Origin of the sequence: Thermovenabulum sp. (genome assembly GCF_049723235.1) — a bacterium.
Taxonomy (GTDB): domain Bacteria; phylum Bacillota; class Thermosediminibacteria; order Thermosediminibacterales; family Thermosediminibacteraceae; genus Thermovenabulum.
The window spans coordinates 1-57,671 of record NZ_JBNARB010000005.1 but is presented as its reverse complement, the minus strand read 5'-3'; the positions used below and the strand labels follow the sequence as shown (position 1 = coordinate 57,671).

61 protein-coding genes and 2 riboswitches (1 of these 63 running past the window's edge) are annotated in these 57,671 nt (G+C 35.5%); of the genes, 3 read left to right on the top strand and 58 right to left on the bottom strand.

Going from position 1 to position 57,671, the window contains the following annotated elements; genetic code table 11:
- The 32 genes from fliR to cobO form a co-directional block, all read right to left on the bottom strand.
- Nucleotides 1–154 carry the 5' portion of a flagellar biosynthetic protein FliR gene (gene fliR / locus ACPLOV_RS04110; RefSeq protein WP_424910690.1) on the bottom strand. Its footprint begins 632 nt before the window's first position, so only the first 154 of its 786 coding nucleotides appear in the window; the start codon lies at nt 152–154; the stop codon falls past the left edge of the window.
- 21 nt (nt 155–175) lie between these two features.
- Entirely contained in the window at nt 176–445 is a 270-nt protein-coding gene (gene fliQ, locus ACPLOV_RS04105) for a flagellar biosynthesis protein FliQ (RefSeq protein ID WP_424909381.1), read from the bottom strand.
- A 13-nt stretch (nt 446–458) separates the two neighbouring features.
- Nucleotides 459–1,229, bottom strand: a complete 771-nt coding sequence (gene fliP, locus ACPLOV_RS04100) for a flagellar type III secretion system pore protein FliP (RefSeq protein ID WP_424909380.1) — start codon at nt 1,227–1,229, stop codon at nt 459–461.
- Nucleotides 1,226–1,768: a flagellar biosynthetic protein FliO gene (locus tag ACPLOV_RS04095; protein ID WP_424910689.1), complete on the bottom strand. Its 543-nt coding sequence runs from the start codon at nt 1,766–1,768 to the stop codon at nt 1,226–1,228. Before ACPLOV_RS04095 ends, fliP begins: the two co-directional genes overlap by 4 nt.
- 11 nt (nt 1,769–1,779) lie before the next feature.
- Nucleotides 1,780–2,139 (bottom strand): response regulator, encoded by a 360-nt coding sequence (locus tag ACPLOV_RS04090; RefSeq protein WP_424909378.1) that lies wholly within the window; start codon nt 2,137–2,139, stop codon nt 1,780–1,782.
- A gap of 20 nt (nt 2,140–2,159) precedes the next feature.
- Nucleotides 2,160–3,242 (bottom strand): flagellar motor switch phosphatase FliY, encoded by a 1,083-nt coding sequence (fliY, locus tag ACPLOV_RS04085; RefSeq protein ID WP_424910688.1) that lies wholly within the window; start codon nt 3,240–3,242, stop codon nt 2,160–2,162.
- The gene (gene fliM, locus ACPLOV_RS04080) at nt 3,235–4,227 is read right to left on the bottom strand and encodes a flagellar motor switch protein FliM (protein ID WP_424910687.1); all 993 of its coding nucleotides are present in this window, start codon (nt 4,225–4,227) and stop codon (nt 3,235–3,237) included. Before fliM ends, fliY begins: the two co-directional genes overlap by 8 nt.
- Before the next feature lie 14 nt (nt 4,228–4,241).
- The gene (locus tag ACPLOV_RS04075) at nt 4,242–4,682 is read right to left on the bottom strand and encodes a flagellar basal body-associated FliL family protein (protein WP_424909375.1); all 441 of its coding nucleotides are present in this window, start codon (nt 4,680–4,682) and stop codon (nt 4,242–4,244) included.
- 24 nt (nt 4,683–4,706) lie between these two features.
- Complete coding sequence (locus ACPLOV_RS04070) at nt 4,707–5,447, bottom strand: OmpA/MotB family protein (RefSeq protein ID WP_424909374.1); 741 nt, start codon at nt 5,445–5,447, stop codon at nt 4,707–4,709.
- The gene (locus tag ACPLOV_RS04065; protein WP_424909373.1) at nt 5,419–6,237 is read right to left on the bottom strand and encodes a flagellar motor protein; all 819 of its coding nucleotides are present in this window, start codon (nt 6,235–6,237) and stop codon (nt 5,419–5,421) included. Before ACPLOV_RS04065 ends, ACPLOV_RS04070 begins: the two co-directional genes overlap by 29 nt.
- Nucleotides 6,237–6,494, bottom strand: coding sequence for a flagellar FlbD family protein (locus ACPLOV_RS04060; RefSeq protein ID WP_424910686.1), 258 nt, complete (start codon nt 6,492–6,494; stop codon nt 6,237–6,239). Before ACPLOV_RS04060 ends, ACPLOV_RS04065 begins: the two co-directional genes overlap by 1 nt.
- A gap of 7 nt (nt 6,495–6,501) precedes the next feature.
- On the bottom strand, nt 6,502–7,731 hold the full coding sequence (locus ACPLOV_RS04055; RefSeq protein ID WP_424910685.1) for a flagellar hook protein FlgE: 1,230 nt from the start codon (nt 7,729–7,731) through the stop codon (nt 6,502–6,504).
- Between the two features lie 104 nt (nt 7,732–7,835).
- Complete coding sequence (locus tag ACPLOV_RS04050; protein ID WP_424908561.1) at nt 7,836–8,237, bottom strand: TIGR02530 family flagellar biosynthesis protein; 402 nt, start codon at nt 8,235–8,237, stop codon at nt 7,836–7,838.
- 18 nt (nt 8,238–8,255) lie between these two features.
- On the bottom strand, nt 8,256–8,645 hold the full coding sequence (locus ACPLOV_RS04045) for a flagellar hook assembly protein FlgD (RefSeq protein WP_424908560.1): 390 nt from the start codon (nt 8,643–8,645) through the stop codon (nt 8,256–8,258).
- A 15-nt stretch (nt 8,646–8,660) separates the two neighbouring features.
- Nucleotides 8,661–9,914: a flagellar hook-length control protein FliK gene (locus ACPLOV_RS04040; protein ID WP_424910684.1), complete on the bottom strand. Its 1,254-nt coding sequence runs from the start codon at nt 9,912–9,914 to the stop codon at nt 8,661–8,663.
- Between the two features lie 44 nt (nt 9,915–9,958).
- Nucleotides 9,959–10,525, bottom strand: coding sequence for a MotE family protein (locus tag ACPLOV_RS04035; protein WP_424910683.1), 567 nt, complete (start codon nt 10,523–10,525; stop codon nt 9,959–9,961).
- A gap of 5 nt (nt 10,526–10,530) precedes the next feature.
- A complete protein-coding gene (fliJ, locus tag ACPLOV_RS04030; RefSeq protein WP_424908557.1) occupies nt 10,531–10,977 on the bottom strand; it encodes a flagellar export protein FliJ in 447 nt (148 codons plus the stop codon).
- Nucleotides 10,974–12,311 carry a flagellar protein export ATPase FliI gene (gene fliI / locus ACPLOV_RS04025; protein ID WP_424910682.1) on the bottom strand — a complete coding sequence of 446 codons (1,338 nt, stop codon included), beginning with the start codon at nt 12,309–12,311 and terminating at the stop codon, nt 10,974–10,976. Before fliI ends, fliJ begins: the two co-directional genes overlap by 4 nt.
- Entirely contained in the window at nt 12,304–13,089 is a 786-nt protein-coding gene (locus ACPLOV_RS04020; RefSeq protein ID WP_424908555.1) for a FliH/SctL family protein, read from the bottom strand. The genes fliI and ACPLOV_RS04020 overlap by 8 nt, the downstream gene beginning before the upstream one ends.
- Complete coding sequence (gene fliG / locus ACPLOV_RS04015) at nt 13,082–14,089, bottom strand: flagellar motor switch protein FliG (RefSeq protein WP_424908554.1); 1,008 nt, start codon at nt 14,087–14,089, stop codon at nt 13,082–13,084. The genes ACPLOV_RS04020 and fliG overlap by 8 nt, the downstream gene beginning before the upstream one ends.
- A 10-nt stretch (nt 14,090–14,099) precedes the next feature.
- Nucleotides 14,100–15,656, bottom strand: a complete 1,557-nt coding sequence (gene fliF, locus ACPLOV_RS04010; protein WP_424908553.1) for a flagellar basal-body MS-ring/collar protein FliF — start codon at nt 15,654–15,656, stop codon at nt 14,100–14,102.
- Nucleotides 15,657–15,675: 19 nt separating this feature from the next.
- A complete protein-coding gene (gene fliE, locus ACPLOV_RS04005; protein ID WP_424908552.1) occupies nt 15,676–15,966 on the bottom strand; it encodes a flagellar hook-basal body complex protein FliE in 291 nt (96 codons plus the stop codon).
- 24 nt (nt 15,967–15,990) lie between these two features.
- Nucleotides 15,991–16,431 carry a flagellar basal body rod protein FlgC gene (gene flgC / locus ACPLOV_RS04000; RefSeq protein ID WP_424908551.1) on the bottom strand — a complete coding sequence of 147 codons (441 nt, stop codon included), beginning with the start codon at nt 16,429–16,431 and terminating at the stop codon, nt 15,991–15,993.
- A gap of 3 nt (nt 16,432–16,434) precedes the next feature.
- Complete coding sequence (gene flgB / locus ACPLOV_RS03995; protein WP_424908550.1) at nt 16,435–16,839, bottom strand: flagellar basal body rod protein FlgB; 405 nt, start codon at nt 16,837–16,839, stop codon at nt 16,435–16,437.
- 224 nt (nt 16,840–17,063) lie between these two features.
- Nucleotides 17,064–17,149: riboswitch (cyclic di-GMP riboswitch) on the bottom strand.
- Between the two features lie 126 nt (nt 17,150–17,275).
- Nucleotides 17,276–18,061 carry a GTP-sensing pleiotropic transcriptional regulator CodY gene (gene codY / locus ACPLOV_RS03990; RefSeq protein WP_424908549.1) on the bottom strand — a complete coding sequence of 262 codons (786 nt, stop codon included), beginning with the start codon at nt 18,059–18,061 and terminating at the stop codon, nt 17,276–17,278.
- 20 nt (nt 18,062–18,081) lie between these two features.
- Nucleotides 18,082–19,482 (bottom strand): ATP-dependent protease ATPase subunit HslU, encoded by a 1,401-nt coding sequence (gene hslU / locus ACPLOV_RS03985; protein WP_424910681.1) that lies wholly within the window; start codon nt 19,480–19,482, stop codon nt 18,082–18,084.
- 12 nt (nt 19,483–19,494) lie between these two features.
- Nucleotides 19,495–20,025: an ATP-dependent protease subunit HslV gene (gene hslV, locus ACPLOV_RS03980; protein WP_424908547.1), complete on the bottom strand. Its 531-nt coding sequence runs from the start codon at nt 20,023–20,025 to the stop codon at nt 19,495–19,497.
- Nucleotides 19,988–20,935, bottom strand: a complete 948-nt coding sequence (xerC, locus tag ACPLOV_RS03975) for a tyrosine recombinase XerC (RefSeq protein WP_424910680.1) — start codon at nt 20,933–20,935, stop codon at nt 19,988–19,990. The genes hslV and xerC overlap by 38 nt, the downstream gene beginning before the upstream one ends.
- Before the next feature lie 126 nt (nt 20,936–21,061).
- Nucleotides 21,062–22,372, bottom strand: coding sequence for an FADH(2)-oxidizing methylenetetrahydrofolate--tRNA-(uracil(54)-C(5))-methyltransferase TrmFO (gene trmFO / locus ACPLOV_RS03970; RefSeq protein ID WP_424908545.1), 1,311 nt, complete (start codon nt 22,370–22,372; stop codon nt 21,062–21,064).
- Nucleotides 22,365–24,473 carry a type I DNA topoisomerase gene (gene topA, locus ACPLOV_RS03965; RefSeq protein ID WP_424910679.1) on the bottom strand — a complete coding sequence of 703 codons (2,109 nt, stop codon included), beginning with the start codon at nt 24,471–24,473 and terminating at the stop codon, nt 22,365–22,367. Before topA ends, trmFO begins: the two co-directional genes overlap by 8 nt.
- A 10-nt stretch (nt 24,474–24,483) precedes the next feature.
- A complete protein-coding gene (dprA, locus tag ACPLOV_RS03960; RefSeq protein WP_424908543.1) occupies nt 24,484–25,587 on the bottom strand; it encodes a DNA-processing protein DprA in 1,104 nt (367 codons plus the stop codon).
- 29 nt (nt 25,588–25,616) lie between these two features.
- On the bottom strand, nt 25,617–26,141 hold the full coding sequence (gene cobO / locus ACPLOV_RS03955; protein ID WP_424908542.1) for a cob(I)yrinic acid a,c-diamide adenosyltransferase: 525 nt from the start codon (nt 26,139–26,141) through the stop codon (nt 25,617–25,619).
- A 274-nt stretch (nt 26,142–26,415) separates the two neighbouring features.
- Between cobO and ACPLOV_RS03950 the strand changes: the two genes are divergently transcribed.
- Complete coding sequence (locus ACPLOV_RS03950) at nt 26,416–27,807, top strand: MBL fold metallo-hydrolase RNA specificity domain-containing protein (RefSeq protein WP_424910678.1); 1,392 nt, start codon at nt 26,416–26,418, stop codon at nt 27,805–27,807.
- On the opposite strand, the gene ACPLOV_RS03945 is transcribed toward ACPLOV_RS03950, so the two are convergent.
- On the bottom strand, nt 27,802–29,043 hold the full coding sequence (locus tag ACPLOV_RS03945) for an MFS transporter (RefSeq protein ID WP_424908540.1): 1,242 nt from the start codon (nt 29,041–29,043) through the stop codon (nt 27,802–27,804). The two genes, ACPLOV_RS03950 and ACPLOV_RS03945, sit on opposite strands and share 6 nt — an antisense overlap.
- Before the next feature lie 156 nt (nt 29,044–29,199).
- Between ACPLOV_RS03945 and ACPLOV_RS03940 the strand changes: the two genes are divergently transcribed.
- Nucleotides 29,200–30,150 carry an ROK family protein gene (locus tag ACPLOV_RS03940; RefSeq protein ID WP_424910677.1) on the top strand — a complete coding sequence of 317 codons (951 nt, stop codon included), beginning with the start codon at nt 29,200–29,202 and terminating at the stop codon, nt 30,148–30,150.
- 14 nt (nt 30,151–30,164) lie between these two features.
- Here the strand turns inward: ACPLOV_RS03940 and thiM are convergent, their stop codons facing one another.
- The 5 genes from thiM to ACPLOV_RS03915 all read right to left on the bottom strand — a co-directional run bounded on the left by thiM (nt 30,165) and on the right by ACPLOV_RS03915 (nt 36,349).
- Complete coding sequence (gene thiM / locus ACPLOV_RS03935; RefSeq protein ID WP_424910676.1) at nt 30,165–30,959, bottom strand: hydroxyethylthiazole kinase; 795 nt, start codon at nt 30,957–30,959, stop codon at nt 30,165–30,167.
- 81 nt (nt 30,960–31,040) lie between these two features.
- Nucleotides 31,041–31,146, bottom strand: a riboswitch (TPP riboswitch).
- Between the two features lie 69 nt (nt 31,147–31,215).
- Complete coding sequence (gene hydE, locus ACPLOV_RS03930; RefSeq protein WP_424908537.1) at nt 31,216–32,268, bottom strand: [FeFe] hydrogenase H-cluster radical SAM maturase HydE; 1,053 nt, start codon at nt 32,266–32,268, stop codon at nt 31,216–31,218.
- Between the two features lie 47 nt (nt 32,269–32,315).
- Nucleotides 32,316–33,383: an alanine/ornithine racemase family PLP-dependent enzyme gene (locus ACPLOV_RS03925; RefSeq protein ID WP_424908536.1), complete on the bottom strand. Its 1,068-nt coding sequence runs from the start codon at nt 33,381–33,383 to the stop codon at nt 32,316–32,318.
- Nucleotides 33,384–33,400: 17 nt separating this feature from the next.
- The gene (locus ACPLOV_RS03920) at nt 33,401–34,921 is read right to left on the bottom strand and encodes a YifB family Mg chelatase-like AAA ATPase (protein ID WP_424908535.1); all 1,521 of its coding nucleotides are present in this window, start codon (nt 34,919–34,921) and stop codon (nt 33,401–33,403) included.
- 63 nt (nt 34,922–34,984) lie between these two features.
- On the bottom strand, nt 34,985–36,349 hold the full coding sequence (locus ACPLOV_RS03915; RefSeq protein WP_424910675.1) for an ATP-binding protein: 1,365 nt from the start codon (nt 36,347–36,349) through the stop codon (nt 34,985–34,987).
- A 168-nt stretch (nt 36,350–36,517) separates the two neighbouring features.
- Here ACPLOV_RS03915 and ACPLOV_RS03910 point away from each other — a divergent pair, with 168 nt between their 5' ends.
- Nucleotides 36,518–36,697 carry a hypothetical protein gene (locus ACPLOV_RS03910; RefSeq protein WP_424908533.1) on the top strand — a complete coding sequence of 60 codons (180 nt, stop codon included), beginning with the start codon at nt 36,518–36,520 and terminating at the stop codon, nt 36,695–36,697.
- A gap of 26 nt (nt 36,698–36,723) precedes the next feature.
- On the opposite strand, the gene lat is transcribed toward ACPLOV_RS03910, so the two are convergent.
- From lat to ACPLOV_RS03810, 20 genes are all read right to left on the bottom strand, one after another.
- Nucleotides 36,724–38,061: an L-lysine 6-transaminase gene (gene lat / locus ACPLOV_RS03905; protein ID WP_424910674.1), complete on the bottom strand. Its 1,338-nt coding sequence runs from the start codon at nt 38,059–38,061 to the stop codon at nt 36,724–36,726.
- 254 nt (nt 38,062–38,315) lie between these two features.
- Complete coding sequence (locus ACPLOV_RS03900) at nt 38,316–38,672, bottom strand: YraN family protein (protein WP_424909000.1); 357 nt, start codon at nt 38,670–38,672, stop codon at nt 38,316–38,318.
- A 281-nt stretch (nt 38,673–38,953) separates the two neighbouring features.
- Entirely contained in the window at nt 38,954–40,627 is a 1,674-nt protein-coding gene (locus ACPLOV_RS03895; RefSeq protein ID WP_424908999.1) for a PucR family transcriptional regulator, read from the bottom strand.
- A gap of 112 nt (nt 40,628–40,739) precedes the next feature.
- Nucleotides 40,740–41,624: a carbon-nitrogen hydrolase family protein gene (locus ACPLOV_RS03890; RefSeq protein WP_424908998.1), complete on the bottom strand. Its 885-nt coding sequence runs from the start codon at nt 41,622–41,624 to the stop codon at nt 40,740–40,742.
- A 42-nt stretch (nt 41,625–41,666) separates the two neighbouring features.
- Nucleotides 41,667–42,614 (bottom strand): carbamate kinase, encoded by a 948-nt coding sequence (arcC, locus tag ACPLOV_RS03885; protein WP_424908997.1) that lies wholly within the window; start codon nt 42,612–42,614, stop codon nt 41,667–41,669.
- Nucleotides 42,615–42,621: 7 nt separating this feature from the next.
- The gene (locus ACPLOV_RS03880) at nt 42,622–43,404 is read right to left on the bottom strand and encodes a cyclase family protein (RefSeq protein WP_424908996.1); all 783 of its coding nucleotides are present in this window, start codon (nt 43,402–43,404) and stop codon (nt 42,622–42,624) included.
- A gap of 58 nt (nt 43,405–43,462) precedes the next feature.
- Nucleotides 43,463–44,710, bottom strand: a complete 1,248-nt coding sequence (locus ACPLOV_RS03875) for a DUF1116 domain-containing protein (RefSeq protein ID WP_424908995.1) — start codon at nt 44,708–44,710, stop codon at nt 43,463–43,465.
- 22 nt (nt 44,711–44,732) lie between these two features.
- Nucleotides 44,733–44,912 carry a fdrA domain protein gene (locus tag ACPLOV_RS03870; RefSeq protein WP_424909001.1) on the bottom strand — a complete coding sequence of 60 codons (180 nt, stop codon included), beginning with the start codon at nt 44,910–44,912 and terminating at the stop codon, nt 44,733–44,735.
- Between the two features lie 10 nt (nt 44,913–44,922).
- On the bottom strand, nt 44,923–46,458 hold the full coding sequence (gene fdrA, locus ACPLOV_RS03865; RefSeq protein WP_424908994.1) for an acyl-CoA synthetase FdrA: 1,536 nt from the start codon (nt 46,456–46,458) through the stop codon (nt 44,923–44,925).
- Nucleotides 46,459–46,478: 20 nt separating this feature from the next.
- On the bottom strand, nt 46,479–47,318 hold the full coding sequence (locus tag ACPLOV_RS03860) for a DUF2877 domain-containing protein (RefSeq protein WP_424908993.1): 840 nt from the start codon (nt 47,316–47,318) through the stop codon (nt 46,479–46,481).
- A gap of 81 nt (nt 47,319–47,399) precedes the next feature.
- Nucleotides 47,400–48,221, bottom strand: coding sequence for a selenium-dependent molybdenum cofactor biosynthesis protein YqeB (yqeB, locus tag ACPLOV_RS03855; protein ID WP_424908992.1), 822 nt, complete (start codon nt 48,219–48,221; stop codon nt 47,400–47,402).
- The gene (locus ACPLOV_RS03850) at nt 48,218–49,021 is read right to left on the bottom strand and encodes an XdhC family protein (RefSeq protein WP_424910673.1); all 804 of its coding nucleotides are present in this window, start codon (nt 49,019–49,021) and stop codon (nt 48,218–48,220) included. Before ACPLOV_RS03850 ends, yqeB begins: the two co-directional genes overlap by 4 nt.
- Nucleotides 49,022–49,036: 15 nt before the next feature.
- Nucleotides 49,037–49,594 carry a nucleotidyltransferase family protein gene (locus tag ACPLOV_RS03845; protein WP_424908990.1) on the bottom strand — a complete coding sequence of 186 codons (558 nt, stop codon included), beginning with the start codon at nt 49,592–49,594 and terminating at the stop codon, nt 49,037–49,039.
- Between the two features lie 2 nt (nt 49,595–49,596).
- Nucleotides 49,597–50,358 carry a selenium cofactor biosynthesis protein YqeC gene (yqeC, locus tag ACPLOV_RS03840; RefSeq protein ID WP_424908989.1) on the bottom strand — a complete coding sequence of 254 codons (762 nt, stop codon included), beginning with the start codon at nt 50,356–50,358 and terminating at the stop codon, nt 49,597–49,599.
- 52 nt (nt 50,359–50,410) lie between these two features.
- Entirely contained in the window at nt 50,411–51,643 is a 1,233-nt protein-coding gene (locus ACPLOV_RS03835) for a uracil-xanthine permease family protein (protein WP_424910672.1), read from the bottom strand.
- A gap of 312 nt (nt 51,644–51,955) precedes the next feature.
- Entirely contained in the window at nt 51,956–53,191 is a 1,236-nt protein-coding gene (locus ACPLOV_RS03830) for a uracil-xanthine permease family protein (protein ID WP_424910671.1), read from the bottom strand.
- 43 nt (nt 53,192–53,234) lie between these two features.
- Entirely contained in the window at nt 53,235–55,583 is a 2,349-nt protein-coding gene (locus tag ACPLOV_RS03825; RefSeq protein WP_424908986.1) for a xanthine dehydrogenase family protein molybdopterin-binding subunit, read from the bottom strand.
- On the bottom strand, nt 55,583–56,050 hold the full coding sequence (locus ACPLOV_RS03820; protein ID WP_424908985.1) for a (2Fe-2S)-binding protein: 468 nt from the start codon (nt 56,048–56,050) through the stop codon (nt 55,583–55,585). Before ACPLOV_RS03820 ends, ACPLOV_RS03825 begins: the two co-directional genes overlap by 1 nt.
- Nucleotides 56,051–56,065: 15 nt before the next feature.
- Nucleotides 56,066–56,878, bottom strand: coding sequence for an FAD binding domain-containing protein (locus ACPLOV_RS03815; protein ID WP_424908984.1), 813 nt, complete (start codon nt 56,876–56,878; stop codon nt 56,066–56,068).
- Between the two features lie 180 nt (nt 56,879–57,058).
- Nucleotides 57,059–57,577, bottom strand: coding sequence for a chromate transporter (locus ACPLOV_RS03810; RefSeq protein ID WP_424908983.1), 519 nt, complete (start codon nt 57,575–57,577; stop codon nt 57,059–57,061).
- Between the last annotated feature and the right edge of the window lie 94 nt (nt 57,578–57,671).

The window sequence follows — 57,671 nt, the reverse complement described above, 5'->3', positions numbered from 1 at the left end:
TAATTATTGCCAATAGCATCGAAAAACCGATTTTTATTTGAAGAGGCGTTTCCCTTCTTCCAAACACAGGAGCAACGGTCATAAAACTGATAATCCTCATTAGTATGTATAAAAATTTTAGGAAGTCCTGTAAAGCAATCGAAAAATTATTCATTTTGTTTCCCTATCTTCCTATTCAATTGATAAAATTTGGAAGTTGTAAAAACATAGTTTCAGTAAAATGCAACAAAGTGCTTAACATCCATGGCCCAAAAATCAAAAGAGCTATAACTGCGGCAATAATCTTTGGTAAAAAGGTTAATGTTTGTTCATGAATTTGGGTGGTTGCCTGTAATATACTAACGATCAACCCGATTATCATTGAAAATCCTAATATTGGAGCAGAAACAAGAATAGCAATACCCAGGGCTTCTTTGGCTAAGTAAATAACTGTTTCCTGACTCATTTATATCCCGTCCTTAATGAAATCCTGCTATTAAAGATTTTATCACTAAATCCCATCCATCCACCATAACAAACAGTAATATTTTAAAAGGTAAGGAAATCATAATAGGTGGCAGCATTAGCATTCCCATTGACATTAATGTGCTCGCAACAATCATATCGATAACAAGAAAGGGAAGAAAAATTATAAAACCCATTTGAAAGGCTGTCTTCAGTTCACTTATTATAAAGGATGGTATTAAAACATATGTAGGAACGTCATCAAGGGAATTTACCTGTTTTTGCAATTTTGCATAATGAAGAAACAATGCTAAGTCTTTTTCCCTTGTCTGTTTAAACATAAAATCCCGTAAAGGTTTTTCTGCCCTCTTAATAGCTTCTCCCGTGGAAATTTGTTGATTTAAATAAGGCACTACCGCATTTTTATTTATGTCACTAAAAACAGGAGCCATTATAAAAAAGGTGATGAAAAGAGCAAGGCCTATTAACACCTGATTGGGTGGAACCTGCTGCATACCGAGGCCGTTTCTCACAAAGGAAAGTACTATAATAATTCTTATAAAGGAAGTCATCATTATTAAAATTGAAGGAGCAAGCGAAAGAATTGTTAAGCCAATTAATATTTGAAGGGTAGTGGCGGTTTCAGCAGGAGTCCCCGATGGCTTTATAAAATTCAATACGGGTAAATTATTTTCCGGTGCTGCGAGGAGTAAGGTGCAATCGATAGTAAATTTTCCTGCCAGGAATATGAAAATTACAGCAATTTTAAAAATGAATCTTTTCATTTTTTGTCATCTCCATTTTTTGCTCCAAAAGATTTTATTGCTCTTTTGATAAATAATTCCAGCTGGGAGGCAAATTTTTTCCCCATTTCCCCGCTTAAATTTTCGGCTTCTTTTATCAATTCAATTTCCCTTTCACCTAATTGACTTATTACAGAAATTCCTTTTTCATTATTTCCAAGAATATAATAGCCGGAGGGAAGTTTAACTATATATAAATTGGTCTTATTGCCCAATGATAATACATCAATAATTTCCATATATTTACTTTTTTGAAAAAAGGATTTATTAAGAGATAAAAATCGCGTAAAGTAAAAGGCCAAAATACATACAATCGAAAAAAGAATAATAAAAGCCAAAAGATTTATAGCAGAGTAAAATGAAGAATAGGAAGTTTTTTGAGAATCCGGATTATCAAAATTATACTTTTCTAAATTTTTTATGTCATAATTTTGACCGCTATTTGGTAAAGCGATTATTTGGAAGTTATAAGAAAGTACGGTTAGCATTAAAAATAGAACAATTATAAACCTACTTTTCATTTTTTATCTCCTTACCCCATCGCTTTTCTTACCGCCTCTACAACTCTATCCGGCTGGAAGGGCTTTACAATAAAATCCTTCGCACCTGCTTGAATAGCTTCTATTACCATAGCTTGCTGACCCATTGCAGAACACATAATTATTTTTGCCTGAGGGTCAAGGGATCTGATCCTTTTTACGGCTTCAATCCCATCCATTTCCGGCATTGTAATATCCATAATTACCAATCCTGGTTTTAATTCTTTGTATTTTTCAATAGCCATCAGTCCGTTTTCGGCTTCCCCCACCACCTGAAACCCATTTTTGGATAATATATCTTTTATCATCATCCTCATGAAGGCTGCATCGTCGACTATCAAAATCCCAGACATAATTTATCATCCTCCTAATCTTATTGAATAAGGCTTGCCCTTTCTGAAGAATTTAATATCTCGGTAATTCTTACACCGAAATTTTCATCAATCACTACAACTTCCCCTTTTGCAATAAGTTTTCCATTAACAAGAATATCCACCGGTTCTCCGGCTAACTTATCGAGTTCTATAATCGAACCCGGGCCCAAGCCAAGTATTTCTTTAATTTTTTTCACTGCCTTCCCGAGCTGAACCGAAATTTCCAAAGGAACATCCATTATAAGTTCAATACTGGCCTTTTGGTATGGACCTTCTTCAGAAGAAAATTCCTCTAACTCCACAGGTTTTACAACTATTTTTTCTTTCTTATCTACAGATGATTGCTTTTGCCCCTTATATTCCATATCCGGTATTGTCTTCTCATCTTTCTTAATATCTTCATCAATTACCGTTGAATCCATTGTAAAGGAAGTTAACTCTTTTACGAGGGATTTAGCAAATTCTATCTTCATAAGGAGCATTATTTCACTTTTTATTAATTCTCCCACTTCCATTATAAAAGAAATCCTAACAATCGGTTCGTCTTCTTTAAAATAGCTTTCTAAGGAATCCTCTGAAAGCATAATTCTTTTTACTCTGGGTGGCGAAATATTTATAGGTTTTTTAAGCATGGTCGATAACGAAGTAGCTGATGATCCCATCATTTGATTCATTGCTTCTCCTACAGCGCTCAACCTTATTTCATCAAGTTCAAAATTTATATTTCTTCCATCCCCTCCCATCATTAAATCAGCGATTATTTTCGCATCTTCTTCTTTGATAATTAAAATATTACTGCCTTCCAGCCCCTCAGTATAATCTACCATTACAGCTATAAAGGGTATTGAATAAATCTCTTTCAATTTATTTATAGTAGTAATCATCACTTTGGGAGTAGTTATTACTACTTTATGTCTTAGAATTGTATAAAGGGTAGTGGCTGAAGTACCGATTGAAATATTGCCAAATTCACCCAAAATATCCTTCTCTTCCCTTGATAAATCCATTATTTCGGAAGGCGCATTCATTCTTGCTATTAATTCATTTATTTCATCCTGTGAAAGCATTCTGTTTTCATCCATAATTCTCATTCCTTTCATCAACAAACCTGGTAACCTTTACAGCGGTTCTTTCATTTTTCTTCCCTACTATACCTTTAAATTTTAAATTTCCTTTAACATAGATATCGATTTCCTGCTTTATATTTTTATCCAGCTGAATAACATCCCCGACTTCTAAATTCAAAAAATCCCTTACAGAAATTATCGCTTTACCGAGTTCCGCCTTTATTTCCACAGATATATCTTCAATCTTTTTATTTAATTTTTTAGAAAAAATATCAGATACTTCCTTTGAAGATGATAGCCATGCTTTTGTAGAAAGCTTGGGCATAATCGGTTCGATTACGATAAAGGGTAAACACAAATTAATCAATCCTTCTGTTTTACCCACTTTTATGTTAAATGTAATCAGGGCTGTGGCTTCATTTGGAGACACTAACTGAATGTACTGGGGATTTGTTTCTATTTTTTCTAAAGTCGGGTGTACCTCAAAAACATCTTTCCAGGTTTCTTCTATTAATTTAATTATTCGTGAAAAAACCTTAATAATCAAGTTCAATTCTATTTCGGTGGGTTCTCTCGGTTTATCTTTGTATTCTCCAATACCCCCAAGCATCCTATCTATAATTGCATATGCAAGTTCCACACTCGTTACCAGCAACACTGATCCTTTAAGAGGAGAAAAATCCACTATTCCTATTATGGAGGGGTTAGGAATTGACGAAGAAAATTCGGCAAAAGGCATTTGATCCACATGAGAACCGCTTATCTGAACCAAAGTCCTAAGCTGGGTAGTTAGGTAGTTAATTAAATGCCTTCCGAAATTCTCATGAATCACTTTTATTGAATTTAACTGTTCCTTTGAAAATTTATTGGGTTTTCTGAAATCGTAAATTTTTACCTTTTTCTCCTGGGATTCTTTTTTTATCTCATCGACCTTTATTTCACCTGTAGTAAGAGCTGCAATTAGGGCATCTATTTCACTCTGGGATAAAATATCTGACAACCTTTTCCCCCTCCTTAATTCACAATAATACTGTTAAAATACACATCCACAATCTTTGCTTTCTCCAAAAGTTTATTTATATTATTCTTGATTTCTCCCCTTAATACCTCCATACCATTGCTGTCTTTTACTGATTCAAAGGTTTTTGCCCGAAGAATTGAATAAATCCTGTCGTTTATTTCGTATTCTCGCTGCTTTAATTCCTTTTCCGCATCTTTACCTTCCAGTAAAAAAACAAGAGAAATTTTTATATAACCGTGATCGGCAAGATTTGTCAAAAATTCACCGGCCTGATAAGGTGCAAGAACTTTTTTTTCTTCTTTTGCTTTATCCTGAAATAAAAAGTTTTTGGTTAAAAAATACGCCATAAATGCAGAAATTATCATTAAAATAACAACAATAAAAATTATTAGAAGGATTCTCCTCATTCCTTTTTTTTGCGCCATTTCTGCCATTTATAACTCCTCCAACTCTTTATCTTAATTCGGTTCTTGCATTTCCAAACTGGATTTTAGAATAATTATATCCACCCTTCGATTTAAAGCCCTATTTTTATCGGTATCGTTGGGTACAACAGGTCTATATTCGCCGTACCCTGCAGCTGAAATCTTTTTTGGGTTTATGCCGTGAACTTCAATAAAATATCTTACCACATTTACCGCTCTTGCAGTAGACAATTCCCAGTTTGAAGGAAATTCCCTCGTATGTATAGGAACATTATCTGTGTGTCCCTCTACCCTTATATGATGATTGCTTTCTTTTAGTATTGGGGCTATCTTGTCTAAAATCTCCTTAGAATTGTCCTTGATAAACGCTTTACCCGAATCAAATAAAGCCCCCTCTAAAAAACGTATAGTTAATCCTCTTTCATCCATATCTACCTTAATACCTCTTAAATTATTGGACTCAATTATTTTTTCTATCTCATTCCCTATCTTTTCAAGTTCTGTTTTTTCTCGTTCTGCAACGTAATTTTGTCCCGTTCCGCTTTCAATGAATTCTTGTTTATAATAAGTTTTTCCTCCCTGTAAAATCCCTAAAGAACCCTGGAGAGAGGTCATAGCTAAATCAAATTTTCTCGTATCTATACTTGATAAAGAATAAAGCAAAACAAAAAATATAAGTATTTGAGTAATAAGATCTCCATAAGTGGTCATCCACAAAGGGGATCCTGGACCCTTATCATTTTCTTCAGACCTTCGCCGTCTGCCTGCTGGCATTAATCTCACCGCTTTCCGCAGCTTTTTTAACATTGATATTTTTTCTCATCTTTGGTGCTAAAAAGGCTTTCAATTTCTCTTCAATAATTCTCGGATTTTCCCCTGCTTGAATGGATAGTACCCCTTCAATCATTACCTCTTTAATTAAAATTTCCTGTTTGCTTCTAACTTTCAATTTAGCCGCTATAGGAAGAAATAAAAGATTGGCCAATATGGAACCATAAAAAGTTGTAATTAAGGCAGTGGCCATACCCGGGCCTACAGCGCTGGGATCGTCAAGCCTTTTCAACATATTAATTAATCCAATAATTGTTCCAATCATACCGAATGCCGGTGCTAAAGCACCCATTGTTTCAAATAAACTCTGACCTTCTTTATGCCTTTCTTCCAGAAAGGAAAGTTCTGTTTCCAGAATACTTTTAACCAGCTCCGGATCTGTTCCATCTACCACAAGTAAAATCCCTCTTTTTAAAAAATCATCTTTTAACTGGGATGCGCTGTCTTCAAGGGCAAGCAATCCCTCTTTTCTTGCTATATCCGCTAAATTTACAATAGTTGAAATAACTTCCTCTGCTTCTAACTGTTTTTCAAAAAACACTATCCTTAAAATTTTTGTAGTTTCAATAACTTTTGAAAAGGGAAAGCTTATAAAAACAGCTCCAATTACACCTCCAAATACAATTAAAAAAGATGGAATATCTATATATGCCGATAAACTTCCTCCCATGTAAATTCCCCAGGTAAGAACCGCAATGCCCCCGATCATCCCAAGCAATGTAGCCCGGTCCATTAATATTCACATCCTTTTAAAATTTTTCTTTTATATTCTATAATCTTTGAAATAATTACCATGGGAGGTTCTTCGACCAAATAAGTTTTATCATTAGTAAGCTTTATCACCGTATCGGGGGTGGATTCCACCGTTTCTATCAATTCGGCGTTAATATAAAATTTTTTCCCATTAAGCCTTGTTACTTCAATCAAAAGTTCGCACCTCTTTTCTAAAAAGCCCGGGCCATTTCTGGTCCGGGCCCTTTTATAAATCACTTAATATTTATCTTTTTAGATTTACCAGATCCTGCAGCATCTCATCGGAAGCGGTAATTATCCTTGAATTTGCCTGAAACCCTCTCTGGGTAATTATCATCTGGGTAAATTCTTCGGCTAAATCCACATTGGACATTTCTAAAGAACCGGGAGAAACGGAACCCCTTCCTCCGGTGCCGGGGAAACCGATCTGGGGAACACCCGAGTTTGCCGATTCTCTAAACATATTTTTCCCGGCTTTCATAAGCCCCGAAGGATTATCAAAATTGCACAGGGCAATCTGTGCCAACTCTTTATTTATGCCGTTGTCAAAGATCCCGGTGATGGTTCCCGATGAATCGATCGCAATACCCAAAAGCGTTCCCGCAGCATAACCATCCTGATAAGATAAATCAATTGTTGTTTCCCTGGCATATTGGGTAACATTAGCGAAATCTAAGGTAATATTCATATTATCAGCACCGCTAATTGTAATAGAAAGGGTATCTATATTGCTTGCGTCTAAATTAATATCTCCCGATGTAGTAAATTGTAAATCACCTGTATCCCCTCTCTCTATATTTAAATCAGTATCGTTTGGATCTTTATTTATTGAATAGCTCCATGCATTACCTCCGGTTTTTGTAAAAATTATTGTTAAGTTATGAGTATTACCTTTTGAGTCAAATATTTTAAAAGGAATAATATAAGATGTGCCAACTTCATCCGCATCATTTAAGTTTTTTGAAAATGCTACATTTTCGGTTTTATTTGCGGCCATCATCATTCCTTTTCTGATAGTTATAGTTGAAATGTTTTGGGGAGTTTTTGATTGAGCGTTCTGCCAGCCCATAACTTTATAACCGGTAGAAGTATTTACAAAATTTCCTTCTTCATCAAATCCAAAATTTCCAGCCCTGGTGTAATATCTTTCCTGTCCATCGGTAACTACAAAAAATCCATCTCCTTCAATTGCTAAGTCGGTCATATTGCCCGTAGTTTCAAGGCTTGACGGAGTATGAATTGTATCAATCGCACCTATGGTCATACCAAGGCCCACCTGCAAGGGGTTTGTTCCTCCTCTTGCATTTTGAGGCGCTGATGCTCCTCTCATGGTTTGTGCCAGAGCTTCCTGAAAGGTTACCCGGCTTTTTTTATACCCTACCGTATTTACATTGGCAATATTGTTGCCTATTACATCCATTTTAATTTGATGATTTCTGAGGCCGGTTACACCGGCAAACATTGACCGCATCATGGCATATTACCTCCGTATAAATTATTTTCAATTAACTAATTTCTTAAGTGCCGGAAACCCCTCGGTCCATCAGGGTTTCATGAGCCCCCATAACGCGGTCCAGCTCATATTATCACGGCACCGTCGATGTTTGTAAAAACATTTTCTTTTAAGTTTTCTTCATCTATGGCAGTAATTACAGTTTTATTTTTTATACTGACTATAAAAGCCATATTATCCATGAGTATCAATGACTCCTTAACTCCTTTTTCTTCAGCCTTACTTACAGCATTTTTAAGTTTATCCCATTGCTCCTGGCTCAAATTCATATTTCGCAATTTCATTCTCATAGCTGCATGACCTGAAATTTTTAAATCCTGTTTTAATTTCTCTTCTAATATTTCTTTAAATTTGCCATCGGATTTTACCTTTTCTTGTTTTTCAACAGTGTATTTGTTTTTATCAACTTTTTCTACAATTGTATTTAATGGATTCATTAAATCCGAAATCCTTATGAAATCACTCATTTTCTCATCTCCAAAGGCCTATTTTATTTCTTTTACACTGGATAATGGTACTTTTACTTCTTCATCTCCTAAGAGTAAACCTATTTCATTATTATCAAGAACTATTCCTTTTACCTCTCCGGAGTATTCCTTTTCTTCATATACAGCTTTTACTTTCTTTCCTATCCAAGAAATGCTCGATAAAAAGCTCAATTCTCTTCTCATTTCCTGAATCTGTTCTACTTGAGTAAAAGTAGCCAGCTGTGCTATATATTCCTTGCTGTCTAAAGGTTCCAAGGGATTTTGATTTTTTAATTCAGTAATCAAAAGCTTTAAAAATTCATCCTTCCCCAGGTTTTTTGTAGCTGAATCCCTTTTACTTACCGAGGTGTTCATAACCTGGTAAGGAGAATAAACTTGTTCTACCAAGCAAATCACCTCCCATTAAACAAAATAATCTATGTTGCTTTGATTTAAACTCCAAAAGTACATATTTTTACTACCTTTGGTAATTTCTGCTACATCGAAAGGCTCATTTGCGTCTTCAATTTTAAAATTATTCTTTTGTTTAGTTGATTTGTAAAACCAGTCCCTTTCCCTGCCGGAAAAGTCGTTGTAAAACCCCATCTCATTTTTAACATTCACTAACTCTATGTTTACATCCTCAAAACCCTGTTTTACTATTTGGCTTTTTAAATTATTAAGCCCTGCCTCTAAATCTTTTCTGACAAAGGGATTTTCTACAAAGATTTGAGCCTTTAAATTTTTTTCTTCATTTATTACTTTTATTATCATTTCTCCTAAATGATCGGGTTTTAACCTGATATGAAGCTCTTTTGATTTGTCCTTAGCTATAACTGATATTTTTTCTACCAGTTCTTCAAAAAAGTTAGAATCAATTTTATCTTTTTCTCCCTTTATAAATATTTCATCTTTATTTACCGGTTCCAAAGGAGTAGTTATAATTCCTATATCTTCTTTACTGAGTGCCGGCAAAACTGCAGATTCTTCTATGCTCAAATCTTTTGAAGGAATCTTTCTATAATTCGAAGAACCGGGCAATATTTCTTTTAGTATTTTTATAGCATTATTTTTGTTATTGCTATTCGTCAATTCAAGTTTATCATGATATCCCGGGGTAACTTCTATTGATCCATCCCTTTCGCTTTTTTCTCCATTCATTTCTTTAAGAAATTCTGGACTTTCTTTTTGAACAATTTCAATAAATTTCTCTTTTAATGCGGTTTTTTCTACATCTTCAACACCAAATATATCTAAAAGCTGGTTAAATTTATCATCGAAGTCTTTATTGGTTTTGTAATCCGAAATTATCTCCTTCAGTAAAAACCAAATTTTTTCTTCAATTTCTTTACCTTCATCTCCACTATTTAATTGTGATGGGATAATATTATTTGGTATTTTTATCTCATCCTGAATAAAATTAATATCCTGACCTTTAGAAGCCTCAGGAAAAAAATTTAAATAATAAGATGAAAGTAACATCCAAAGTATGTTTTCTTCCTGACCATTGATTTCGCTTTCTTCATTAATGAGACCTATTTTCTGTTTAAATTCAACTTCCATCAATTTATTGAAAAATTTACTCTTGTTACTTTTAATCTTATCAATCTTCAGATTGACAGGTTTAATTTTCTGATTGTTCGGATTGCAATTAATACAAACCACGGTTCCTTCCATTTTCTCACCTCCTTTCGCTAATTTATTTATTCAAAAAGAAAACCTTATAAATTTCCCAGTTTTTTGGTTATCTCTGCAGCTTTTTTGGGTTGAATAGAGGACAAGATACTGGAAACCGATTCCTTTTTCATATTTGATAATATTTTTGTTGCTTGATCCACGGACATTTCTTCAAATATTTTGGCAGCACTCGAAGGATCCATTAATTCATAATAGGAAGCAATGTCTTTTATTGCTTTTTTGTTATTCTCCAATTTATTATTTTCTTCCTCTATATACGCTTGAAGTTTTTTTAGTTCCTCTTCTTTTTTTGACAATTCTTCTTCCTTTTTCAAAATTTCTTCTTCTTTCTGCTTTAACAACTCTTCTTTACTTTTTAGCTCATCTTCTTTTTGTTTTAAAAGCTCTTCCTTTGAAAGCAGGGTACTATTAGTGTTAGTTTCCTTAATTACGTTCTTCGTGAACGGGAGTTTCCCCAATATTGGCAGAACCTTTGGATTTAGTTTTGAAGGATCAGCAGTTTTTACAACAAAAAATAAAGTAAAAAGAAAGGTAATTATAAACAATATTAATAAAATAAAAACAGTAATTTTAAATTTATTTGAAGACATTAATTCTATTCATCCCTTCTTGAAAAAGCAATTATTGCATGCTCATCCAGATTCTTTTGCTCCTGTTTTGCGTATTCTTCCAGAAAAAGCTTGAATCTCTTATCTTTTAAAACTTCCAGAATCCTTTTTTCTCTTTTTGCATTCAGGAATTCATTTAAAGAACAATCGTACATTCTTTGTGATTCTTCCACCTTTTTTCTCTGGTTATATATTAATTCAGATACTCTTCTATAAAAATTATCAAAATTAATTAACTCGTAAGCTTTTACAGAATCTACTTGCCTCGAGGGGCTTTGGAGTAAAATTTCGTTTTTGATACCTTCCAGATAATCTAAAGCATATTTTTCTTCTTCCAACCTCTTTTTTGCTTTAAAAAGTTCTTCTTTTTTTAAATTTTCAATAACCGTTTTAGCGTTTAAAAGTTTTTCCAATTTAAATTTAAACTTTTTCATTCTATTTCATCCTCAGAAAAAATATCTTTTAAAAGTATTAAGGTTTCCTCAAAGGTTGATTTTTCATTTATTTCCTGTCTTAAGAAATTATTCACCCTGTCAATATATCTTAAAGCTTCGTCTATCTTTGGATTAGTGCCTTTTTTATATGCACCTATGTTTATTAATTCTTCTGCTTCCTTATATACCGAAAGGATGTTTTTTACCCTTGAAGACAATCTTCTGTGCTCTTCTGTAATCACTTCATCCATTAATCTGCTAATACTTGATAAAACGTCAATTGCAGGATAAAAATTCATGTTTGCGAGAGTCCTTGAAAGAATAATATGGCCATCCAAAATCCCTCTTACAGCATCAGAAATTGGTTCATTAAAGTCATCCCCATCTACAAGAACGGTATAAATACCCGTAATGGAGCCCACCTTTCCCATACCCGCTCTTTCCAGTAATTTTGGAAGTACGGCAAAAACCGAAGGTGTATAACCCCTACTAACCGGTGGCTCGCCCGCTGAAAGTCCAACTTCCCTTTGAGCCATTGCAAATCTCGTAATGGAATCCATCATAAGCATTACATCCATTCCCTGATCCCTGAAATACTCGGCTATAGCAGTAGCGGTAAAAGCTCCTTTCGTTCTTATCAGAGGAGGATTATCGGAAGTTGCCACTACAACTACCGAACGTTTTAACCCTTCCTCTCCCAGGTCCTTTTGAATGAAACTATTAAGTTCTCTGCCTCTCTCTCCTATCAGGGCTATTACATTGATATCTGCCGTTGAGTTCCTCGCTATCATACCAAGAAGCGTACTTTTCCCCACTCCGCTTCCTGCAAATATCCCTATTCTTTGTCCTTTACCACAGGTTAAAAGTGCATCAATGGCTCTTACTCCTAATGGCAAAGGCTCTTTTATAGGTTTTCTTTCAACGGGATTAGGGGGAGTATTATTCAGTGGATACTTTGTTAAATTCTTAATTGGGCCCTTACCATCTATAGGGTTGCCTAACCCATCTAATATTCTTCCCATCAGGTTTTCCCCTACCGGAACCGAAAGCTTTTCCCCCAGGGCAACCACATCCCAACCGGGACCAATAGATTCTATATCCGCTAAGGGCATTAATATAATTTTATCTTCTTTGAATCCCACTACCTCCGCTAAAATACTTTTACCACTTTCCTTCGAATAATAAGGAGATATTTCGCAAAGCTCTCCAATTTCAGCAATAGGGCCCTCCGCTTCCATAGTAAGTCCAATAATTTTCGAGATTTTTCCCTTTGGTCTTATCGTTTCTGTGTTTGCTATAATTTTTCTATAAAATTCAAAGTTTTCTTCAATCATATATCAGCTCCATCTCTTTCAATTTTTTTTCTATAACATTTAGCTGGGTTTTTATGCCCGCATCAATGATAAACCCCGAATTTTCCAATATAAGGTCTCCTTTTTGTAAAGTGGGATCGCTAATAATGGAAATTTTTTTATATCCTGTTTCTCCTTTTAATTGTTCTAACTTATCCATCAAAATATCATAATCAGAGGGCGATACTCGAATTAATATTTCCCGATCTTCCCTTGCTTTTTTTAAACCCTTTTCTATAAGTTTTTTTATATAATCCCTGTCGATTTCGATAACTTTCCCGAGTATTTTTTCCGCAATGTACAGGGATAATTTTAAAGCCTGTTTTTCGATTTGTTCTAATTTTTTCTGGTAATCCAAAAATAATTTCTGTTCTAATTCTTTAAATTGATTAAGATAAATGGAAAAAAGCTCTTCTCCTTTTCTCCTGCCTTCATTTATTCCTTTATTATAGCCTTCATTGAAACCTTTTTCATAAGCAGATTTTAAAATTTGTTCTTTTTCATTTTCTGCTTTCGTTAAAATTTTCTCGGCTTCTTTTTTGGCTTCAGAAATTATTCTTTCCTTTTCCTCCTCAGCTGATTGTAAAAATTGCTTTTTTAAAACCTCCTGTTCAAAGGGATCAATAATGTCTTTTTGTGTTTGATGAACCGGTAATCCCGCAAGGTTCTCATGACTATGTACTTCAAATAAAAATGTTTTACCGTTTTCCAATTTTACCGGATTATCGTAAAATACAATCCTTTTCAATACCTTAGACAATTATCTCATCTCCTCCGCCGCGGGAAATTATAATTTCACCCGCATCCTCGAGCTTCCTTATAATGGCAACTATCTTTTGCTGTGCCTCTTCCACATCCCTTAATCTTACCGGTCCCATATACTGTAAATCTTCCTGTATCATTTCAGCCTGACGCTTTGAGACGTTAGAGAATATTTTATTTTTGACTTCCTCGCTGGAACCTTTCAAAGCAAGAACCAGATCCTGATTATCCACTTCACGGAGTATTCTTTGAATCGTTTTATTGTCAAGGGTAATAATATCTTCAAAAACAAACATTCTCCGTTTAATTTCGTCAGCAAGTTCCGGGTTTTCCATTTCAAGCACTTCAAGAATATTTTTTTCAGTGGTTCTATCAACGTTATTTAATATATTAACAATAGCCTGTACACCACCTGCATTGGTAAAATCCTCCATGACTACCGAGGCTAATTGTTTTTCCAATACTTTTTCAATTTCAAAAATGACCTCAGGAGAAGTTCTGTCCATCATTGCTATCCTCTTGGCAATCTCCACTTGCTTTTCCGGCGGTAAATTTGAAAGTATTTTTGCCGCCTGTTCAGGATGAAGGTATGTTAAAACAAGGGCTATGGTCTGAACGTTTTCATTTTGCAGGAAGTTCACAAGTTGAGCCGGATCGGCTTTTCGTATAAAATCAAAAGGTCTAACCTGTAGAGAAGAAGTAAGTTTGTTTATTATTTCAAAGGCTTTTTGCGTACCCAGGGCCTTTTCTAATATTTCTTTGGCATAATCTATTCCACCCTGAGTAATGTAGTCACTGGCAACAAACATGGTCTTAAAATCATCAAAAACAGATTTTTTTTCTTCATCGGTCACTTTCCGCAAACTCGCGATATCTAATGTCAATTGCTCGATTTCCTCTTCCTTCAAATATTTATATATATTTGCTGCAAGTTCAGGTCCAAGGGAAGCAATAAATATAGCTGCTTTTTGTCTCCCAGTAAGGCGGCTTATAGGCATATCAAACACCTCACTCCTCATTCAGCCAGGTTCGAATTATCTTAGCAACATCTTCCGGTCTATTTTTTACCAGCATTTCTATATCTCTTGTTCTATTTTTTGCTTCAAGGATATTTAAATCTTCTTCCGCCTTTGAAGAAGTTGCAGCCTGTTGTAAAATAAGTTGCTCGGCAAGTTTCTCCTCCATAGCCCTTTTTCTCGCTGTCCATAAACGCCTTGCAATCACAAAAAATATCATCAATGCAAGAGCAGAAATTACTAAAATATAAACCCTCTGTCTTGCTTGACTTTTCTTATCTTCTTCCATTTGCTTGGCCAGGGACTCTGTTAATGATCTTTCAAAAGTCATTCCTTCAACAGTAATAATATCTCTATTGCTATCAAAGCCTATTGCGCTTCCCACCAAGGAAGCTATTTTATTTTTCTCTTCATCGGTCAAATTCCTGTTAATAACCACAGATACCGTTAATTTTTTAACCGCTCCAGGTGCAATAGTAATATTTTCAATGGACTCATTTATTTCGTAATTTTTTACCGTTTCCGTTTTTTGATAACTTGATGAACCACCTTGATTTTGTTGCCCTTGATAACCGGGTATCTGTGAAGTTGTTCCGGGAACACCTGCCGGGGAAGAAGAATTTCCGCTAAAGTACTCCTTAATTTCCTGGACGCTTCTTAATATTCCTTCTCCGGACTCCGGATTCGGTGAGGTAAACAATTTGTTTTCTACAACCTTTTTATCAAAATTCAATTGAGCATTTACTCTAACAGCAACGTTACCAGGACCAAATATTTGTTCCAAAAGGGATTGAACCTTTGATTGTAAATCATTTTGAAACTTGGATTGTACGGCAAATTGAGAGTCTACAATTTGTCTTGAATTATCCTCCGAGAGGGATATATTTGAAAGTACCCTCCCATACTCGTCCACAATTGTGACATTTTCCGGTTTTAAACCTTCAACTGAATGGGAAATTAAATTTATAATACCCCTTACTTCTTCTTCCTCCAGTTTTTCTCCGGGTTTTAATTTTAAGAAAACCGCAGCTGACGCTTCCTTTTGGCCGGATGGATCTATAAAAAGAGTTTTCTGCGGTATAACAAGATGCACCCTTGCCTCTTCCACCTGATTTAATTCTTTAATGGTTCTTGTTAATTCTCCCTGAAGAGCCTGATTATATCTCACCTGTTTTTCCCACTCGGTCATGCCGAGATTCATTTTCCCAAAAATATCATTAAATCCAATCTCTCCACCACTTGGAAGTCCCTCTTGAGCAAGAGAAAGACGAATTTTATAAACATCCTTAGATTCAACTTCAATAGTTTTTCCCGAATCAATAAGTCTGTATTTTACCTTCATTGCATCAAGTCTTTTTACTATTTCGCCCGCATCTTTGGTATCTAAATTGGAATATAAAACAGCATACTGAGGTTTGGTAATAAAATAAAAAAGTAAAAGAACGGAAAGCAATACGATAATCGTTCCGCTTAAAAATCTAATTTTTTGAGTTTTACTTTTACTTTCCCAGAATTCAATGATTCTTGTTTTAATTTCTTCAAAATTCATTTATTTTCCACCTTTATCCTTATATCTGCATTCTCATTATTTCCTGATATGCTTCAATAGCTTTATTCCTGAGTTGTACGGTAAGCTCTAAGGAAAGTCTTGCCTTTTCCGCAGATATCATCAGATCATGGACATTTACATCATTTCCCAGTAAAAAGTCATTAATCTTATTTTCATAATCCTTTTGCAAATCGTTTACCCGGTTTAATGCTTCTTTTAAGAAATTAATAAATTCTGAAGAATTTTCTTCCTTTCTTTGATTTAAACCTATTGGATTTAAAGATACCTTTTCGATCCTATTTATTTCCAATTATTTCTCCTCCCATATAATTTTTTATCCTTTTCCTATTTCCAGAGCTTTACTAATCATACTTTTGGTGGAATTTATCGCAGTAACATTAGCTTCATAACTTCTTGTCGCAGAAATCATATCAACCATTTCTTCTACAATGTTTACATTAGGCATTCTTACGTATCCCTTTTCATCCGCATCAGGATGAGCGGGGTCATAAACTATTTTAAATGGCCTTTGGTCTTCTACAATAGCCGCAACCCTCACACCTTTTCCGTTATAATTTATCTTATCATTTAATATTTCATTAAAATCCGAACTTTCATTCATTTCTTGAAAAACTACCATTTTTCTCCTGTAGGGTTCACCTTTCTTTGTCCTTGTAGTGTCCACATTGGCTATATTGCTGGATATTATATCAAGCCTTAATCTTTGAGCTGTCAGAGCCGAAGCACTTATTTCCATTGATTTAAAAATACTCAATTATTATTTCCTCCCTTCATTTATAGCAGTCCTTAACAGGGAAAATTCTTTTGAAACCTGCTCAACCAGTACATTATAAGACAAGCTGTTTACTGCGAGTTCCACCATTTCCTTTTCCACATCTACATTGTTACCATCTTCTCTATAAGCGGTATTTTCCTCACGATAAAGTACGGGTTTCAAGGTTAAAGGGGAGTAGGTCTTTTTTATATGCCTATCGTTTGTAGTAGTTAAAGAAATTCTATTATTTTTACTTAAAAAATCCCTTAAATAATCTTCGAAAATCACCTTTGTTTTTTTATAATTTGGTGTATCCGCATTTGCAATATTATTAGCAATAACCTCATTTCGCAGCCATTTTGCATCCAGAGCCTTTTCCATCAAGGATATGTTTTCGAAAATTCCCATAATCTGCACCTCTTTTAAAAACTAAATACACTATCTTTCTAAATTAAAATTACTACCTTTTTTTACAATTTCCTCCTATATAATAAACAAGATACGAAAATTTGTAAAAAGATGCTATTAATTTATTTGTTAAATATTATATCATAACAAATTTTTCTTTTATACGACAAAATTTTTAATAAAAAAGCAACCTACCTTAGAAAATAGGCTGCCTTTTAAAATTAGTCGGCAGCCTGGCAGCCATAGCAGGATATGCCTTAGGCCCATAGCTTTGCGTCCCTGCCTTTCGACAGGTTTGCTTTTTTCGACATTTTTCTATGATGTTTTCCCTTAATTAAAATTATATTATTATAAATTAAATTGTAAATGATTTTATTTATTTCCATAAATAAACTCAAATTAATCATAAAAAAATGCGTGAATTGCTTCACGCATTTTATGAACGCATCTTTTTTAATTCATCAATAAGTTTATCGTTGAGCACTTTAATATAGGTTCCCTTCATACCGAGGGATCTCGATTCGATAACCCCGGCACTTTCAAACTTCCTTAAAGCATTGACTATTACGGAACGGGTAATCCCGACCCTATCCGCTATTTTACTGGCTACTAACAAACCTTCATTTCCATCTAATTCTTCAAATATATGCTGAACTGCTTCTAATTCCGAGAATGAAAGGGTACCTATTGCCAGCTGAACAACAGCTCTTTTTCTCGCTTCTTCTTCAATCTCTTCTGTCTTGGAACGTAAAATCTCCATACCAATTACAGTAGCACTGTATTCTGCCAGAACTAAATCCTCATCCGTAAATTCTTCGCCAAATCTGGCAAGTACAAGGGTTCCGAGTCTTTCTCCTCCACCATTAATAGGGACAATTGTAACGAGTTTTTCAGGATGAGGACATTTTACTTCTTTATCGAATACGCATTCAATTTCCTCCTGGGGTATATTCGAACGAGTCTCATGGATTTCAAGAAGTTTATCATTGTAGTCCTTAGGAAACACTTTTTCTTCAATTATTTTGTTTTGTAATACATCACAATCATAATTTTCAAGTATTGAATAACCTAACACTTTCCCTTTCCTGCTGGCTACATATGCATTCGCATTTAATACCTCAGTTAAGATTTTACAAACCTCATTAAAATCCACCGGGTACCCTGCAGACCTCTGCAGCAATTTATTGATTCTCCTGGTTTTTTCTAACAATTCTTTACTCATTACATCTCCTCCTTTTGATTTTATAAGATATACATACTTAAATCTTTATCTTCGATTATGTTACTTAATTTTTTTCTCACATAATTGGCATTTATATTAATTTCTTTTTCCATCACATCAGGGGCTTCAAAAGAAATATCTTCTAATAATTTTTCCATAATCGTGTGCAAGCGTCTTGCTCCTATATTCTCCATATGTTCGTTCACATAGGCGGCTATTTTTACTATCTCATCTATAGCATCTTCAGAAAATTCTATTTTTATTCCTTCAGTTTCCAATAATGCCTTATATTGTTTAATAAGGGAATTTTTAGGTTCAATAAGTATTCTTTTTAGATCTTCTTTTGATAGGCTCTTTAATTCTACTCTTATTGGAAAACGCCCCTGCAATTCCGGTATTAGGTCCGAAGGTTTTGAAATATGAAAGGCTCCTGCGGCTATAAACAAAATGTGATCGGTTTTAACAGGCCCGTATTTGGTTACAACGGTGCATCCTTCAACAATGGGTAGAATATCCCTTTGCACCCCTTCTCTGGAAACGTCCGGCCCATATCCCTTTTCCCTACCCGCTATTTTATCGATTTCATCTATAAAGATAATACCGGTTTCTTCAGCTCTGGAAATTGCTTCATTTATTACTTCATCCATATCAATCAGTTTTTGAGCTTCTTCTTGAATCAATATTCTCCTTGCATTTTCCACCGTAATTTTCTTCTTTTTTTTCTTTTTGGGGAATATATTCCCGAATAAATCCTGAAAATTTATCCCCATATCCTCGGCACCGGCAAAAGAGAAAACCTCTAAAAAAGGTGTCTTATTGTCATCCACTTCAATTTCAATTAATTCTTTGTCAAATTCTCCCGCTTTAATCCTTTCTAAAATATCCTTCCTTTTCTTCCTGGCTTCATTAAGTTTTCTCTCAAATTCTTCCTCATCCTCATATGTATTTTTCTGGAAAGTGCCGAAGACCATTTCAAAAGGATTTTTAATGTTCGAGGTTCTCGAAGGATCGGGCTCTAAAATTTCTGCAATTCTTAATTCTGCCAATTCCTTTGCTTTATCTTTAACTTTTTCAATCTTTTCCACTTTAACCATTCTGATGGAGGTTTCCACAAGGTCTCTCACCATAGAGTCCACGTCTCTTCCCACATATCCGACTTCGGTAAATTTTGTAGCTTCTACTTTCACAAAAGGAGCGTTAACTAATTTAGCAAGCCTTCTTGCTATCTCGGTTTTTCCTACCCCTGTTGGGCCAATCATTAAGATATTTTTCGGAATTATATCTTCCTGCATTTCCGGCGGTAACTTTTGTCTCCTTATCCTGTTGCGGAGAGCAATTGCTACACATTTTTTAGCTTCATCCTGTCCTACTATATACTTGTTCAATTCTTCTACTATTTTTTTTGGTGTAAAGTCTTCCATATACTCACCTCCTTATAGCTCTTCAACACTTATATAATCATTGGTATAAACACATATTTCAGAAGCTATTTTCAAGGATTCTTCTACTATTTTTTTCGGTTCAAGCTCGGTAAATTTTGATAAAGCCCTTGCAGCAGCTAAAGCATAAGGGCCACCCGAACCAATTGCAGCAATCCCATCATCCGGTTCAATTACTTCACCATTCCCCGAAATAATCAGGATGTGTTCTCTATCCAGGGCGATTAAAAGTGCTTCTAATCTTCTCAACATTTTATCGGTACGCCATTCCTTGGCAAGCTCTACCGCGGCTCTTATTAAATGTCCGTGAAACTCCTCAAGTTTTCCTTCAAATTTTTCAAATAAAGTAACGGCATCAGCTACTGAACCTGCAAATCCTGCCAGTACTTTCCCATTGTACAGTTTCCTGATTTTTTTTGCGTGATGTTTCATTATAGTATGTTCACCAAAAGTAACCTGTCCATCGCCCGCTATAGCAGCCCCTTTTTCATTCACCATCGCCACTATAGTGGTAGCTCTCATCATTTATAAAATCACTCCTTTTTTTATGAGGAAATGCTTTCTCGTAAACCTCTTTAAGCCTTTCTTTTGTCACATGTGTATAAATTTGAGTGGTAGAAAGGCTCGTATGTCCCAAAAGTTCCTGCACAGTTCTTAAATCTGCACCATTTTCCAAAAGATGCGTAGCAAAGGTATGCCTTATTGTATGAGGAGTCACCTTTTTAATAAAGGAGAGTTTCTTCACATATTTTTCTACAATACGCCTGATGCTCCTATCCGTTAATCGGGTGCCATTTTTATTCAAAAATAAATGTTCCTCTTCCCTGCCCTTTAGCAGAATTGGTCTTGAAATTTTTAAGTAAGTTTCAAGGGATTCTTTTGCTTTTTCACCAAAAAAAACAATCCTTTCTTTTGATCCCTTGCCAAATACAAACAAAATTTTATTGCTCAAATCTAAATCTTTAAGTTTAATATTAGTCATTTCTCCAACCCTGATCCCGGTCGCATACAGTAATTCTAATATGGCTTTATCCCGTATCCCCAAACAAGAATTATCCGGTAAATTCAATAGTTCATTAATCTCATTTGGATATAAAAACTCCGGCAGTTTTTTGGGTAATTTCATACCCTGGATATGCAGCGTTGGATCGCTTTTAATTACTTCTTCTTTCAAAAGGTATTTGTAAAAAGCTCTTACTGCAGATATTTTCCTTGCAACAGTTCTTTTCTCCAATCCTTTTTCCCTCAAGTTTGCAAGAAAACCTCTTATCAAAACATAGTCAATTTTATTTAAAGATTCAATATCAGATATTTTTTTTTCTTTTAAATATTCCATAAACTGTAAAAGGTCTTCGGCATAGGCTTTAAGTGTATTCTCGGAACGATTTTTCCCCTTTAAAAAACTCAAAAAACTATCTATAAGGTATTCCATCATTATCGCCTCGATTTGAAAAGAGCCTATATTATACTACCACATGAAAGTATATAATGCAATATTAAATTCTAAATTATTTTTAAATTCTTTGTTAATTTTTTTTGAAAAATAAATTAAAATTTTAAACTATACTACATTATTTTCTACTATGAAATTCTTTAATACATTGATTGCCCTTTCACCCAATTTTTCATTTTTAATTTTCTTATTTTTTATTTTATCATTTAAAGGCGGCAGTATTCCAAAATTTGCCTTCATGGGTTGAAAATTTTTTGCATCTGCTGTTGTAATATAATCTAACAATGCACCAACAACTGTTTCCTTTGGGAATACAAGGAGTTCCTTTCCTTTTATATAACGTAAGACATTAATCCCTGCAACGATACCCGATGCCGCTGATTCTATATATCCTTCAACTCCAGTTATTTGCCCTGCGAGAAAAATACCCTTTTTTATTTTTAGTTCTAAGGTGGGGTTTAAAAATTTCGGGCTTAAAATAAATGTATTTCTGTGAATAAAACCAAATCTCACAAATTCAGGATCCTTCAATCCCGGTATTTTACTAAATACCCTTTTTTGTTCCGGCCACTTCAAGCTTGTTTGAAAACCTACTAAATTAAATAAAGTCCCTTCTTTATTTTCCTTTCTTAATTGAACTACTGCAAAAGGTTGTTCCCCCGTTCTTGGGTTTACAATTCCTACAGGTTTTAAAGGCCCAAAAAGAAGAGTTTGAGGACCTCTTTTTGCCATTACTTCTATTGGCATACATCCTTCAAAATACTGTGGTTTTTCAAATTCCTTAAGTTCAACTACTTCAGCATTAATAAGCTCATTATAAAAATTATAGTATTCTTCTTCGGTCATCGGTAAATTCACGTAATCTTCATCGCCTTTACCATACCTGGATCCCCAAAAGGCAATATTCCAATCTATTGAATCGGCAGTAATTATTGGTGCTGCTGCATCATAAAAATACAGATATTTACTACCTAAAAGTTCCATCAAGGCATAGGATAAATTTTCGGAAGTTAAGGGACCGGTAGCCAATACTGCAGGGGGATCGGGAATTTGAGTAACTTCTTCCCTTATTAGCTCAATATTTGGGTGGTTTTGAATTTCAAGGGTAATTGCATTGGAAAATTTTTCTCTATCTACTGCTAAGGCTGAGCCGGCAGGAACGCTATAATCGTGGGCTTTTTGTATTATTATAGAAGAAAGCAATCGCATTTCTTCTTTTAAAACTCCTGCTGCAGTAGTAATTTCCTGAGATCGCAGGGAGTTACTGCATACTAATTCCGCTAATTTATCGGTATGATGAGCAGGAGTCATCTTTTTAGGCCGCATTTCATAGAGTTTTACTTTAACTCCGTGGTTGGCCAGATACCATGCAGCTTCACACCCTGCAAGTCCTCCCCCTACTACCTTTACCTCATACATTTTTTCCACCCTCTTTACCAGGGAAAATTTCTTCATGATTGCATTCTTTGTTTGTACAAACAGCTTTATTATGCCCTTTTATGGATTTTAAAACCATCAAATTACCGCATTTAGGACATGGGGTACCAACAGGAGGATACCAGGAAACAAAATTACATTCAGGATAATTCTCACATCCATAAAATTTTTTGCCTTTTTTTGTTTTTCTTACTAAAATTTTGCCTCCGCAGAGGGGGCAATTCACTCCGGTATCCTCAACAATAGGTTTAGTGTTTTTACATTCCGGAAAACCCGAGCATGCCAAAAATTTTCCATACTTGCCCCGTTTTATTACCATCTTTCTTCCGCAATATTCGCATATTTCTTCGGTTTCCTCATCCTCTTTTAGTACTATTTTCCCAATTTCTTTTTCAGCAATCCTCAGTTTTTTTTCAAAAGGTTTATAAAAACTTTCAACGATTTTACGCCAGTCTTCATCGCCAGTTTCAATTTTATCTAATTGCTCTTCCATTTCTGCTGTAAAACCAATATCCACAATATCGCTAAAGTATTCTTTTAATAGCTCCGTTACTATTTCTCCCAATTCCGTAGGTTTAAATCTTCCTTTTTCCTTTTCTACGTAGCCCCTCTTTGTAATGGTATCAATTATTGGCGCATAGGTGCTTGGACGACCTATACCTTTTTCTTCCAGGGTCTTTACCAGCATAGCTTCAGTGAATCTCGGAGGTGGCTGAGTAAAATGCTGCTCGGCCTTTAAGTCTTTTAAAGCAAGCTCCTGCCCTTCATTTAAATCCGGAAGCATCATTTCTTCTTTTTCCTGTTCCTCATCGGCTCCTTCTATATAGACTACCATAAAACCTTTAAACTTCATATGTGAACCTGTTGCTTTAAAAATATATTCTCCGGCTTTAATATCCACAGAAACATAATCATATATGGCGGGTGCCATCTGGCTGGCTATAAACCTTTCCCAAATAAGTTTATAAAGCTTATACTGGTCTTCTGACAGGGAATCCTTTATCTTTTCAGGGGTTCTGTAAACGGATGTGGGTCTTATAGCTTCGTGGGCATCCTGTATATTCTTTTTCTGCTTTTGCTGAACCGGAGAATCATTAATAAAATCCTTACCAAAATTTTCGGCAATGTATTTTTTAGCTTCTAACTGGGCTTGTTCAGATATTCTTGTGGAATCCGTTCGTATATAAGTAACAAGACCCACCGTACCCTCATCTTTTATATCAAGTCCCTCATAAAGCTGTTGGGCAATCATCATGGTTTTTTTAGCGGTAAATCCCAACTTTCGTGAAGCTTCTTGCTGCATAGTGCTTGTTGTAAAAGGCAATGAAGGATTTCTCTTTCTTTCTCCTTTTTTAACTTCCAAAACCGTGAATTTTTCTTCCTTTAAGTCATTTACTATTTTTTCCGCTTGTTCCTTATTATTAATAGAAATTTTTTCGCCCTTTTGGGAAAAGAGCTTAGCTAAAAAAGTAGATTTAGAAATCTCTTCCATTAATTCTGCTTCAATTGTCCAGTATTCTTCAGGTACAAAATTCCTGATCTCATTTTCTCTATCGCAAATTAGCCTGACGGCTACCGATTGTACTCTTCCGGCACTTAAACCTCTTTTTATTTTTTTCCATAATATGGGGCTAATCATATAACCCACAAGTCTATCTAAAACACGCCTGGCTTGCTGAGCATTCACAAGGTTTTTATTTATTGTTCGCGGGGATTTGATTGAATTAGTTACGGCATTTTTAGTAATTTCATGGAATTCCACCCGGCAAGGCAAATCCTGTGGGATTCCTAAAAGTTGAGCTAAATGCCAGGAAATAGCTTCTCCTTCCCGGTCAGGGTCGGTTGCAAGATATATTTTTTCTACTTTTGCAGCTTCCTTTTTAAGATTATCAATTATAGAACCCTTTCCTCTAATTGTAATATATTTTGGTTCAAAGCCATCTTCTATATCTATTCCCAATTGACTTTTGGGCAGATCTCTAACATGTCCCATGGAAGCAGCTACTTTAAAATTTTTACCCAAAAATTTACTTATTGTCTTTGCCTTTGCCGGAGATTCAACGATAATAAGTGACTTGGCCACAATAACCACCTCAATTCCTTATTACATATCCTCCTGCGATTTGAGAAATTATTCCCTTTAACTGCAATTTTGTTAATATTTCATTAATCTTAGCCGGAGAATAATCAGTTTTCATTCCCAGAATTTCTTTATGTATCGGAGTAAAATCGATAATTTTTAGAATTTCCCTTTCTTCTTTCGATAAACTTAATTCCTCTTTTTTTACACTTGTAGAGTTTTTCCCACTATAAAAATTATTTCCAATATTTAATTCCATTAAAACATCTTCATCATTTTCTACTAATTTTGCTCCCTGCTTTATAAGCTTATGAGGTCCCTTGCTCATCGGACTGTATATCATTCCGGGAACTGCAAAAACCTCTCTCCCCTGTTCTAAAGCAAAATCCGCAGTAATCAAAGCACCGCTCCTTTCTCCCGCCTCCACTACTACTACTCCCAGAGATAAACCGCTGATTATTCTATTTCTCGCAGGAAAGTTGTAAGGAAGTGGTTCGGTGCCTACGGGAAAACTTGTTATGATTGCTCCTTTCTCCGCAATCTCTTGAAATAATTTATTATTTTCGGGAGGGTAAATTATGTCAATTCCCGTGCCTAAGACTGCAACTGTACTACCTTCTACCTTTAATGCTCCTTTATGGGCAAAAGAATCTATACCTTTTGCCAGTCCGCTTATGATATTAAGATTTCTTTTTGCTAATTTTGCAGCCAGTTCTTCAGCAACCTTTTTACCGTATTCGGTAGGTTTTCTCGTACCTACAATTGCAATACTTTCTTTTTTTAAAAGCTCTTTTTTACCTTTTACATAGATAACCAAAGGAGGGTCGTAGATCTCTTTTAACAATTGAGGATAATCCTTATCGTCAATGGTTATAATTGTACAACCCTTTTTTTCAGCCTTCTCTATTTCTTTTAAAGGATTGAATTCTTTTAAGCCAAATAATATTTTTTCTGCTATTTTATCCGAGATATTGGGAATTTTTAAAAGCTCCTCTTTATTTGCTTTTCTCAATTCCTTCAAGCTATTGTACACACTTAAAATATTTTTTGCTCTAATATAACCAATATTCTCTATAAGATTTAAAAAAATAATAATTTCTTTTCTCTCTTCAATCATTTTAATTCTCCATATAATCTTTGAAATATTTAAAATTCAATTCCTTCCTGTGCAGGTACTCCCTTTTCATAATGGTGCTTTATTTCTCTTACTTCACTAACCATATCCGCCATTGATATCAATTTTTCAGTGGCATATCTTCCTGTTAAAACTAATGTGGTATGATGCTTTTTTAAATCTATCAGACTTAATACATCTTCTTCTTTTAAAAGCCCAAAATCCACAGCTACATTTATTTCATCAAGGATTACCAAATCATGTTCTCCTTTTTCCAAAACCTCTTTTGCAAGCTCAAGTCCCTCTTCTGCAAGCTTTATATCCAATGGGTCAGGATTACCTTTTTTTACGAACGTATCTTGCCCTTTCTGTATTATAGTAAAGTTCGGTAGATATTTCGAGGCTTGTATTTCTCCATAATTAGAATTACCTTTCATAAACTGTATCATGAATACCTTTTGACCATGGCCGATAGCTCTTAAAGCAAGGCCTAACGCTGCAGTAGTTTTGCCCTTACCATTGCCCGTATATAAAAGCATCAATCCTCTTTTTGACATATTTTTCACTCCTATTTACAATTTATATCATTATCTTTTTAATAGCAGGTTTATCCAAAAAACCTAAGCAAAATAATATCATTCTGAAATGTTTACTTCAACAGTTTTATTATATTTCTTTTAATATTTAAAAAATCTTTTCATCTATTATTTTTTAGAGTTATTATTTCCTTAATTTATTAAATAATATCACGTCAAAATATTTTTATTTAACTGAACTGATAAATTTAGAAAAAACAAATATGTTATAATTATTAAAAAGGGGGTAACATAAATGAGAATAAACTTTTGCGGTGCTGCAAAACTGGTAACAGGCTCCTGTTATTACATCGAAACAGAAAATAGAAGATTTTTAATAGACTGTGGAATGTTTCAAGGTGAGAAAAGCGAATTAAACTTTGAGCCCTTCCCTTTCGATCCACGGAGTTTAGATTTTGTAATAATTACCCATTCACATATTGATCATATAGGAAGATTACCTTTACTATTTAAAAGTGGTTTTAACGGTAGTATATTTGCCACTTCCGCAACTGCTGATTTAATGGAAATAATGTTAAAAGATAGTGCTCACATCCAGGAGCTGGAAAGCAAGTGGCAAAATAAAAAAAGACAGAGAAAAGGGCTGGTACCAATCAAGCCATTATACACTGTAGAAGACACCCTGCGAATACCGGAATATATAATTAAGTGCCCCTACGACAAGTGGATTGTTATTGATGAAAATATTCATATAATGTTTAAGGATGCCGGACATTTATTGGGTTCTTCGATTATAATTTTAAAAATCAAAGAAAAAAATAATGAAATTCTAATAACCTTTTCCGGTGATTTAGGAAATTATAATATGCCAATAATTAGAGATTATGAATATATTGATTATACCGATTATTTAATTATAGAATCAACTTACGGAGATAGATTACACGATAAAACCGAAGAAATAAAAAAATTATATGATATTATAATTAACACGGTAAAAAAAGGCGGAAATGTAATTATTCCAGCCTTTTCAGTAGGGCGAGCTCAGGAAATCTTATATTTGCTGAATTATTATGTAGACATTGAAAAGAGAAAAGAACTTTCCAATATAGAAATATACCTTGATAGCCCCCTTGCAAAGGAAGCTCTCGAAATTTACGAAAAGCATAAAGAATGTTACGATGAAGAAGCTATTAACCTTCTGAGCCGGGATATAGATATTTTAAGATTCAATAACCTGTATACTACTTCCAGTGCAGAAGAATCAATGGCATTAAACGATAAAAACGGCATTGTAATTATCTCATCCAGCGGTATGTGTGAAGCCGGAAGAATAAAACATCACCTGAAACACAACATCTGGAAGGATACCACATCCATAGTATTCGTAGGTTACCAGGCTGAAGGAACCCTCGGCAGAAAAATACTGGATAAGGCAAAAAAAGTTAGAATTTTCGGTGAAGAGATGGTTGTAAAAGCAAAGGTTTATAATCTTACCGGCCTTTCCGGACATGCCGATATAGCAGGACTAATAAACTGGGTAAAAAATATAAAAAACGGAGTCTCGAAAAAAATATTTATAACTCATGGAGAAGAAAAGGCTTCTGAAAACTTTAAAAAAGAAATAGAAAAATTTCTAAATGTTAGCATATTAATACCCGATCTTTTTGAAAAAGTAGAGCTATAAGTCATCTACCCTATTAATATAAATTCTTTTTTTGTCATTTATGGCAAAAAAGTACAGGGAAAATAATATTGTGCAGCTTAACCCTAAGGCAATAAACGCTTTATCTATGTTAAGAATCTGGGCAAAAGAGCCTGATATTAAACTGCCCAAGGGTGTTGTACCGGCAAAAATCATAGTGTACAGGCTCATAACTCTCCCTCTATATTCATCCGAAGAAGAAAGCTGTAAAGATGAATTAGCGGTAGTTGTAAAAAGAATTGCAGAAAACCCCGCCAACATGAACAAAATTGATGAAAAATGGTAATTTTTATTGATTCCAATTAAAACAAATATTAATGAGGAAAATATCAAAGAAAAATAAAGAGTTTTTATATTAGGCCTTTTATTACTTTTAACTGCTACAAAAAGTGCCCCAAATAGAGCACCGATTCCCATTGAGGAAAGCAGAAAACCGTATCCTGCTTCATCTCTATGCAAAACATATTTTGTATACAGGGGAATTAATACGTTAAAATTCATTATAAACACATTCATTATAAAGAGTAATATTATTGTTTGCAAAATAATTTTATTTCTTCTGGTATATTTTAAGCCTTCCAAAATATCTATTAGCATTTTATTGTTTTTCTTTGTATTCATGGGCTTTATGCCCACATCAATTAAAAAAAGACCTATTAATACCGCAATAAAACTTAATCCATTCAATAAAAAACAAATACTCATTCCAACATTTTTAAGAAGGATTCCCGCAATTGCAGGACCTATTATCCTTGCAAGGTTGAAATTCATAGAATTAAGCGCAACAGCATTATAAAGCAATTCCTGGCCGGCCAATTCTATAACAAAAGATTGTCTAACAGGCATATCGAAAGTATTTACTACCCCAATTAATAAACCAAAAATTAGTATGATGAAGTAATTTATTATTTTCTTCCAGGTCAAAAGTGATAACAAAAAGGCTAATAGCATTAATAAACTCTGAGTAAATATCAATAACTTTTTCTTTGGAAAATGATCGGCTATAGTTCCCGCCAAAAGGGACAAAAATAATTGGGGTGTAAATTGAACCGCATTAAATAGCCCCACCAAAAAGGCAGAATTCGTTAACGTTAAAACAAGCCAAGAAAGCGCAGTATTCTGGAGCCAGGTACCAATAAGAGAAATGCACTGTCCCATCCAAAAATATTTAAAATTCTTAGATTTAAAAGCTTCAAAAGGATTTCTTATACCGTTCATTTCGATATCCTACTCCTGATTTTAATATTAGGTTTATCCTATTTCGAATATTTATTTTATCATTTTTTAAAGAAATTTAAAGTAAATTTTATACTAAAATATTTCTATTATTAAAACATAATATTATAAAATTTTCTAATAGAAGGTGAAAAAATTATGAAAAATTTTTCTTTGGGTATTGACCTTGGAGGCACAAAAATTGCTACCTGTATTATCGATAATAACGGTAATATTTTTGCCAAGGTTGAGGTGCCCACTTTAGCAAAAGAAGGGCCCGAAAAAGTAATTTCAAGAATGAAAAAAAGTGTTTATGATGTTCTAAGTCAAATAAATTTATCATTGAATGAAATTGCAGGAATAGGTATAGGAGTTCCCGGTCCTATAGACGTAGAAAAGGGAATCATTCAGAATCCGCCAAACCTTCCCGGATGGAAGGATATCTCATTATGTTCAATTATGGCCCGGGAATTTAATACAAAAATAATTGTAGAAAATGATGCCAATTCAGCGGCTCTTGGAGAATTTTTATTCGGAGCCGGAAAGGGAGTTAAAAATTTTATTTACATAACAATAAGCACAGGTATAGGAGCTGGAATCTTTATTGATGGTAAGCTCTTCAAAGGTATAGGAGGAAATGCTGGAGAGGCAGGCCATATGACTATTAATTTCGAAGGTCCTATATGCGAATGCGGAAACTCGGGATGCTGGGAAGCCTATGCTTCGGGCACTGCTTTGGCAAGGTTCGCCAAAGAAGGAATTTTATCAGGGATAAAAACAAAAATAATTGAAAAAGCCCGAAATGAAGAAATTAATGCAGAACACGTTTTTTCTGCCGCAAGAGAAGGTGATAATTTTGCTTTAACCCTCGTGGAGAATGAAGGATATTATCTTGGTGTGGGGCTTGCTAATCTGATAAATATCTTCAATCCCGGGCTCATTGCCATCGGAGGCGGGCTTACTCAATGCTGGGATATGTTTTATTCAAAGATGATGCGTACCGTTGAAGAAAGATCTCTACCTACTAACCTTAAACACCTTGAAATCGTAAAAGCCAAATTGGATAAAGATGCAGGTGCAATAGGCGCGGCATCATTGGTTTTTGTATAAGGTAAAACTTTTTATTATTCTACCTTATATTTTGAACCTTCGATTATCTTTTCTTCAGTTATATTATAAAGTTCATCAAAAAAATTTATTTTGAAACTTGCCGGACCGTAAATATTAGATTTTTTTGCCGCAAGTTCACCGCTAATGCCAAAAACTACTAAAGCTGCAACGGTAGCTCTAAAATAATCTTTTTCTACTCCACAAAAACTCCCAATAACCGACGTTAACATGCATCCCGTACCAGTAATCGTGCCCATTAAATAGTGACCATTATTAACAAGGGCTATTCTTTCTCCATCTGTAACTATATCTGTGGCACCTGAAACCACAATTATAGTATTCAATCTTTTGGCCAGTTCCTTAGAAGCAGGCAAAAGATTTTCACTACTTTTTACCGCTTCCACACCCCTTATTTCTCCTCCTGCACCGGCAAGGGTACCTATTTCTGCACTATTACCTTTTATTACGGAAACTTTCACTTCGTTCAGTATTCTCCAGGTGCTTTCCGTCCGTAAAGGTGTTGCTCCTGCTCCTACAGGATCAAGCACAACGGGGATTCCCATCTGATTCGCTTTTTTTCCAGCTTTTATCATCGCTTCTACCTGCTCTTTCGTAAGTGTACCTATATTGAGGACTAAACACGAAGCAGCCATTACCATATCCTCTACTTCTTCAAGGGCATGAGCCATAACAGGTAGTGCTCCCACTGCCAGTGTAACATTTGCACAGTCATTCACGGTCACCATATTAGTAATATGGTGTATAAGGGGTTTATTTTCCCTGACTTTTTTTAAAATCCCGGAAATCATTTTCATACCTCCGTTTTTTTATGATTTATTTAATTATTTTGAAATTGTAGAACAAATAAAAAATCGTACCCAGCGGTACGATTTATGCTTTTACTACCTTCCCTCCGCTGGCATTACCCAAACAGGTTCAAGGGTTCGGGAAAAATTTCCCGTCTCAGCCGCTTAAGCAGCACCCCCGGTAGTCTACTATTCTTTTTTGATATTTTATCCTGAAATAATCCTGCTGTCAATGCACTAAAATAGCCTTTTTTGACATTCAACTATTTTCTCGTTTTTTTAAAGAATGTCCGTAATCAGTTCCTATTACCCTTCCTATGGAGTAAATTCTTCTTTTTATACACAAATTGCACTGCTGTGCACTTTCATTTATACAAATTTTGTTGGGATATAAAGTATAATGTTCCCGGTATTTCATAGGAGTTACATTGGGCATAATAACGTTTGCACCAGCCATCAGAGCTTTTTCCCTGCCATCCTCCGGTCTCAAAGTAGCAAGAGCTGTAGTAGCCGGGATATGAGTATTTTTCGTTACTATCCTTGTCAAAGCAATTACTTTGAGGGTCATCTCGGCAGTACCACTGGGATTGCCTGCAAGAGGTGTATCGGGGTGACAAATATAAGGACCTACCCCTATCATATCAAGATCAAGTTTTTTAAACATTAATATATCCTCAGCCAGGTCTTCAATGGTTTGACCGGGTAATCCTATCATTATTCCCGAACCAGTTTGGTATCCTATTTGTTTTAGCCACTTCAAAATATTAATACGATTTTCAAAGCTTGAATCCGGATGAAGCTTAGCATAAAGCTCGGGATTTGATGTCTCAAATCTCATTAAATATCTATCAGCTCCCGCCTCATAAAGTTTTTCATACTCTTCATAAGAACGTTCACCGATGCTTAGCGTAATGGCAATATCTATATTATCTTTTATCCTTTTTATAAGTTCTGTAAGCTTATTCAGAGTATAGTACATATCTTCCCCCGATTGCAGCACAACAGTTTTATAACCCAATCTTGAAGCCAATAATACGGTTTCAAAAATTTCATCAATCTCCATGCGATAACGTTTAACTTTCTTATTATCCCTGCGTATTCCGCAATAAAGGCAATTATTCCTGCAATAATTTGAAAACTCAATCAGTCCTCTAAGATGAACCTCATCTCCGACATACTTTTTTCTTATTTTATCAGCTTTCTGATAAAGAATTTCTAACTTTTCCGGGTCTTCTAAAGAAAGAATATAGCAGAGTTCTTCCTTATTAAGCTCCACTTCCGAATCTATTTTTTCCCATATTTCATTTAGCATATAAATTCCTCCCAAAGATATCTTTTATTAATTTTTAGAAAGTTAAACTATACCATAATTTTTTCAACATAAGGGGAGGTCATAAGTCCTAACATTGTGCCATAATTCATTTTGAAATCAATTATTGACCCAACTCTTATTTCTTTAAGTGAATTTGTTACATCAAGAATAAGGTGATCACTGCTGGCCCCGAGGATATTTATATGATCCTCATCTGGAATTAATCCTTCTATCCTGCAATCCTGTTTTCCCAGAGCTACTATTGCTCTTTTCATGGGTCCTTTATCCTCGAAAACAGGAATGTTACCAAAAGCATCCCTTCCTATTTCTCCAATAGGCTTTGAAGGCTTTATTTTGACCTCTATTACTTGCGTTTTAAGGATCACCGTATTCTGATAAGTGTTAGGGATCTTTCGAAAGTTTGTTGAATCCGTACCTAAAAGAATAGCTTCACCAATCCTTAATTGATTAATGCGGCGGGGTAAAATCCCTTCTTCAACCATTTTTAAAGTAGCGGTATTACCTCCCGAAATGGTTTTTACTCGAATTCCATAACATTTTTCCAATTCCTCAGCTATTTCCACCAAAATTGAGGTATTTTCTATTGAAGGGAGTACTCCTCCATAACACCCCACATTGGTACCTATTCCCTCAAATTCTATTCCGGGAAGTTCTAAAATCTTTCCTACTAAGTCTTTAACATCTTCAGGCATGACTCCTTCCCTTAAATCCCCTACATCAACCATTAATATAATTTTATGTACTTTACCATTTGTAACTGCTTTTTGAGAAATTAATTTTATTGCTTCAAATTCCGAATTAAAACTACCATCCGCAAAATTTACTACATCGTTTATTTCGGAGGGCATGGGAATCCGAATAAGGTATACAGGTAAATTTACACCATAACTCTTTAATTTTACAATATTTTTTATACGTGAATCCCCCAGTTTTTTTACTCCGCCTTCGATCATCGTTCGCACTACAGGTTCTAAAGCACATACGCCTTTTGTGATTCCCATCACTTCTATACCGTATTTGTTACACAGTTCTACGATATTCATCGCATTCTTTTTTATCAAAGATAAATTTATTTCTACCCTTGGATAGGTCAAAATACCACCTCCGAAAACTATAGCCCATAGTATTTTTCTAAGTTTCTGTATTGTAATGCTTCAGCAATATGCCTTTCACTTATTCTTTCTTCTCCCTCTAAATCAGCTATGGTACGGGATACTTTTAATATCCTGTTTAAAGCCCTTGCACTTAATTTTAATTTTTCAAAAGCTTCTTTTAAAAGAAGTTTTTCTGTTTTTCCAATTGAACAGAATTTATTAATTAAAGCACCACTCAATTCTGAATTATATAAAATCCCGTGATTTTTATATCTTTCAATTTGAATGTATCTTGCATTTTCCACTCTTTTTCTAATAGTAAAGGAGTCGGTAGTTTTTGTATCTTCAAAATCTGAGAATTTCACAGAAGCTACTTCAATTTGCAGGTCTATTCTGTCCAGCAAAGGCCCTTTTATTTTTCCGAGATATTTCTGGATTTTCCCTGGATTGCACGAACACTCATGGAAAGGGTCAAGGTAATAACCGCACGGACAAGGATTCATTGCTGCAATTAACATAAATTTGGATGGAAATATTATTTTAGCATTATTTCTCACAATGGAAACACAACCGTCTTCCATTGGTTGTCTTAATAGCTCCAATACTTCTCTATCAAATTCAGGAATTTCATCAAGAAATAGCACCCCGTAATGACAGAGGGTAACTTCCCCCGGTTTTGGGACCCTCCCTCCTCCTATCATCCCCACTGGGGTAATACTGTGATGGGGTGCCCTGAATGGCCTTTTTCTAATTAAAGAGCTATTCCTGGGCAAAAGTCCGGAAATACTGTAAATTTTAGTAAGTTCAAGGGATTCTTCCTGAGTAAGTTCAGGAAGAACAGTGGGAACTCTCCGAGCAATCATCGTTTTTCCGGTACCCGGTGGCCCTATCATCAATAAGTTGTGATGGCCGGCTGCTGCAATTTCAATTGCCCTTTTTACCCCTTCTTGCCCTTTTACTTCTGAAAAATCCACATCATAAACCGGTATATTTTCATTTGTTTCCTCGATTTTATTCTCTATTTTCAGTTCTCCATTTAAAAAATCTATTGCATCTTTTAAAGTATTTACAGGTATTATCTCTATTCCTTTAATCACTTCCGCTTCCCTTTTATTTTCAAAGGGCAGTATAATCCCTTTCAACCCTTCTTCCTTGGCCTTTATGGCCATGGGCAATATCCCATTTACAGGCCTTACAAATCCATCTAAGGAAAGTTCTCCTACCACCAGGTAGCTCGAGATAGAATCTTCTTTTACCTTTTTATTTGCCGCAAGGATGCCAATGGCTATTGGAAGATCAAATTGCGGACCTTCTTTTTTTATATCCGCAGGTGCAAGGTTTACTGTAATTCGCTTAATCGGAAACTCAAAACCCTGATTTTTTATAGCCGCCCTAACTCTTTCCTTTGATTCTCTAACCGCTGTATCGGGCAGGCCTACAATATCCAGACACGGTAGCCCATTGGATAAATCCACTTCTACCTCTACTACAAAGCTTTCGATACCATAAATTGTGGAGCTTTTCAATTTTGATATCATATGTCCTCCTCGGAAATTAAAATTACAATTGACTATTTCAATAAAAAAAATAAAATTCCTTCTTTAATTTTTTATCCCCATTCTTCCCATTAAGTCGTCAATAAATTGTTTTGCGGTTCTTCCCGACCGCTGATTGTTCCACAACTCCCATTGTAAAGCCATTTTCCTTAATACTTCGGAATCGATGGAAAGACCTCTATTTTTAGCAATTCCTTCAACGATTTTTAAGTAATCTTCCTGATTCGGAGCATTAAATAAGACTGTTATTCCAAATCGATCGGATAAGGACAATTTTTCTTCTAACGTTTCATTTGCCCTTTTTTCTTCTTCCCGTTGATCACTAAAAAATTCTCTAATTAAATGGCGTCTATTTGATGTGGCATAAATTATCACATTACCAGGAGTAGATTCCAGGCTTCCTTCAAGTATCGATTTTAGATATTTATAATCTGTCTCAAATTCTTCAAAAGACAGGTCGTCAATAAAAATGATAAAACGTTGAGGTCTATTTTTCAGCTGAGATATAATTTCGGGCAGGTAATTTAATTGATCTTTCAAAACCTCAACAATTCTAAGTCCATCCTTCCCAAATTCATGAATAAGGGCTTTAACTGTAGAAGATTTTCCCGTACCTCGATCACCGTAAAGCAATACATTATTTGCTTTAAACCCCTTCACAAACTGTTTCGTATTCCTGTAAACTTCCTTCTTTTGCTCTTCATAACCTATAATTTCGTGAAGTTTAACAGGATCTGGAACCGCAATTCCTTCCAATCTCCCGCCATTCTCTGTTTGTATCCATTTAAAAGCCCAGTATCTACCGAAATTCCCACAGCCCACCTTTTTATAAAAACAAGCCAGATCCCTAATATTTTTCTTCCAATTATCTGAATTATGTAATTTATCTTTTATACTTTCTTTTTCAATAAAATAATATTCAGGATAAGGATATTCATTTTTTAATCCCATGTCTATAAAATCGGGTAAAGATACTATGTAACCTAATTGTAATTTTTCCATTAATAAATTTTTAATCATGTTAATATCTAATTCGTACAACTTTTTTAAACACTGTAAATCATGGATTACCATGTCTTTAAGGTAATCGCTTATACTTTCAAATTCAAGTGACTCGCATTGTTTACTGAAACAGTTCTCATCCCTCAAAATGAGTTCCAATATGTACTCCTGCCATATATTTCCTGAAAAACATGTGTTATTCTTTTCTTTTTCTTCTACCAGACGTCCTATAAATTCATGGTATTTTTCAAAAGCTTCAAGAAGATTATCATCGTTTAGAAGCATTTTTAAAATCTGGCTAAAAATTTTAATTACAGGGTCTTTTGAAATATTTTTATAAACAACTAAGCATTCAATGGCAAGAAATATATCGTAAACCTCTTTACTATCATTATCTTTTAGTTCCATTTTTCATTACCCCTTTTTTAAATTACTTGATAATTAATTTACAAAAAAAAATCGGCTTTATCAAGGTGTAATTTTATGAGAACTTTCTTCTCAAATTTTGAATAATATCCGTCATTTTCAAAAAATAATAAAAGAAAAGGTAATTATTATTAAATGGAGGGATATAAATTGGTATTCAAAATGCTTAAAAAAAAGGATAAGGCTCTGGACAAGTATTTCATAAAACCCCAGGATTTAGGTTACAATATGGAATTTTCTGGTGAAATTTTCCCCCAGGAAAATAAAGCTACTAAAGTTGAAAATGAAAATATAACAAGACCCAACCTTATGATTTATCCGGGAGAATAAAGTAAAACGGGGCGTTTTAGCCCCGTTTATGCATTTTCTTTCTCTATCCTCATTAAAGCCTTCTTCATGCGGTTATACCCTTCCGTCAAATCTTCTTCCGTTACCGTTAGAATCGGCCTGAACCTTACTCCCTTTACACCCGTCGGCAATACCAGCATCCGCTCTTCAAAACAATATTTCAAAAATTTACCCCTCAGTTCCTGATCGGGAAAATCAAAGGCCGCCATTAACCCTTTATACCTTACGTTCCCCACCAGCTCGGGAAATTCGTCTTCTAAAGCATGTAAATATTTATGCAGTATCTTGGATACCTCGTTTACATGGCCAAGTACATCGTCCTCTTTTATTATCTCAAGAATCCTGGTAGAGCGCACCATATCCACTATGTTCCCGCCCCAGGTGGAGTTTATACGGCTGCTTTCTACAAAACAGTTCCTCTCTACCTCATCCACCCTCCTCGTGGATAATATGCCGCATACCTGTGACTTTTTACCAAAAGCAAATATATCCGGCTCCACTCCGTAATGCTGAAATGCCCACATTTTACCGGTTATTCCCATACCACACTGCACTTCATCGAATATTAGCATTATCTCGTTCTCATCGCATATCTCCCTCAGTGCCCTGAAAAACTCCGGTCTAAAATGGTTGTCTCCTCCCTCTCCCTGGATGGTTTCAATTATAATGGCACATATATCATCGGGGTTGTCGGCAATAGCTTTTTTGATCTGGTTTATTGCCTCTTCCTCTGCCCTTTTCACTTCATCTAAGTGCTTTTCTAAAGGCCAGACTATCTTGGGATTTGTTATCCTGGGCCAATCGTTAAATTTGGTAAAATACATAATCTTTTTCGGATCAAAAATATTTGTAAGGGAAAGGGTATAACCCGACCTTCCGTGAAAGGCCTCCTTAAAGTGTATAACCTTGGTTCCCTTCTGAGCGCTTTCTTTATAACCTTTATCAATGTTTTTCCTTACCTTCCAGTCCATAGCCACCTTTAATGCGTTTTCTACCGCCAGGGTGCCGGTGTCAATTAAAAAAAGATGTTTGAAACTTTCCGGTGCGGCAAACTCCATAAAGGTTTTTACAAACTGAGCCATTTCCACCGTATACATATCCGAATTAGCCACTTTATTGACAGCAGCTCTGAAGACTCTCTCTTTAAATTCCTCGTTGGCAAGTTTTGGATGGTTTAAACCCAGCGGGGATGAGGCAAAGAAGGTATAAAAATCTAAATATTCCGTTCCATCTCTGGCATCCACAATGTAGCTTCCAAAAGAATTTTCCAAATCAACTATTAAGGGATAACCATCCACCAAAATATACTTTTCAAGGGTTGGAATTACATCGTGAGGTGAAAACATTTTGAATACCTCCTCAAAAAATTGTAAAAAATATGATTTATAATTATACAAAATAATGTGTATTTATTCAATATATGCCCTATAAAAATTTACAAAATAATTTTTGTTACAATAATAATTTATATTAAATTATTAAATATCATTATTCTTCAAAAAAATCTTTTAACCACAATAAACATTATCCAAAAAATATAAAGCCGATATTCCCTTGAGAAATATCGACTTATTTACCGGATAAAAAATTATTTTATTCATCAAAAGGCGTTTTCAAAATGCAATAGATCGAGAGTTTTCCCTTTGCTGACCAAAATATCGATCACATCAAATCTTATAGAATTAAAATATTGCTTATTCTCACCTAAAAAAATTAGTGCTGTTTTTCTTATTCTTTGCTGTTTAAAAAAATCCACCGCTTCGAACCCTCTCCCAAAATTATCCGAATTTCTTGCTTTTACCTCAAAAAATACAATATTGTTTTCTTTATCCTTTGCTACAATATCTATTTCTCCAAATTTACATCTATAGTTTGTAGCCAAAATAATAAAGTTTTTACTGATTAAATATTTCTTCGCGTAATCTTCACCTGCTTTTCCTAAAATTTTATTATCCATTGCATCATTTCCTTTCATTTCTTGTATTTTAACACAATACATTAATATTCAATAAAAAAATCAAAAATCCTTCTTGTAATATAAGGAAAATCCAGACCATACGACGTATCAAAAAAAGTAGTAATGAATATTATAAAAGTGGAAAAAAGATACGGAGGTGAAAATATGCCTAATTGCTTTAACGATAGAAAAGCTTTTTTGATTTTCTTAATACTGATCCTTTTAATTTTAGCAGATTAAATAATTTAAAAATATAAAAAGCGATAACCCTCGATAACTTTTCAACGAGGGTTATCGCTTATTTGTTTTCTGTCTAAAATTTTATAGATCTGCAGAGCTACTTCCAAATTCAATCTATCCCTTGAGTTTTCCAGGTTTACTCCCAGGATTTCCTGAATTCTTTGTATTCTGTAAATAATAGTATTATAATGAGTATATAAATCTTTAGAAATTTGTTTTAAGTTGCCGTTGCATTTAAAATATGCTTCTAAGGTCTTTAAAAGTTCAGTTCCGTGTTTTTCATCATACTTGACGATAGGGTCTATATATTCATTGTAAAATTTTATTAATTCATCCTCCTCGGCATTTTGATATAGCAACCTGAATATACCCAGATCCTCAAAATGAATCACTTCATTGTATTTTTGCAAAACATTACCTATCATTAATGCTTTTCGTGCATCCTGGTAGCTTTTATATATTTCAGTGATATTTCTGTAAAATCTTCCAATAGCAATTATTAAAGTTATATCCGGCAGACTTTCCTTAATTTTTTTCAGTATTTCATAACAATATTTTTTTGTGTAATTTCTGCTTTCCGCATCACTGATTTTATCCGGGACAGGTAAAAGAATTATCATGGTATCTAATTTTGTGGTAATTATTGCATTTTTTTCTTGAAGTAGATTGTTCAAAATATTAATAATTCTATTCTTTAATCTTACAAGTTCCGAGTTTTCATTGATGTTTTTTAGCTCTTTCTCTATCTTCTTTATCTCCAGTAATATTACCGTATATTGTTTTGAAGCATCAAAGCCGAAAATAGCTCCTCTTTCAACAGAAATACTTCTTTTATCGGCATCAAAAGATAATAAATCATCTATGAAACCTGAACGGTACCTCATCTCCACTTCTTTTGCTGCTATCTCCTTAATCAAGTAAAAAGCGGAGATCGTAGATGCTCTTTCAATAATATTAATCTCAAAATTTGTTATATCGTTTTTTTCTTTAAAAACATAAATTTCTCCATAATTTTGACCGGCTGCCATTATAGGAACTTTTATTACAAAAAACGTTCCACTACCATTCTGTACTTCCATTATCTCATATTCGAAGCTTCCATTTTTTTTACCAATTAATTTTATCACGGCATCGTCATATTTACTTTTCATTTCATCGTTACTATAATAGAAGTTACCAAATACTTCTTCTTTTATCATGATATTGGCCTTTAGCAAATCAGAAAGGGTTACTGCTATCTCTTTAAGTCCTCCTCCATTTATAACGACATTCATCAATTTCCCGTGAACTTCATCAAGTCTTTGTAAAAAACTTGCCTGTTTATCAAATATTTCGTGTAGAATAGGTAGCATTAAATCCGAAAATGAAGCCTCCAGCGGTAATTTGAATAATGGAAACCCCAATTTATCCGCTGCTTGAATCATAGCCTCAGGAATTTCTTTAATATATCTTCCCGGTTTAATGCCTATTGCTGCCAATCCTTTAGAATTAAGCGCAGGTATAAGAGCTTTTTGAGCATCATAATCATCCTTTATAGAATACACAGTAGTAAACAATAATTCCCCCGGCTTTACCCAGTTAATTATATCCGGAACTTCCATTATATTAACTCTTGTAATTACCCGATTAATACCCGATTTCCCCGCAATCAGTTCGGCATTTCCTAAAAGTCTTTTTTCCAGCACTTCTTTGACCGTAATACCAATCCTATCCATTAATTTATTCCCCCACTTAGGATGATCTATTTGTTATATTTCGACAAAAAGTGAAATTATCCTTTTTTTTGCTTTAAAATTTATTAACAAAAAAACCGCCAAATTGGCGGTTTTAGTAAGGTATTCTTTTTGCCGGTTCAAAAGGACATTTTGATTTCTTCATAATATTTTTATAAACTTCCAAATTTCTGTCTTCTACATGATCAAAGATCATAGGTGTGCTGGCACCATATGTGACGTATTTAATGGGGTCTGGATCGAGTTTTGCATAAATTATTTCTTCGGTACCTCTCGCCTGAGCCAGTTTTTGAGCTATGGGATTTATAATCATACTGTGTCCGAAATAAAAGTTGTTTCCTGCATCAGGTCCTACCGCATTTACAGCTACAAAATATACGTGATTATCGTAGGCCCGGGCTCTGTTTGTTAATTCCCATATATCGAAACTTCTTAAAAGTGCGGAGGGTCTTACTATAACTTCTGCACCTTTAACTACAAGCTCTCTTGCTAATTCCGGAAAATCTCCATCATAACAGATCATCACTCCAAGTTTGCAAAAAGGCAATTCAAAAACGGGTGCTTCCTTTCCAGGAGTTGACCATCCGCCCGCGCTTAACCTTTCCGTAGGAAAAAGGTGTGTCTTGCGGTAAATACCGATAATTCCTTCCGATGGTCCAATTACGACTGCGCTATTATATACCACATTGGGCTCTTCTCCCTTTTCGTACATAGGAACAACAAGATAGGCATCTAATTCCTTAGAAAGCTTTTCCATCTCTTTTGTTACTTTCCCGGGTATAGGATCCAATAAATTGTAAAACTCATAAATAGGCATATTGGGAGTAAACCCTGTGGTGGCAGATTCCGGAAAGACTATCAGCTCAGGGTTATGCAGTTTCTTTGCCTTTTTAGCCCATTCCTTTATTTTTTCCACATTATACGCTATATCGTTTGGTTTTGGAGCAATTTGTACTCCGCAAACAGTAAATTCTTTCATTAAAAAGACACCACCTTAATCTATAACCTTATGGACATAACCTTATGGACTTACCACTGTACCGAAAATCCCTTCTGCTGCCTGTAAAGCATTGTCAAGAGATGTAATTACCGCCGTTCTTTTTTTATTTTCAACAAATTTCAGTACGGCCTTTACTTTTGGTCCCATACTACCTTCTTTAAAATGTCCTTCGTCATAATATTTTTTCATTTCTTCCAATTTTACATTCATCAGATTTTTTTGATCCGGTTTTTTGTAGTTTATAGCAACATAAGGAACATCGGTTAAAATCACAAATATATCCGCATCTATTTCTTCAGCCATTTTCTCAGCAGCTAAGTCTTTATCTATTACCGCATCTATTCCTTTTAGCTCACCATTTTCATCTAAGAATACAGGTATTCCACCACCACCGCTGGCTATAACAATGGTACCTTTTGATAAAAGTTCTTTAATAGCGTCTATTTCAATAATGGTTTGCGGCTCCGGGGAAGGAACAACCCTTCGCCATCCCCTCCCGCTGTCTTCCTTCCATACCTCACCAAACTCTTCCATGGCTTTTTTAGCATGTTCTTCTGAATAAAAGGGTCCTATCGGCTTCGTAGGATTTTTAAAAGCCGGATCATCTTTTGATACTAATACCTGAGTTACAACTGTTGCCACATTGTTCTTTAAACCCGCTTTTTTCATTTCATTAAATAAACATTGCTGTATCATATAACCCAATAATCCCTGAGTAAACGCACCGCATGCATGAAGGGGCATTGAAGGAATTCCTTCCTTTTCGGCTGCTTTTTGCTGTAAATATACCTGACCAACCTGTGGACCATTTCCGTGGGTGATAAGGAGCTGGTAGCCCCGTTCTACGAGGCTTACCAGCTGTTTTGCGGTAATTTTAATATTTTCCAATTGACTTTCGAAGGTGCCTTTTTGACCGGGTTGAAGTATTGCATTACCGCCAAGTGCGACTACTACTCTCTTTTTAGCCATATTTTCCCTACTCCTCATGGAAGGCTACAATTCTGCAAATTGAAGATTCTCCGCCCACAAATCTCCACGGGAAGCAGCCAATCACGGTTCTCTTATTCAAGAGCTTATCGATGTCTCCGCCTAAGTTCTCTGCATGAATAATTCCATAAGGGAAAAGTTTAATATGCATTAACTGGTAATGGTTTGCGGGGAAGAATTCATCTAAACCTTTCCCGTATTTTTCTTTAAGATATGCATCTGCCTCCTTTGCCTGGTTGGGCATCCATTCTCTAATTTTCGTGTTCATCGGATGGTCTGCAGAACCGCAGTCAACTCCTATCCATTTAATCTTCATTTTAATACACCATTCGGCGAATTCCATGGTTGGTCCCGGATGTTTAATCATATATTTAATTTCATCAGCATTTGGCTGGTCCCAGGCATAATGATGATAGCCTGTGTGAATTATCAGAATGTCTCCTTCTCTAACATCTGCTCTTTCCATTATGTCTTTAGAAGTGTAAATTCCGTAATCTTCAGCTATATCGCTTACATCAACTACGACACCGGGTCCTACGAGAAAATCAAGAGGAAGACTTGCTATATCCCTTCCACTGGTGCAAAAATGAAGTTCGCCATCTAAATGGGTGCCCACATGGTTACTGGTAGTAATAAGTTGCCCGTTAGCTCCATTTGGAGCAAGTCTTTTGAAAAATTTGATTTGCAGTGGTTCATAAGTAGGCCATGGTGGTGTAAGATGACTTAAAGGTTGTGTTAAATCATACATTTTTACTTTTTCTAAAAAACTCATTGTTATTTTACCTCCTCATAATTTAAATTGATAAATTTAGTATTTCCCACAAAACCTTTTACTCAATGTTATACTCTTCAGCAAAGGCAATAAGCGCATCTTCAAAACATTTCATTGGGGGATTTACCAATCCTGCCCCTACCTGACCAATTCCCGGGTTTTTATGGGCTATTCCCGTGTTAATTATTGGTAATATTCCCGTTTCGATAACCTTTCTGATGTCTATTCCGGTTGGGGTTCCTTTAAAATCAAGATAAGGAATCCTATAGGCATTGTTTTCAGTTAGCGTAATTTCATACATACTCTGGGTATAATTAATGGCATCTTTAACCGTACCGCCTACAAATTGTACAATTGCAGGTGCTGCGGCCATTGCAAAGCCACCAATACCGATTGTTTCAGAAATTACGCTGTCACCTATATCTGGATTTGCATCCTCGGGGCCAAAACCTGGGAAATAAAGACCTCTTATTTTCTCTGCAGGTGCAGTAAACCATCTATCTCCAAGCCCACTTACTCTGATGCCAAAATCCGTTCCATTCCTCGCCATTGTGTAAACCATCGTGCTTCCTTTTATGCCCTTTGCAGAGTCTGCTGTAGCTTTGCATGCAGCCATTGATAAATTTAAGAAGAAATGGTCATTTCCATTAATAAATTCAAATACCTTTGCCACATCTTCCTTTGGAAGACTGCTCTTTACAAGACCCGGGGCAATTTGCCTTAAAAATAGCGATGTACCGGCTCTATTTCTGTTATGGCATTCATCTCCCATCATCAGAGCCTGAACCTGTAAGTTTTTTACATCAATTTCACCTACTATTGACAGAGCTTCTTTTAAGGCAGGACCGAGTACCTCTTCCATCCATTTTAATCTCTTTATAACATCTTCACCGTAAGCGCCAAATCTTAATGCCTTTCCAAGACCTTCATTCAAGTTACAGTAAGCTTTGTTACCGTAGGTTTTATTTTCTACTATAAAAACCGGCATTGATGGTGATGTAACACCGGCCATCGGTCCTACTGCATTATGATGGTGACAGGAATCAAAAGTAATTTCTCCCGAGCTTGCAAGTTCTATAGCTTCATTTTCATCCTTTGCCAGTCCTTCATATATCAGCGCCCCAACTATAGCTCCCTTCAAGGGGCCTGACATCCTATCCCATGTAACCGGTGGACCGGCATGTAAAATAGTCTTAGGAGTCATGCCGGGAATTACATCTAAAGCTTTTCCGATACCTACAAGAACGGGTTGGCTGTTTAAAAATCTCTGAACCGCTTCTTGATTTGCTCTTTCAATATCTACCAATTTGTTTTCCCCCTTTAAAACTTTATTTTAATTTCTTTAGTATGGATAATAGTTTTGCATTACCTCCTGCAGGAGGCCTGAATTCCACGTGGATTACCGGAACCTTCAAACTTTTTAAATCATCTCTGAAACCAGTAATTCCAATGTTTACAACCTTCAATTCCTTTTTGAAAAGTTCGTTAATCTTAGACAATAACGTCACCTCCTTAAAATTAAGCCTCAACAATTGACATGGCTATCTCTACTGCTCTTTTATTAGTAGTTGTCACTATTGCCCCGGCTCTTTCTAATTCTTCTTTCTGTTTTCTATAATCCTGAGGATCTTCGTAGGTTCCACAAAGAGAAATAACAAATATTATATTGTTGCCTTTTTTCAAAGCAATTTCCCGGGCTTTTTGAATGGCAGGTACCAGTTCCGAAGAAGGATCCTTATGAGCACCGTATCCTAAAACCACATCCAGTAAGATAACCGCTACTTCTTCGGATTCTGCTTCTTTTAAAATCCTCTCCACCCTCTGGGTATAATCGATCATGGGATGCGGTTTACCGCGGGTAAATTCATCATCCCCCATATCAATTACTGTATGCTGTATGCTTTGATCCTTTGAAGGAAGTTTCTCCTCTTCAGTTAAGGCAATGTTAGAATATACTCTCGGGAATTTCTTTTTCATTATCACCATTGCTTCATCGCAAAGGCTTCCTCCCGAGTAAAGCCCTCTAATGTATTTTTGATTGACATTAAGGCTCTTTCTAATTTTTTCAATATCGATTCTTACCTCTTCCTCCTCAGGCAGCTTTGCAAGTTTTCCGTAACATGCTTCGTAAGCTTTAAATGCAGTCTCTTCCAGTGTGGAAGCAGTTTCCAGTCCATATTTTTCAGCAAAGGACAAATCGGCACCAATAAAATGTACTATGACTTTTTTATTAGTATTTTTTATCTTCTCTATGACTCTTTCCATCACTTCTTTTGCGGGTGGTTTTGAAATAAGAACTATACAATCGGTTTCATCATCTTCAATTAAGGCTTCAATTCCCATCGTCATCATTATTCCACCGACTTCAGCTTTTAAATCCCTGCCGCCTGTACCTATTACCTGAGAAACTCCTCCTCCAAGTCTTGTAATTATTGAAGAAACCTCTTGAGTCCCTGTTCCGGAGGCACCGACAATACCGATTTTCCCTCGCCTAACTTTATTTGCAAAGGCCAGGGGAACACCATTTATTATTGCCGTACCGCAGTCAGGCCCCATCATTAGAAGACCTTTTTCCCGGGCAATATTCTTTAGTTTTATTTCATCCTCCAGAGAAACATTATCGCTGAATAGCATCACATGAAGCCCGGCCTCTAAAGCTTTTTTCGCTTCTTCAGCCGCATACATACCGGGTACCGAGATTAATGCCAGGTTTAAATCAGGAACCATCTGTAGTGCCATCTCCAGAGTCCTCGGGTTGTATTCGCTTCCCTGAGCCTGGGTTCTTTTTGTTAGCATTTCTTCCACTTTATTTTTAGCAACTTCAATACTTTGTTCATTTTCCGCCTTAATTGCAATTACTAAGTCATTAGGCGTAGCTTCCAGTACTTCGTCATTTATCATGTCTACATTTTTTAGGGTTTCTTTATTAAAATCCGTTGCCATTACCACTACAGCTTCTTTTATCCCTTCGATATTTTTCACTTCTCTTGAAATTGTCATCAACATGACCGAATCAAAAAAAGAGTTCTTTTTAATTACTATTTCTTTTACCATTTTTCCCCGGAATAACCGGATTACACCTCCTTGAATTTCTTAATGCCATCTATTATTCCTAAAGCCCAAAAGCATCCCGATGTAGCTCCGATATTTAACAATTTATGAAAATTATCTTCTATGGATCCGGGTTCATCAGGATGAAAAAGGCTTATAAGCAAATCAATAACCAGTTTGGGACCTCCAAACATTGCCGCTGTTTTTAGCATTTGGTAGCTGACAATGTTGGTTTTATTTTTTGATTTCCTTATTATTTTCAGGTTTTCTTTAAATGAGCGAAAAATTTGCTTTTTCGTTAAAAAAAACATAAAGTTTTTTGCCATCATATAACCGCTTAAAAAATCGTCAAAAGCCGGAGTAAGCCCCGGTCCTAAGCCAATCATCGAAGACAATTCTTTTTCCGCTAAGTTAATTATTTTTTTTCTTACTGACAAAGTTAAGTCATCGTATTTTGAAAGTTCTTCATTTGCTATCGATTCCAATAAAGATATCTTTGAAATCAATGACTTTTTATCATAAGATAAATTTTTTTCATTTAAATGCTCAAAAAGATAGCTAAAAGGGTTAAAAATATTAATATCATAAACATAAAAAAGCGGGGTATTATTAAAAAATAAAATATCGTCATGAAAATTTACCGTAGATCCCTCAAAATTCACCGGCAAGGTTTCAAAATTACCGGTAAAGCTAATAGATATATTATAAAAATTTAAAAAATCATCCTTTTTTACAATACCTATCAGCTCATTATCAAACAGAATGTTTATGGCATTTTTAAAAACACTGTGAATTTTACCCTTTTTCCTTAAACTTAAAATTCTCAGTGCTTTTTTTCCGGCAGTAACATTAATATAAATCATATTAATTCTCCATTACTTTATTGATTAAGAAATTCGATATTGTCAAAGCTATTCCTTTGTTAAACTATCACAATAAATGTTCTAATTTTTTATTATTTGATTCATAAAAAATAATATAGCTTCTAATACTCCGCCTCCTACAGCTCTTGCTTTATCAGAAATGGTATAGCAATTTTCTACAACTCCGGTAGGATCCACATCTCCTATTTTTAAACCTTCATATACTTCAAAACCGTCCCGTATCATGCCCCTTAAAACACCATTAATCCTGGCTTTTACTTCAACATTACCTATAACTGCTACAGTTTCGCCGGTTTTTACCAAACTACCTATATCTTTTAAAACCTTTATTTTGCCGGAGGCAGGGGCATAAAGCACTCTTTCCCGAGCGTAACCCATAATTTCTCCCGGTACTCCGGTATTGTCCTCAGCACTTCCACAATAAATAACCTTACCCAGATTATGTCCTCTTTTAGTTTCAATTACGGCATGGCAATCCTTCCCCGCCTCGAATCCCGGCCCTACACCTATAACAATGTCTGCCATTTCTATTTTTGTACCCAGGTTTTTTTTTGCAAGAATTGCATCTACAAGAGCAAGGGGCTTAATGTAAGATAAATATTTCAGTTCAGGGTCAATCAGTACCGGAATTTTACCTTCTTCTGCTACTCGCAGAGCCATATCAGGATCCTTCGAAAAAATTGCCTTTACTCCTTCAATTTCTTTTTCTCCATCGTAAATTGCTTCAGAAAAGCATACTTTCCTTCGAATTGAAGTTGGATGTTCTGTTTCAGTCATTATCACCTTAAAGCCAGAAATAAATAAGCGGTAGGCTATACCGCTTGCGATATCCCCCGCTCCCCGGATTAAAATTTTAGTATTATGAATTTTATAAATGCTCATTCCGCTTCCCCTTCCAATTTCATGGATTTTCCAGTAGCATTATTTTTTACCTTTAAAATTTCCGCGAGGATACTAATAGCTATTTCTTCAGGTGTTTCCGCGCCCAAATCAAGACCTATAGGTGAATATACCCGGTTTAATTTTTCCTGCTCAATACCTTCTTTTTTCAATGCCTCAAAGGTTTCCTTGACCTTTTTTCTGCTGCCTATCATTCCTATATATTTGGCAGTTTTGTTAATCGCTATTTTTAGAGCTTCCCTATCAAAAAGATGCCCTCTTGTAGCAATTACAATAAAAGTATTTTGGTCAGTGGAATATCCATCTAATGCTCTGGAAATATTATCTACAATTACTTCTGCCTCTGGAAATCTCTCTGTGTTAGCCCATTCTTCTCTATCATCAATAATAACCATGTCAAAATGAAGATGTTTTGCAAAATTATATATAGCAAAATTAACGTGTCCTCCACCAATTAAAATTAATTTCGCCCTCTTTTTAAAAACTTCTATAAATACCTCAACTTCCCCACCGCATATCATTGGTAAGGAATTTTCTTTTTTACTGTCTAAAACAAACTTTAATACTTTTGTTCTCCCGTTTTTAATGCACTCTAACGATTCCATTATTACCTTTTTTTCGAGAATTCCACCACCTACAGTTCCTTTAATGCTTCCATCTTCAAAGATTATCATTTTTGAATTTTCGTGTCTCGGTGCCGATCCTTCCGATTTAATAATTGTCGCAATCGCAAAGTTTTTACCTTCTCTTTCGGCATTTAAGGCTTCAGCAAAAATATTCATTTTAACCCTCCTTTTTCAATTAAATGTGTCAATATCTATTAGAATTCCTTCATCATCAACTTCTACAAATTTTACCTTTTCTTGATGGTTTTTGATCACCTCTCTTGCTCCCATATCTTTAAATACCCTCCTCACCTCTTCAACATATTTAGTTGAAAATATTGGTGGATGGCCTTTTTTCCCCTGAAATGTTGGTATTACTATTTCCTTATAATTTGAAAATTCTTTTATTAAAGTATTTAAGGTTTCCTTTTTTATATATGGCATATCTCCCAGAAGAATTGCAAATCCATCCGCTTCCTTTGGCAGATTTTCAACACCCTTTTTTAATGTATACCCCATGCCCAAATTCCAATTTTCATTGTAGACATGAGAAATATTATATATCTTTGATAATTCTTCACAGAAATCCTTTTCCTTCCCCGAAACAAGAATTATACCTTCAAATTCTGCCTCTTTAGCACTTTCGATAACCCACTGCAGCATTGGTTTCCCATCAACTACCTTAGAAAGTTTATTACCTCCTGCTCTTTTACCTTCGCCACCCGCCAGAACAATCGCATAAATTTTCATCATTAACCTCCATTGTCCGTCATCAAAATATTTTTCTCAAAAGAAGTAATGAGTATTTTTGCTAAAGATAAATTATCACTTCTTTTTTTAATTTCTTTTATAATTTTAGTCGCCCAATTTTGCCTATCGGGATTATCCGCTTTATTCAATATAAGAATTTTTTCAGAGTCATCCGGTGAGGTTTTAAAAAGACCCTTTCCACTAATTATTAAATCAGCTACCATTTTTTCATCAATATTATCCCCTATTTTATAACCGAATTCTCTGCTAAAGTCTTCAGCCCTGTGGAATATTTGGTTGTCCAATTTTTCTCCCATACAGTCAAGTCCCACTATACCTATTACTTTTGTAGTAAGTTCGGGAATAACAGGTTCATAATATGCATGAAACTTTATCGGCTTTCTTTTAGAGCCATCCGCTTCAATCAGGATATAATCAAACATATTCTTTTCAAAAATTATATTATAAAAACTCTTATTTAAGCCTTCAAGTTTATTTTCTTCCACAATTCTTTTACCCGATATTATAATTAAATTTTTTTCGGCCTTGATACTATTCAAAACCTCTTCTTCATCGCCTAATATTACCTTGAAATTTTCCTCAGACTCGGGCAAATAAATTTTTGTAGTTGTGCTTAACAAAACTTTTTTCCCCACCTTTGAAAGCTCAAGAGCAAGATTAAAAAGTAAAGTGGTTTTTCCCCCTCCGCCTACCGCCGAAATCATTTCTTTTTCTTTTAATTCAAGTATTTCAGTTAAAATCATAAAAACCTCCTGAAAGATTATAAAAGGGCGGTAATTACCCGCCCTCTTTTTATCACTCCGCAGATTCTTCACTTCTCGGTAGGATTTGATTTAAAATAATCCCTACCAGTGCAGCAAGGCCCATGCCGCCCATTTTGAAAGATCCAATATTTATTACTGCTCCACCGATACCCAGCACCAGGATTACACTCGCGATTATGAGATTTCTCGGTTGTTTAAAATCCACCTGATTTTCTACCACGGTTCTTACACCGATACTTGCTATCATACCGAATAATACTATTGAAATTCCACCAATTACCGGTTCGGGAATGGTCCTAATAGCCGCTCCCACCTTTTGAATAAAGGATAGGAGTATAGCCATACATGCAGCAATTCTCATTACCTCTGGTTTCCATACCCTTGTCAAAGCAAGTACACCGGTGTTCTCAGAATAAGTAGTGTTTGCAGGTCCGCCGAAAAGTCCTGCAAGAGCTGTACCTATACCATCACCTATCATTGTCCTGTGAAGACCGGGGTCTTTAATAAAATCTTCTTCTACCGTTGCGCTTACAGCAAGTACGTCACCTACATGTTCTACCATAGTAGCTACCGCTACGGGAGCAATTAAACCAATAGCAGCGGCATTAAAGACCGGCCATGTGAATCTCGGAACGGCAATCCATGGAGCCTGGAGAACCGGTTCAAAGTTAATAATCCCAGCAATAGCCGAAACAATATAACCAACTATTAAGCTTATTATAACGGGAACAAGCTTGATAAAACCTTTGGCATAAATATTAATAATTATGGCGGTTAGAAGCACTATAAAAGCTATGATCCAGTTTTTGCTTGCGCTACCAATTGCTACTGGAGCAAGGGTTAATCCTATAACCATAATAATAGGACCGGTAATTACCGGAGGAAGCAATTTTTCGATAAAGCTTGGACCTAAGAAATAAACAAAGGCAGCCATTACGCAGTATAAAAGACCGGCTACAATGATTCCTCCCTGAGCCGCGGGTATACCGTACTGTTTTACCACCAATGCTACGGGGGCAATAAAGGCAAAGGATGAACCTAAAAATACCGGAACCTTTCTTTTTGTTACGAGATGAAACCATAAAGTTCCTATACCTGCTGTAAAAAGTGCTACACCGACATCAAGACCGGTCAAAAGAGGTACCAGTACCGTGGCTCCGAACATGGTAAAAGTGTGCTGGATACCCAGTATTAATAGCTGGTGAAAGGGTAAATAATCCCCTGCCCTTACAGGGCCGCGAATTTGTCCATTTTTTGTTGCCATTTAACACCCTCCTAATAATATTGTTTGATATTACATACTAAAAAATTATCAACCCCCTTTTTTGAAAATTTATTTAATGGTTATTTTTAAAATATTGTTTTTTTATGATACTTTTTATACTTTTCTATTTATACTATTCTTTTTTTAATTTAACTTACCTTTGTTTTATCTTTACAAATATGCGGTAATTTATATGTTGCATGAATATAAAAATAGATTTAATTATATTTTACAATATATTTTAAGATATTACCATTTAAAAAACCGCTTTTAGGACATGCAACCTAAAAGCGGTTTTAGTCAACAAATAGATTATCTTGTTTTAGGTAAAATTTGGTTTAAGATAACACCTACTATCGCTGCTAATCCCATTCCACCCAGTTCAAGCCCATTCCCAATTTTAATAACAGCATCTCCAATTCCCAATACCAAAATAACGCTGGCAATTATCAAGTTTCTTGAATCAGTAAAATCAATATCATTTTCTACTACAGTCCTAACTCCTATGCTTGCGATCATGCCAAATAAAACTATTGAAATTCCGCCAATTACTGCATTTGGTATGGTGCTAATCGCTACGCTAAGCTTCTGAATAAAAGATAAAATTATAGCAAAAATAGATGCTACCCACATTACCTGCGGTTTCCATACCTTAGTGAGTGCAAGAACTCCCGTATTTTCTGAATATGTTGTTTTAGGAGGCCCTCCAAAAAATGCAGAAATAATCGTGCTGGTACCATCTGCAAACATACATTTGTGGATTCCCGGATTTTTTATAAAATCTTCTTCCACCGTTGCGCCTATTGCTAAAATATCTCCTACTAATTCTACTATAGGTGCTATTGCTGCGGGAGCAATTATCGCAATCGCTGCAGGATTATATTTTGGAAGCGTGATAGTAGGAAGGGAAAACCATTTCGCGTTATATATGGGATTGAGATCAACAACTCCCATTAACAAAGAAACAAAATACCCTATTGCCAGCCCGATAATAACGGGAATTAATTTAATCATTCCCTTGCCAAAAATATTTACAATAATAACCGTAATCAAAACAATGAAGGCTATCGTCCAGTTGGTGCTGGCATTTTTTATTGCAACAGGAGCTAAGGACAATCCTATCACCATAATGATTGGACCTGTAACAATAGGAGGAAATATTCTTTCAATAAATTCAGGTCCCAGTTTATAAATAAAAAACGACATTATCACGTATAAAAGACCAGCTGCTATAATACCACTAAGAGAATCTGCAACACCATATTTTTGTACGGTTAAAGCTAAAGGAGCAATGAAGGCGAAGGATGACCCGAGAAATACGGGCACCCTTCCCTTAGTTATAAAATGAAACCATAACGTGCTTATTCCAGCGGTTAAAAGTGAAACTCCCACATCAAAACCCGTTAATATAGGAACTAAAACGGTCGCACCGAACATAGTAAAAGTGTGCTGCAATCCTAAAATCAGCAGTTGATAGAAGGGTAGATAATCTCCTGCTCTAATTGGACCCCTTTCAACTGCTACGACTTTTTTTTCAACAAATGCCATTTGCTTTCCTCCTATTTTTAATGATTACATGTATTAATTAATATTATTTTAATCCTGCTTCTTTCAGAGCTTTCCAAATTCTTTCTGAGGTAAGAGGCTGATCGTTGATATTTACTCCAATTGCATCATATATAGCATTTGCAATTGCGGCGTTTACGCTGATCATCGGATGTTCCGCAACACCCCTTGCTCCATAAGGACCATCTAACTGCGGTGTTTCTACAAAATCAGTCACTATCTCGTCTGGAATATCCTTTGCTGTTGGTATTTTATAATCGGTAAAGGAATTATTTAATAATTTACCTTCTTTATTGTAGATATAACCTTCAAATAATCCCGTTCCTATTCCCTGAACAACGCCGCCTTTTACCTGTCCTTCAGCCAAAAGTTTATTAATTACCTTGCCAACGTCAAATGTGGATGCAATCTTCTTTATTCTCAAGTCTCCCGTTTTAATATCTATCTCTACTTCTACCCCATGAGCACCATAGGTCCAGTCAATTGCAGGTAATCCTTGACCTGTTTCGGGATCCAAAATTGTTAAACCTTGAGCAATATATTTGCCTCTTCCTATAATAGGTCCGCCGATGGCATTTCCGTTTGGATATACGTAGCCAAGGGCTAATTCTTTATAAGTTACATATTCATCGGGGTTATGTTTAATATATACCCTTTCATCGCCTATCTCTAATTCATCCTTAGGTGCTCTTAAAACAGCAGAGGCAACTTCCTTCATCTGCTCGATCATATCATTGCATGCTCTAATTACCGCATTTCCACCCATAAACAGGAATCGACTCGCGACCGTTTGCCAGTCATAGGGATCGGTCTTGGTATCGCAATCCCAAACCATAATTATCTTTTCTACGGGCATTTTCAACGTATCCGCTGCAATTTGAGCAAGAGCGGTATAAGTTCCCTGTCCCATATCGGTTCCGCTAACAGAAATACTTACGGTACCATCATCATTAAATTTTGCAACAGCTGAGCAGGATGTAAAAGTAGGCATAGCAGGTGCTTTATGCAATACAGCCAACCCTTTACCGATTATCTTTCCGTTAGCTATTTCAGCTTTTCTTTCTTCATCGGTCTTCTTTTTACCCCAGCCGATCTCCTTGGCAACAGATTCCAAACATTTATCTACTCTACCCGTATTTTCTCTTATTTTTTCACCGGTAATTGTAATTGAACCCGGCTTTAAAACATTTTTCATTCTGAATTCATAGGGATCCATTCCGAGCTCATGAGCCACCATATCCATCTGTCTCTCAATAGCCCACATGAACTCTACATGACCGAATCCGCGATAAGCAGTTCCGAATACATGATTGGTATAAATCGTATAAGAATCTAACTTTACATTTTCTATATCGTAAGGACCCGCTCCGGAGTATCCAGCTGCCCTGCCTATATTTACTCCATAGTCAGCATATGCACCGGCATCCCAGTAATAAGTTATCTCTTGTGCTAAAATTCTACCCTCTTTGGAAACACCTGTTTTTATTCTTGCTACCAGAGCCTGACGGCAGGGAAGTGTATTAAACTCTTCTTCTCTTTTAGCTACTAATTTTACAGGTCTTCCACCCGCTTTTTTGGAAAGAAGTGCTGTAAGAGGTTCTAAATGGATTCCGGCCTTGCCTCCGAACCCTCCTCCGAGGTAAGGTACCTCTACTTCAATCTTGGCATGGGGTATTCCCAAGGTAACGCTCATTAAATTCCTCACTGCAAAAGGAGATTGAGCGGAGGTATATACTTTTATCCTGTCATTGGGCAGCCATTCAGCAATTACCACATGGGTTTCCATCGGAACATGCGCTACCTGTGGCATCCTGAATTCGTTTTCAATTATCTTATAGGATTCTTTAAATCCTTTTTCTACATCGCCTTTTCTCAGTTTATGATGGTTGGCAATATTTGTACCGGGTACAGGATGGAATACGCCTTTCATGAATTCATACGATCCTAACTCTTCATGAACGAGAGGTGCGTCCTCCTTTATAGCTTCCACAGGATCGAACACGGGAGGCAGTAATTCGTATTCCACTTCGATAAGAGAAATTGCCTGTTCTGCAATTTCTTCACTTACCGCAGCTACCGCTGCTACAGGTTCTCCCTGGTATCTTACCTTGCCTTTCGCAAGAATATCTTTATCTCTAAGGTAAAGACCCTGCTTATAATTCAATTCTTCGCCGGTAAGAACTGCCTTTACTCCCGGTAACTCCTTTGCCCTGCTTACATCAATTCTCTTAATTTTGGCATGGGCATGGGGGCTCAAAAGCATTTTTGCATATAGCATACCGGGAAGCATTAAATCATTCACATATTTTGCTATTCCGGTAACCTTTTCAAAGCTTTCTACCCTTGGAATTCCCTTCCCAATATAGCTTTCCATTATTCAATCCTCCCTTCAGCAACATCCTTAATGGCATCAATAATTGGGAAATAGCCGGTACAACGGCATAAATTACCGGCAATTGCTTCTTTAATCTCCTCTTCGGAGGGATTTGGATTTCTATCGAGTAAAGCTTTTGCCGACATTATCATACCGGGGGTACAAAAACCGCACTGAAAAGCCTGATGTTTTATAAACGCTTTTTGAATCTTTGATAATTCGTTGTCCTTAGCAATTCCTTCTATTGTGATTATCTCTGCCCCATCGGCTTCTACGGCAAGAACTAAACAGGAATTAACCGCTTTTCCATTCATTATAACCGTGCATGCACCGCATTCTCCTGCCCCACAACCTTCTTTGGTTCCGGTTAAAAATAAATCTTCTCTCAAAAACTGAAGAAGGGTTTTGTTTTCTTTCACATTAACCGTATATTTCTCTCCGTTTACGGTAACGGTAATTTCCTTCACCTTTTTCACCCCTATCTACATAATTTCATTAACAATCTTCTCAACAAAGACTTCAAGCATTGCACGCCTGTATTCAGCCGTAGCCCTTATATCTGTAATTGGATTGACTTCACTTAATATTTTTTCTTTGCTAACTTTGATGGCTTCCTCTTTTCCGAGGCCTTTTACATCTACTTCTATAAGTTTTGGAGTAATAGCACATGCTCCTATGCCGAAGTACAAATAATCATCCATCCTGTATCCTGCCACTCCTACGATTGACAGGTCATGCCCTTTAATCCTGGATTTTTTGTAATACTTACCGTGCCCATCACTTACGGGTATAGATATCCCTACCAATATTTCGTCTTGTTTTAAGACAGTCTTTTTTACACCTAAGAAAAAGTCTTTTAAGGAAAGTTCCTTTATTCCTTCATTTCCGTAAATAACCGCCTTCGCCTGTAAGACCAGCAACGGTGACGCCATATCCGCAGCCGGAGAAGCATTGCAAAGATTTCCTCCAACCGTAGCCCTGTTCCTGACTTGATAGGAGGCCAAAACGCTACCGGCCTCTTTAAGAATTGGGTATTTTTTTTCAATCTTTTCATCTTCTACTATTTCGTTTATAGTAACGGTAGCTCCGATAAAAAGTTTGTCATTTTCTACCCTAATTCCTTTTAAATCTTCAATACCTTTAATATCAACCAGAACTTCAGGCGAAATAACCTTGTTCCTCATATTGACCAGCAAATCTGTTCCACCCGCTAATACTTTACTGCCCGGCACGCTCAATACCTTTACCGCTTCTTCCTTACTCTTCGGCTTAATATACTCAACAGCTTTTATCAAAATAGCCCTCCTCCCGCTACTTTTTTAGTACATAATAATTTCTTCAATCATTTTTATTCTATAAAAATGTCACAATACCTTTAGTAATTATATACAAATATTAAACTTACAATTTATATTTAAAATTAAACTAAACTCGAAAATTTGATATTTGTGAATAAAATCTCATTTAAATATTTTTTATAAAATTACCAATCCTAACAATCCACTTAAAATTATTACGAGTCCGGGATGGATTTTAAAATATAAACTTAAAAACGACAGAATTAAAATTAGTACACCGTTTAACCCCCATTTGGCTGATTTTGCCATTTCCATAGCAAAGGCAAGGAGAAGTCCAATCGTTCCAAATTTAATACCCGTTAAAAAGGCTTTAAAGCCCGGATTTACCGATAACTTGTTAAAAACCGAATACAATATCATTACTCCTATTACAGGAGGCAGTAAAATACCTATATTTGCCGCAAGAACCCCAAAAATTCCCGCTTCTTTATAACCGGTATAAGTAGCAAACTTCATAGAAATGGCTCCCGGAATTCCCTGGGTAATACCCAATATCTCCAAAAACTCATCTTTTGTAAGCCAGTGGTAATTAAAAACCACTTCCCTTTCAATAAGGGGTATTAAAGTATAGCCTCCTCCTATGCTTAGAGCTCCTACCCTGAAAAAAGCAATGAATAAAACAATAATGTTTTTCATACTTACCTCCATTTTTAATAATTTTTAGTTATTTTTTACTTAACCATCCATGTTTAGTAAAACACAACCATTGATGAAAATAGATTTTGAGTTT

What these genes read in the sequence shown, in the direction of transcription:
- fliQ (WP_424909381.1), bottom strand. Translation starts at nt 445, where the DNA reads ATGAGTCAGGAAACAGTTATTTACTTAGCCAAAGAAGCCCTGGGTATT.
- fliP (WP_424909380.1), bottom strand. Translation starts at nt 1,229, where the DNA reads ATGAAAAGATTCATTTTTAAAATTGCTGTAATTTTCATATTCCTGGCA.
- ACPLOV_RS04095 (WP_424910689.1), bottom strand. Translation starts at nt 1,768, where the DNA reads ATGAAAAGTAGGTTTATAATTGTTCTATTTTTAATGCTAACCGTACTT.
- ACPLOV_RS04090 (WP_424909378.1), bottom strand. Translation starts at nt 2,139, where the DNA reads ATGTCTGGGATTTTGATAGTCGACGATGCAGCCTTCATGAGGATGATG.
- fliY (WP_424910688.1), bottom strand. Translation starts at nt 3,242, where the DNA reads ATGGATGAAAACAGAATGCTTTCACAGGATGAAATAAATGAATTAATA.
- ACPLOV_RS04075 (WP_424909375.1), bottom strand. Translation starts at nt 4,682, where the DNA reads ATGGCAGAAATGGCGCAAAAAAAAGGAATGAGGAGAATCCTTCTAATA.
- ACPLOV_RS04070 (WP_424909374.1), bottom strand. Translation starts at nt 5,447, where the DNA reads ATGCCAGCAGGCAGACGGCGAAGGTCTGAAGAAAATGATAAGGGTCCA.
- ACPLOV_RS04065 (WP_424909373.1), bottom strand. Translation starts at nt 6,237, where the DNA reads ATGGACCGGGCTACATTGCTTGGGATGATCGGGGGCATTGCGGTTCTT.
- ACPLOV_RS04055 (WP_424910685.1), bottom strand. Translation starts at nt 7,731, where the DNA reads ATGATGCGGTCAATGTTTGCCGGTGTAACCGGCCTCAGAAATCATCAA.
- ACPLOV_RS04050 (WP_424908561.1), bottom strand. Translation starts at nt 8,237, where the DNA reads ATGAGTGATTTCATAAGGATTTCGGATTTAATGAATCCATTAAATACA.
- ACPLOV_RS04040 (WP_424910684.1), bottom strand. Translation starts at nt 9,914, where the DNA reads ATGGAAGGAACCGTGGTTTGTATTAATTGCAATCCGAACAATCAGAAA.
- ACPLOV_RS04035 (WP_424910683.1), bottom strand. Translation starts at nt 10,525, where the DNA reads ATGTCTTCAAATAAATTTAAAATTACTGTTTTTATTTTATTAATATTG.
- fliJ (WP_424908557.1), bottom strand. Translation starts at nt 10,977, where the DNA reads ATGAAAAAGTTTAAATTTAAATTGGAAAAACTTTTAAACGCTAAAACG.
- fliI (WP_424910682.1), bottom strand. Translation starts at nt 12,311, where the DNA reads ATGATTGAAGAAAACTTTGAATTTTATAGAAAAATTATAGCAAACACA.
- fliG (WP_424908554.1), bottom strand. Translation starts at nt 14,089, where the DNA reads ATGCCTATAAGCCGCCTTACTGGGAGACAAAAAGCAGCTATATTTATT.
- fliF (WP_424908553.1), bottom strand. Translation starts at nt 15,656, where the DNA reads ATGAATTTTGAAGAAATTAAAACAAGAATCATTGAATTCTGGGAAAGT.
- flgB (WP_424908550.1), bottom strand. Translation starts at nt 16,839, where the DNA reads ATGGGAATTTTCGAAAACATATCCTTGATGGAAAAGGCTCTGGATGCA.
- codY (WP_424908549.1), bottom strand. Translation starts at nt 18,061, where the DNA reads ATGAGTAAAGAATTGTTAGAAAAAACCAGGAGAATCAATAAATTGCTG.
- hslU (WP_424910681.1), bottom strand. Translation starts at nt 19,482, where the DNA reads ATGGAAGACTTTACACCAAAAAAAATAGTAGAAGAATTGAACAAGTAT.
- hslV (WP_424908547.1), bottom strand. Translation starts at nt 20,025, where the DNA reads ATGATGAGAGCTACCACTATAGTGGCGATGGTGAATGAAAAAGGGGCT.
- xerC (WP_424910680.1), bottom strand. Translation starts at nt 20,935, where the DNA reads ATGATGGAATACCTTATAGATAGTTTTTTGAGTTTTTTAAAGGGGAAA.
- trmFO (WP_424908545.1), bottom strand. Translation starts at nt 22,372, where the DNA reads ATGTATGAGGTAAAGGTAGTAGGGGGAGGACTTGCAGGGTGTGAAGCT.
- dprA (WP_424908543.1), bottom strand. Translation starts at nt 25,587, where the DNA reads ATGATTGAAGAGAGAAAAGAAATTATTATTTTTTTAAATCTTATAGAG.
- cobO (WP_424908542.1), bottom strand. Translation starts at nt 26,141, where the DNA reads ATGTCAAAAAGAGGATTGATGCTTTTATATACGGGCAATGGTAAGGGC.
- ACPLOV_RS03950 (WP_424910678.1), top strand. Translation starts at nt 26,416, where the DNA reads ATGAGAATAAACTTTTGCGGTGCTGCAAAACTGGTAACAGGCTCCTGT.
- ACPLOV_RS03945 (WP_424908540.1), bottom strand. Translation starts at nt 29,043, where the DNA reads ATGAACGGTATAAGAAATCCTTTTGAAGCTTTTAAATCTAAGAATTTT.
- ACPLOV_RS03940 (WP_424910677.1), top strand. Translation starts at nt 29,200, where the DNA reads ATGAAAAATTTTTCTTTGGGTATTGACCTTGGAGGCACAAAAATTGCT.
- thiM (WP_424910676.1), bottom strand. Translation starts at nt 30,959, where the DNA reads ATGATTTCCGGGATTTTAAAAAAAGTCAGGGAAAATAAACCCCTTATA.
- hydE (WP_424908537.1), bottom strand. Translation starts at nt 32,268, where the DNA reads ATGCTAAATGAAATATGGGAAAAAATAGATTCGGAAGTGGAGCTTAAT.
- ACPLOV_RS03920 (WP_424908535.1), bottom strand. Translation starts at nt 34,921, where the DNA reads ATGATATCAAAATTGAAAAGCTCCACAATTTATGGTATCGAAAGCTTT.
- ACPLOV_RS03915 (WP_424910675.1), bottom strand. Translation starts at nt 36,349, where the DNA reads ATGGAACTAAAAGATAATGATAGTAAAGAGGTTTACGATATATTTCTT.
- lat (WP_424910674.1), bottom strand. Translation starts at nt 38,061, where the DNA reads ATGTTTTCACCTCACGATGTAATTCCAACCCTTGAAAAGTATATTTTG.
- ACPLOV_RS03900 (WP_424909000.1), bottom strand. Translation starts at nt 38,672, where the DNA reads ATGGATAATAAAATTTTAGGAAAAGCAGGTGAAGATTACGCGAAGAAA.
- ACPLOV_RS03895 (WP_424908999.1), bottom strand. Translation starts at nt 40,627, where the DNA reads ATGGATAGGATTGGTATTACGGTCAAAGAAGTGCTGGAAAAAAGACTT.
- ACPLOV_RS03890 (WP_424908998.1), bottom strand. Translation starts at nt 41,624, where the DNA reads ATGAAAGAATTTACTGTTTGCGGAGTACAAATTGCTCCAAAACCAAAC.
- arcC (WP_424908997.1), bottom strand. Translation starts at nt 42,614, where the DNA reads ATGGCTAAAAAGAGAGTAGTAGTCGCACTTGGCGGTAATGCAATACTT.
- ACPLOV_RS03880 (WP_424908996.1), bottom strand. Translation starts at nt 43,404, where the DNA reads ATGAGTTTTTTAGAAAAAGTAAAAATGTATGATTTAACACAACCTTTA.
- fdrA (WP_424908994.1), bottom strand. Translation starts at nt 46,458, where the DNA reads ATGGTAAAAGAAATAGTAATTAAAAAGAACTCTTTTTTTGATTCGGTC.
- ACPLOV_RS03860 (WP_424908993.1), bottom strand. Translation starts at nt 47,318, where the DNA reads ATGATTTATATTAATGTTACTGCCGGAAAAAAAGCACTGAGAATTTTA.
- yqeB (WP_424908992.1), bottom strand. Translation starts at nt 48,221, where the DNA reads ATGAGCATTTATAAAATTCATAATACTAAAATTTTAATCCGGGGAGCG.
- ACPLOV_RS03850 (WP_424910673.1), bottom strand. Translation starts at nt 49,021, where the DNA reads ATGAATATTTTTGCTGAAGCCTTAAATGCCGAAAGAGAAGGTAAAAAC.
- ACPLOV_RS03845 (WP_424908990.1), bottom strand. Translation starts at nt 49,594, where the DNA reads ATGAAAATTTATGCGATTGTTCTGGCGGGTGGCGAAGGTAAAAGAGCA.
- yqeC (WP_424908989.1), bottom strand. Translation starts at nt 50,358, where the DNA reads ATGATTTTAACTGAAATACTTGAATTAAAAGAAAAAGAAATGATTTCG.
- ACPLOV_RS03835 (WP_424910672.1), bottom strand. Translation starts at nt 51,643, where the DNA reads ATGGCAACAAAAAATGGACAAATTCGCGGCCCTGTAAGGGCAGGGGAT.
- ACPLOV_RS03830 (WP_424910671.1), bottom strand. Translation starts at nt 53,191, where the DNA reads ATGGCATTTGTTGAAAAAAAAGTCGTAGCAGTTGAAAGGGGTCCAATT.
- ACPLOV_RS03825 (WP_424908986.1), bottom strand. Translation starts at nt 55,583, where the DNA reads ATGGAAAGCTATATTGGGAAGGGAATTCCAAGGGTAGAAAGCTTTGAA.
- ACPLOV_RS03810 (WP_424908983.1), bottom strand. Translation starts at nt 57,577, where the DNA reads ATGAAAAACATTATTGTTTTATTCATTGCTTTTTTCAGGGTAGGAGCT.